Source organism: Streptomyces yaizuensis, from assembly GCF_034961445.1.
In the GTDB taxonomy this organism is placed as follows: Bacteria; Actinomycetota; Actinomycetes; order Streptomycetales; family Streptomycetaceae; genus Streptomyces; species Streptomyces yaizuensis.
In genome coordinates, this window is record NZ_BSBI01000002.1 from 625,688 (window position 1) to 681,114 (window position 55,427).

Consider the following 55,427-nt stretch of genomic DNA (forward strand, 5'->3'; position numbering starts at 1 on the left):
CCCGCACAAATCCCGCCTCGCCGGCGATGACCTGGCAAAATTCAGCCTCTTGGGGGTCCCCCCGGACGAAGTCTGGGGGAGATTGAGGCGCGGGGGTTTCGGGGGCTGGCCCCCGACGAGAGCCCGCACAAAAATCAGCCTCGCCGGCGTTTGAGGCGCAGGGGTTCGGGGACTGGTCGGGGGAGCGGCTGGCGGGGCGCGGGGGGTTGTCGGGGGCCAGCCCCCGCGGCCCCCGCGCCTCAAACGCCGGCGAGGCTGGTTTTTGCCGGGTGATCGTCGGCGAGGTGGGTTTGTTCGGGGCGACGTTGGCGAGGCGGGTTTGTGCGGCCTGCCCCGGGCGCGGGTGTGGTGCGGGTTGGCGGGGCCTCCGGGCTCACCTCCTCGGGGTCGGCGAGCGCAAAGCGGCTGTCCCACTGACCCGGTAGGTCCGCCGATCCCCTGCGGGGGCGACCCTGCACCCCCGCCCACGGACCAGCCGGAGGGCGGCCGGTACCCCCAGCGGGGGGAGGAGGGGTGCGGGACCCCGTACCGACACGGGTCAGGCAGGGCGAGGCCCCGGACGAGCGCGACGTCCTCGTACCGACGCGGGTCAGGTGGCCCGGGCCCCGGACGAGCGCGACGTCCTCGTACCGACGCGGGTCGGGCAGCGCGAGGGCGCATTCGTAGAGGTGCGGGCGGCCCGCGGGTCAGGCCGTAGTGGCGCGCAGGGTCAGGGTGATCAGGCCGTCCGGGGACACCGTCACCGCGAGTGCTCGCAGGTCGGCCACCGGCAGGTCCGGGTCGAAGGCCACGGCCCGCGCCCCGATCCCCACCGTCGCCATGCCCGCCGCCTTCGCGGAGGCCATCCCCGCCTCCGAGTCCTCGAACGCCACGCACTCCCCGGGCGCGAACCCCAGCTCGGCCGCCGCCTTGAGGAAGCCCTCGGGGTCCGGCTTGCTCGCCCCCACCGACTCCGCCGTGATCCGCACGGCCGGCATCGGCAGCCCGGCCGCCGCCATCCGGGCGCCCGCGAGGGCCGCGTCCGCCGAGGTCACCAGGGCGTGCGGCAGCTCCGCGACCGCCGCCAGGAACTCCGGGGCGCCGGGTATCGGCACCACGCCGTCCACGTCGGCCGTCTCGCGGGCCAGCATCACCGCGTTCTCGGCGTGGTTCTCGGCCATCGGGCGGTCCGGCAGGAGCACCGCCATCGTCGCGTACCCCTGACGGCCGTGGACGATCTTCAGGGCCGCCTCCGGGTCGAGCCCGTGCCCCACGGCCCACTCCCGCCACAGCCGCTCCACCACCGCGTCCGAGTCGACGAGCGTGCCGTCCATGTCGAACAGCAGCGCGCGGGCGGTGAGGGCGGTGGTCTTGGGCATGGTGGTGCTCCGTAATCCCGGGGAAAGGCGGCCCCGTCCGCCGGTCAGGGAGTGCGGACGGGGCGCGCTTTGTTTCGTAACGATACAAAACCGGGCCCGCCGGACGCCACCCCCGGACCGTTCAGCGGGCCGGATGCGCCCGGACCGCACAGGATGGAGTGGACGCGCCCCACGCCGGGCGCGGCGCGCGGTCCAGCAGACGGAGTGGGACGGAGACGCCCATGGCGCAGGAAGCGGCGGCCGGGCCCCCGTCCGCCCCGGCGGCACCCGTGCCCGGCGAGGGACAGAGCCAGCGGGCCGTCATGGTCTCCATCGGCGCCCTCCTCCTCGGGATGCTGCTCGCGGCGCTCGACCAGACGATCGTCTCCACCGCCCTGCCCACCATCGTCAGCGACCTCGGCGGTCTGGAGCATCTGTCCTGGGTCGTCACCGCCTATCTGCTGGCGTCGACCGCCGCGACCCCGCTCTGGGGCAAGCTGGGCGACCAGTACGGCCGCAAGAAGCTCTTCCAGACCGCCATCGTCATCTTCCTCATCGGCTCCGCCCTCTGCGGCGTCGCCCAGAACATGCCGCAGCTCATCGGCTTCCGCGCGCTCCAGGGCCTGGGCGGCGGCGGGCTCATGGTGCTCTCGATGGCGATCGTCGGCGACATCGTCTCGCCCCGCGAGCGGGGCAAGTACCAGGGCCTGTTCGGCGGCGTCTTCGGCGCGTCCAGCGTCCTCGGACCCCTCCTCGGCGGCTTCTTCACCGACAACCTCAGCTGGCGCTGGGTCTTCTACATCAATCTGCCCATCGGGGCCGTCGCCCTGCTGGTCATCGCGGCCGTCCTGCACATCCCGAAGCGCTCCAACCCGCACACCATCGACTACCTCGGCACCTTCCTCATCGCCGCCGTCGCGACCTGCCTGGTCCTCGTCGCCTCCCTCGGCGGCACCACGTGGGCCTGGGCTTCGCCCCAGATCATCGGCCTCGCGCTCCTCGGCGCGGTGCTCCTGGCCGTCTTCATCCCGGTCGAACGCCGGGCCGCCGAACCCGTGCTGCCGCTGCGGCTCTTCCACATCCGCACCTTCACCCTGATCGCCGTCATCAGCTTCATCGTGGGCTTCGCGATGTTCGGCGCGATGACCTATCTGCCGACGTTCCTCCAGGTCGTCCACGACATCACCCCGACCCTCTCCGGCGTGCACATGCTGCCGATGGTCGTCGGGCTGCTCCTCGCGTCGACCGTCTCCGGGCAGATCGTCAGCCGTACCGGCCGCTGGAAGGTCTTCCCGATCGTGGGCACCGGGGTCACCGCGATCGGCCTCGGGCTGCTCCACCGGCTGACCGAGTACAGCTCCACCTGGCAGATCAGCGTCTACCTCTTCGTCTTCGGCACCGGACTCGGCCTCGTCATGCAGGTCCTCGTGCTGGTCGTGCAGAACTCCGTCAGCTACGCCGACCTGGGCGTCGCCACCTCCGGCGCGACCTTCTTCCGCTCCATCGGGGCCGCCTTCGGCGTCGCCGTCTTCGGAACGGTCTTCTCCAACGGGCTGAACGACCTGCTCGCCGACGCGCTCTCCGGGCGGCGCGTCCCCCCGGGGACCGCCGCCGCCGTCGCCGCCGACCCGAAGGCCATCACCCGGCTCCCCGCCGATCTGCGGATGCCCGTGAAACACGCCTTCGCCGAGGCCATCACCAACGTCTTCCTCTACGCGGTCCCCGTGGTCCTGATCGCGTTCATCGTGGCCTGGTTCCTCCACGAGGACCGGCTGCGCGGCTCCGTCACCGCGCCCGAACCCACCCAGACCCTCGCGTCCAACCCCGTCGAACGCTCCTCCCGCGAGGAGTGCGCCCGCGCCCTGTCCGTCCTCGGCTCCCGCGAGGGCCGGCGCGGACTGTACGAGAAGATCACAGCGAAGGCGGGGTACGACATGCTGCCGGCGGCCGGCTGGCTGCTGCTGCGGATCCGCCGCCACGGGACCGTGGAACCGGCGCTGCTGGCCGACACCACCCCCGTACCCCTGCGGGCGATCACCGACGGGGCCCGGCAGCTGGAGGAACGCGCCCTGGTCCGCCGGGAGGGCGTGCAACTGCTGCTCACCGAGGACGGGCTCACGGCCGCCGTCAGACTGGCCGAGGCCCGGGAGGACTCGCTGTCGGAGCTGCTGGGGGACTGGTGGGGACCGGACCGGCCCACCGACCTCGTCCAGCTGGTGGAAGAACTCAACGCCGAACTGTGCGGCTCCGACGGCGAAGTACCGGACGGCGCCGGCCCCCGGCGGGACCACCGCGCTCCCTGAGCGGCCCCGCCGGGAGAAGTCGTCAGGCCTTCGGGGACGCCGACTGGACGACCTCGAACGACCACAGCGCCGACCCGGTCGCGGCCGGCTTCGGCTGCTCCCCGCCGCCCTCGCCGCCGCCCTGGGGGGCGTGGGCGCCGCGCATCGAGGTCGCCATCCACTTCTCGAAGTCGGCCTCGCTGCGCCAGCGGGTGTAGACCAGGTACTGGTCCGTCCCCTCCACCGGCCGCAGCAGCTCGAACCACTCGAACCCGTCGGCGCTCTCCACCATTCCGGCACGCGACGCGAACCGCTTCTCCAGCACCTCGCGCTGCTCGGCGGGGACGGTCAGAACGTTGATCTTTACGACGCTGGCCACGGCACTTCCTTCGCTGTGAGGGGTCTCGCCCGACCGTACCCCGTGCGGCTGCGTGGCCCGAGCGCGGGCATGCGCCCCGCCGCTCCGGTGGTGTACGGGCGCACAGCCGTGGTGACCTGCCGGCCATGGGCTTGCATTGCCTCGCCCGCCCGGGACACCACGATTGATAGGGGACGCGGGGAGGCTCTAGCTTGTGAGCGGGCGTTCGTCAATCAGCCCACGACCAGGGGCATCACGACCGCGCTCGCGGACACCCTCCAGAAGGGCACCACCGCATGACCACCACCGACACCGCCAGGGCCCTGCGCCGGCAGCTTGTCGAGCAGTTCGTCGCGGATGGCCTGCTGCACGATCCCGAGGTGCGCCGCGCGGCCGAGGCCGTCCCCCGTGAGGTGTTCCTCGGGCCTGCGGTCTACCGGCCCAGCGCCCCGCCCGGGGTCACGGTCTGGACCCCGGTGCGCCGTGCCGATGTCCCGGAGGACGAGTGGCTGCGGATGACGTACGAGAACACCACCTGGGTGACGCAGCTCGACGGCGTTCTCGCCGAGGACGCCACCGGCCCGGTGACCGGCGGGACCCCGACGTCGTCCTCGACGCTCCCCGGGCTCGTCCTGTGGATGCTCGAACAGGCCGGCGTTGCCCGGGGGCAGCGAGTGCTGATCGTCGGGGCCGGTACGGGCCTGTCCACCGCGTACGTCTGCGAGGTCGCCGGGGAGGAGAACACGACGGCGGTCGAGACCGACCCGGCCGCTGCGGAACGCGCCCGAAAGGCCCTCGCCGAGGCCGGATACACCCCCGACCTCATCACCGCCGACGGGCTGCGCGGCCACCCGGACCGGGCGCCGTACGACACCGTCATCGCCTTTTGCGCGATGCGGCACATCCCCTACACGCTCCTGCGGCAGATCGAGGAGGGCGGAACCCTGCTCGTCACCCTCGCGGGGTGGGGCTTCGGGCACGGGCTGACGCTGCTCACCGCCGACGGAACCGGCGGGGCCACGGGGCGGTTCCTGCCCGGATACACCTCGTTCATGATGGCCCGGCCGCACGACCGGCCCCCGCGTGGCCTGTTCGAGTCCCTGCCCGGCGAGGAGCGCCCCAGCCGGATCGACCCCACCCTGCTGGACGACTGGACCGGCCGGTTCGTCGCCCAGCTCGCCACCCCCTCGGCCGAACGGCTCGGCATGGGCACCGAGCAGATCCTGCTCGACGTCGCCACCGGCTCCCAGGCACGCACCAGGCCGGACGGGAACGGCGGGTGGACCGTGACCCAGCACGGCCCGCTCAAGCTCTGGACGGCCCTTGAGGACGCCATCGCCGTCTGGCAGAGCCACGGCTCACCCCACCTGTCCGCCTTCGGCGCGACCATCACCCCCGAGGGCCAGCGGGTGTGGCTCGGAACGCCTGACGGCCCGAGCTGGGCGCTTCCCGTCTGAGGGCGCCTGATGCGTGCGCCCCGCCGCTCTCGTGAGGGGAGCGGCGGGGCGCATGGTGCTTGTGCGGGTCAGACGGTGTCGAACTCTCCGCCTCTGACGGCGGTCACGAAGGTGGTGAACGCGGTGGTGGGGAGGGCGAGTGCCGGTCTGTGGGGGTTCTTGGAGTCGCGGACCGGGACGATGCCGTGGGCGGTGGCGAGGTTGACGGCGACCTCGACGCACTGGCCGCCGTTGTTGCTGTAGGAGGACGTGAACCAGCGGGGGGACTCGGTCGTCACGGGTGTCCTTTCGTCGTTGACGGTCAGACGGTGTCGAGCTTTCCGGCCTTCACAGCGGTCACGAAGGATGTGAACGCGGTGGTGGGGAGGGCGAGTGCCGGTCCGTGGGGGGTCTTCGAGTCCCGGACCGGGACGATGCCTTGTGTTGCGGTGAGGTTGACGGCGACCTCGACGCACTGGCCGCCGTTGTCGCTGTACGAGGACGTGAACCAGCGGGGGGACTCGGTCATCACAGGATGCCCTTTCGTAGCTGGCTGATCAGGGTCAGGGACTCCGCCGGGGAAGGTGCCGCTGCCTGGAGCTGGTGGTAGGCCGTCAGTATGGGGAGTACCGCTGTGCTCTCCCGCTCAAGATAGCCGCGCTGAGCGGCCTCGGAGTAGGCCATGAGCGACCGGTCCGGCAGCGTGAGCAAGGTGACCGGCAGGTTGAACGGACGGCTCGCGCCCATCGTGAACGGTGCCACCTGGAGCACCGTGTTGGGCAGCTCCGCGAACTCCAGCAGCCGCGCGAACTGCTCCTCCATGACCGAGGGCGAGCCGACCGGCCGACGCAGGCAGCTCTCGTCCAGCACCGCGAAGACCAGCGGCGGCAGCCTCCGGTCGAACGCGGTCTGCCGCTCCGCGACCAGAGCGACCCGCTCCCCGGCCTGCTCCTCGGTGATCGCGCCCCGCTTGACGAAGCCCTCCGCCAGGGCCGCCGCGTACTCCGGGGTCTGCAACAGCCCCGGGACGACACCCACCTCGTACAGCCGGATCTCCGCCGCCCGGCCCTCGTGCATCACGAACTCCGGGAAGCCCTCCAGCAGGCTCCCGTGCTTGAGATCGCGCCACAGGCGTTCGAATTTGTCGCCGCACTCCAGTGCCCGGTCGGCCTTGCGGGCGAAGCGCAGGGTCGGGGGCCTCCGGCCGGTTTCGATGGCCGAGACATGTGTGCTGGAGACGTCCATCCGCTCGGACAGATCCTCCTGCCGCCACTGGCGCGTCTCCCGCGCGCTGCGGACCTTCGCGCCGAAGGCGGCCTGCGGGGATTCGTCCGGATTCAGCTCCTTGATATTGGTCACGCCGCCACCAACTTCCACTCCGGCTTCCTTGGGTAGCCGGCAGGCTACCGAGTGGAGTGGCTGTACCGGAATATGAACTTAAAGTCGGCGAACTGGTGTGCGATGGCAGGGCTGGTGCGGCTCGATATCACGCGGGTGATCGCCTGGGGCCTCGCGCTGCCCGCCCGTGTCGGTGCGGGGGCCTCGGCCTCTGCTTTCCCCCGGCGCGGGGTACCGGTCGCCCGCGCCGTGGACGAGGGCGGGGGTGCAGGGTCGCCCCCGCAGGGGATCGGCGGAGACCCGCCCGCACCGGACCTCGTGAGTACGCTCGCCGACCCCGAGGAGGTGAGCCCGGAGGCCCCGCCAACCCGCACCACCACCCGGGCCCGGGACCACCCGCACAAACTGAGCCCGTCCGGCGATTGAGGACGGACCGGCACCCTGCCCCGCCGCACAGGCGAAACGCCCCGCAGCGTGCGGGCCCTCGTCGGGGACCAGTCCCCGAACCCCTGCGCCTCAATCTCCCCCAGACTTCGTCCGGGGGGACCCCCAAGAGGCTGGATTTTGTGCGGCCTCATCGTCGGAGGGGCTAAATTTTGGGCAGCTTGCCACAGGGTCGGATCGTTTCCGGGCACCTGGCATGTGCGGGCCGCTGTCGGGAGCCAGCCCCCGAAACCCCCGCGCCTCGATCTCCCCCCAGACTTCGTCCAGGGGAACCCCCACGGGGCTGAATGTCGCCGGGCCCCGGACCCCGGCCGAGGCTCGGCAGAAGGCCCGGGAGCCCGCCCAGGGCTCAGGACACGACACGGGCCAGCAGGAAGCCGTCGTACCCCTTCGACCCCACCGTCTGCACCGCCGTCGCCTCCAGGCGCGGCTCGGCAGCCACCAAATCGAACATCTCCCGCGTGCCCCGCACCGACGGATCGCCGTCCTCGTTCAGGACCGCCCCACCCCGGATCACGTTGTCCACGACGATCACGCTCCCCGGGCGGGACAGCTTCAGCGCCCACTCCACGTAACGCGGATTGTTGACCTTGTCCGCGTCGATGAAGAAGAAGTCGAACGGGCCCGCGCCCGGCTCCGCCGCCAGCTGCGGGAGGGTGTCCAGGGCCGCGCCCGTGCGGACCTCGGCCACCGAGGAGAGGCCCGCGCGGTCCAGGGAGGCGCGGGCGACCTCCGCGTGGGCCGGGTTGTACTCCAGGGAGATCAGCCGGCCGCCGGACGGCAGCGCCCGTGCCAGCCAGATCGTGCTGTATCCGCCCAGGGTGCCGATCTCCAGGATCCGGCGGGCCCCGGCGGTCTTCGCCAGGAGCTGGAGCATCCGGCCCTGGTTCCCCGCCACGGCGATCGCCGGGAGACCCGCTTCCGCGCCGGCGGAGAGGGCTCCGGCGAGGGCTTCGTCGTCCGGTGAGAGGAGATCCGTCACATAGCGATCCACCTCGCGCCACTGCTCGTCGGGCCGTCGTTCCAGATGGGACTGCTGACTACCGTCGCTCATACGTCAAACTTAAGTCAGCGAGGGATCCCGGGTCCGCCCGGAGGGCCGTCGGCGATCATCGGGTCGCCGCCGGCTCCTGCATGTCCCCCGCCGCTCCTCGGGTGCGCCGTCGCGGGCGCGCCTCTTGGCGGGAGCCCGGGACCGGCCGATCGCCGCATCGTGTCCGGACCGGGTGACGGTCAGGCGAAGAGGGGGTTGCCGGAGTCTCTTCGGATGGGCCGTGCGAGGCTCGGGAGACCAGGGCACACCAGCGAAGACCGGACAGAACAGACCGTATCGGAACGTAGGGGAGGCGCGGCGCGACGTGGCGAACGCGGAGCACAGCGTGCGCGGGAGTGTGACGACGGACACGAGGATGGCCATGGCGAGGATCGCGCTGTGGCTCGTGGCCGCCGTCCTCGCCGTACGGCAGACGGCGGTGGTGTTGCGGCAGCCGGTCGGGGAACGCCTCCTGGACATGGGGAACTGGGTCGGCGTGGCGGGAGCCCTGCACGACGAGGGCTCCATGTACGCGGAGGACCGCTTCAAGGGCGACCCCTTCACCGGTACACCCTTCGCGGGGCTGCTCCTCGGACCGCTGACCCGCTCGGCGGACCCGGCGCTCCACATCCCCTGGACCTTCGGCATCCTGCTGCTGGTCATCGCCGTCGGCGTGCTGGCGGCCCGCGCCCTCCCCGGGCCGGTCTCCCGCCGTACGGCGCCGCTGGCCGCGCCCGTCGCCCTCATCCTGCTGCTGATCTCGCTGCCCGTGCGCAACAGCTTCCACCTGGGCCAGCTCAGCCTCCTCCCGGTGGTGCTCGTCCTCGTCGGCGCCTTCGCCGTGCGCAGTCAGCGCGCGGCCGGTGTCCTCATCGGCATCGGCGCGGCCCTCCAGCCGACCGTGCTGCTCTTCGCCCCGCTGCTCTGGTTCACCGGCCGCCGCAAGGCCGCCGTGTCCACCGGGCTCACCTTCGCCGCCGCCTCCGCGCTCGCGTGGGCGGCGCTGCCGCGCGAGTCCTGGGAGTACTGGGTCGACCATCTCGCGGGCACCGGGCTCGGTGGCCCCTCCGACGGCCTCGCCAACCAGTCGATCCACGGCATGCTGCTCCGCTTCGGCCTGGAGGGGCCGCTGGAGATCGCGCTGTATCTGCTGCTCGCCGCCGCTGTCGCCTGGCTGGGTCTGCGCCGGGCGGTCCACTACGCGAAGGACGGGCAGCTCCTCCTCGCGGTCGCGCTGACCGGCTGTGTCGCGGTCGCCGTGTCGCCGGCCACCTGGCAGTACCAGACCCTGTGGGTGCTGCTCGCCGTCGTCGGCCGGGTCGGCACGCGCCAGCGGGACCGGATGCTGTGGCCGTTCCTCACCGTCGCGGCCATCACCCTGCCCGGCAAGATGCTGCTGCCGAACATCCTGATCACCGGGCCGATACGGGAGAACGCCGTCCTGCTGATGGCGGTCGCGGCGGCCTGTGCCGTGCCGTTCCTGAGCCGGACGTCGCCGCACTTCGCCAAGCCGGTCCCGACGGTGTACGTGACGCCGGAGCCGTCCCGCTGGGGCCGGATCCCGCTGCTGCCGTTCTGGCGGCGGGTGATCAGCCGGCCCAATCTGCTGCTCGAACTGATCGCGATCCGCGTCGGCTACTCGATCTACTCGAAGATCCGGCTCATGGCCACCGCCGGAGCCGACGAGGCCCGCGAGCACGGCCGCCAGATCAACTCGATCGAGCAGGCCATAGGGATCGACATCGAGCACTGGTTCAACCACTGGGTCGTGGGGATCGACTGGCTGGAGAACTTCTTCAACTTCTACTACACGTCGTTCCACTTCCCCGTTCCGCTGATCATCCTCGGGCTGCTCTACGTCCGCCGCCCGGGTGACTACCGCTGGGCCCGCTCGGCGCTCGCCTTCGCCACGGTGCTGGCGCTGGTCGGCTTCTGGCTCTACCCGCTGGCGCCGCCGAGGCTGATGCCCGGCATGGGCTTCGTCGACACGGTCCACAAGACGCAGGACCTGTCGAACCCGGAGTTCGGGGCGATGACGGCGGTCACCAACCAGTACGCGGCGATGCCGTCGCTGCACTTCGGCTGGTCGCTGTGGTGCGGTGTGGTGGTCGTGATGCTCGCGCCCAAGCTGTGGATGAAGGTCCTGGGGCTGATCCATCCGGCGATCACGCTCGCCGTGATCGTCGGCACCGCGAACCACTGGATCCTGGACGCGGTGGGCGGCGCCACGGTCGTCGCCGCCGGTTTCGGCCTCACGTACGTACTGTCGGGGCGCCGCAAGGTGATCGTCCCGAAGGAAGCCGAGGCGGCCGGGGAAGCCACGGAGGCGGTGGGTACGGGGCCCGTCACGGCTCCCGCGCAGGCCACCGTGCTCGTCCCGGCGGCCCGGGAGTCCGGCGAAGGGCGCGGTGCCCGCCAGGGCGCCGACCCGGGCAAGGAGCCGGGGGAGCCGCAGGAGGGGACCCCGGTCCCCGCCGCGCCCCAGTAGCACGGGCGGCGACGCGGCGGCACCAGCGAGGACGCGGCCCCGGGGCACGGGCATCCACCCGTGCCCCGGGGTTGGATCGTCGCGTCCAGCCAGGATCCGTCATGGCGCCCGGCCCCGCCACCCGGGAGCGCCCCGGTGGCGAGGGGCTCAGTCACCCGGGAGCGCCCTGGCCGCCACGGACTCAGTCACCCACGGTGACCTGGAGTTCCTTCACCCCGTTCAGCCAGGCCGACCGGAGCCGGCGCGGCTCGCCCGCCAGCCGCAGATCCGGCAGCGCGTCCGCCAGCGCGTTGAAGATCAATTCGATCTCCAGCACCGCCAGCGACTTGCCCAGGCAGAAGTGCGGGCCGCCGCCGCCGAAGCCCAGATGCGGATTGGGGTCGCGCGTGATGTCGAAGGTCCCCGGGTCCTCGAAGACCTCCGGATCGTTGTTGGCGGACGAGTAGAAGAGCCCCACCCGGTCCCCCCGGGCGATCCGCGCCCCGCCCAGCTCCACGTCCTCGGTCGCCGTCCGCTGGAAGGACATGATCGGGGACGCCCAGCGCACGATCTCCTCCGCCGCCGTGCGCGGCCGCTCCCGCTTGTACAGCTCCCACTGGCCGGGGTGGGTGAGGAACGCGTGCATCCCGTGCGTGATGGCGTTCCGCGTCGTCTCGTTCCCGGCGACCGCCAGCAGGATGACGAAGAAGCCGAACTCGTCGGACGAGAGGTTTCCCGCCCCCTCCGCCGCGACCAGCCGGGTGACGATGTCCTCGGCCGGGCACGCCTTGCGGGCGGCCGCCAGGTTCATCGAGTACGACATGAACTGGAGCGTCGCCTCCAGACCCGCCTCCTCGGTGATCGCGAACTCGGGATCGTCGTACGAGGCCATCGTGTTGGACCACTCGAAGATCCGGGCCCGCTCCTCCTGGGGGACGCCGATCAGCTCGGCGATGGTCTGGAGCGGGAGTTCGACGGCGACGGTGCTCACGAAGTCGAAGGAGCCGCCGTCCCGGGAGCGCGCCACGGCCCCGTCCACGATCGAACGGGCCCGCGCCCGCAGCGCCGCCTCCAGCGAGTCGACCGCGCGCGGGGTGAATCCCCGCTGGACGATCTGCCGTACCCGGGTGTGCTCCGGGGGATCCATGTTCAGCATGATCAGCCGCTGGACGTCGATCTGGTCGCGCTGGATCGACTCGTTGAAGCGGATGACCGCCGTGTTCTCGTACGAGGAGAACAGCTCCGGGCGGACGGAGACATGGCGGACGTCGGCGTGCCGGGTCACCGCCCAGTAGCCCTCGTCGTCGAAGCCGGAGACGCCGCGCCGCTGCGGCACCCAGGAGACCGGCGCGGTGCTGCGGGCGAGGGCGAACTCGGGGAGCGGCACGCGGGCGCTCAGCAGATCGGGATCGGTGAAGTCGAAGCCTTCGGGCAGCGGGGAGGGTTCTGGGGGTTCGGGAGCGCGGGGGCAGGGCATCGGCAACTCCTGGCCAGGTGTCGGCGCCCGGGACACCGGCCCGTGCTGGCGCGATGTCACTGACGCCCCATCAGATGCTGACCGAAAGCTAGTAACGAGTTCTACAAGTCGCAAGGCCCGTAACGGGATCCCTTGGCGCGCCGGGGTGGTGCGGGGCGTGCAAGACCCTTGCGTACCGACGGTAACTCTCATAAGACTGAGCGTGGGAACTAGAACGCGTACCAGTTCTCGCGCGGTGCGCCGGTACGCCGATGCCCCGGTACGCGCCGGTACCCCGGTAGGCCGGTGGGCCCGCGCCCGTCCGGAACGTCCGGACCGGTACGCCCGCGCCCGTCTGGAGAGGACGAGTCACGAGTCATGGCCGCGGAACCCGTCATCGTCGAAGCCGTACGCACCCCCATCGGCAAGCGCGGAGGGGCGCTGGCCCAGCTCCACCCCGCCTACCTCCTGGGCGAGACCTACCGCGAACTCCTCGGCCGTACCGGCATCCAGCCGGACTGCGTGGAACAGATCGTCGGCGGCACCGTCACCCACGCCGGCGAGCAGTCCATGAACCCGGTGCGCACCGCCTGGCTGGCCATGGGACTGCCGTACGAGACCGCCGCGACGACCGTCGACTGCCAGTGCGGCTCCTCCCAGCAGGCCGCCCACATGGTCGCCAACATGGTGGCGACGGGCGTGATCGACGTCGGGGTGAGCTGCGGCCTGGAGGCGATGTCCCGGGTCCCGCTGGGCAGCGCCACCAAGCACGGCCCCGGCAAGCCCTTCCCCGAAGAGTGGAACGTGGACCTGCCGAACCAGTTCGTGGCGGCCGAGCGGATCGCCCGCCGCCGGGGGCTGACCCGCGAGCGCGTGGACGCGCTGGGGCTGCTCTCCCAGCAGCGGGCGGCGACGGCGTGGGCGGAGGAGCGGTTCAAGCGCGAGACGTTCGCCGTGCAGGTCCCCACCACGGAGGAGGAGCAGGCGGCGGGCCAGGGCATGTGGCGGCTGGTCGACCGGGACGAGGGGCTGCGGGACACCAGCATGGAGGCGCTGGCCGGGCTGAAGCCGGTGATGCCGACGGCCGTGCACACGGCGGGCAACTCCTCGCAGATCTCCGACGGCGCCGCCGCGATCATGTGGGCGTCGAAGCGGATGGCACGGGCGCTGCGGCTGCGGCCCCGGGCCCGGATCGTCGCCCAGGCGCTGGTCGGCTCGGATCCGCACTTCCATCTGGACGGGCCGATCGACGCGACCCGCGCGGTGCTGGGGAAGGCGGGGATGACGCTCGCGGACATCGACCTGGTGGAGATCAACGAGGCGTTCGCCTCGGTGGTGCTCAGCTGGGCCCAGGTCTTCGACCAGGACCTGGAGAAGGTGAACGTCAACGGGGGCGCGATCGCGCTCGGCCATCCGGTGGGGGCGACCGGGGCCCGGCTGATCACCACGGCGGTGCATGAGCTGGAGCGGCGGGACAAGGAATTCGCGCTGGTGACGATGTGCGCGGGCGGGGGGCTCGCCACGGCCACGATCCTTCAGCGGCTGTAGGTTCCTGCGCCGTGCTCCCCGGGGGGACGGCAGCGGGGCCGGGACCCTTTCGAGTCCCGGCCCCGCTGTGTGCCGTCAGTTCGCCATCAGGACCGGAGTGATCAGTACCAGCCCTGGGTCTGCCACTTGGCCCAGGCGCCGCACGGGCTGCCGTAGCGGTCCTTCATGTAGTCGAGACCCCACTTGATCTGGGTCTCGGGGTTGGTCCGCCAGTCGGAGCCGTGCGTGGCCATCTTGCCAGCCGGCAGGGCCTGCACCAGGCCGTACGCACCGCTCGACGGGTTGGTGGCGGTCACCTTCCAGTCGCTCTCATGGTCGACGATCTTGTTGAAGCACTGGTACTGCGCGTCATCCTTGATCACCTTCTTGGCGATCGCCTGCGTGGACGCGACCGTCGGGGCCGCCGGGGCGGCGGACGCGGCGGGTGCGTTCACACCGAGGACCACGGCGCCGGCGGTGGCCGTGATGGCGGCACCCACCAGAGCGGTCTTCGGGCGGGCGATACGACGGAGAACGGAGCGGGACAAGGCGGATTACCTAACGTCGGGAACAGGACCGCCGCCGGGGCGGACCGGATCCGCGTACGGGACGCGGGGGATCCGGCCGCCGCACTGTCACGGAGGTCCGGGGACCGGTCCGTGCCGGGCGACTCGACAGTTGTAGCGGCCCGAAGGACCCCGCCGCAACGACGCCCGCTACGAGGCCGCCTCGCAGCGGGCACCCTGTGACCTGGCCCCTTGACGACCCCGTCCGCGCAGGTCGGGCCCGCGGCGGAGGGGCGCCGGGAGGGGCCTTGGGGTCTACGAGGCCGGGTAGTGGCGCTCCGGTGCCCTGTGGGGCTCCTCACCCGCGACGGCCCCCGCCGGCGGCTCGAATGTGACCTGCGCCTCGAAGGCCGCCCGCCGGGTCGCCCGCCGCAGCGCCCGCAGGACGGCGGTGCCCAGCGTCAGGGTGAGCACCAGCGTCATCGCCGCCCGGCCCAGGTCCCAGCCCAGTGAGGTCGCCACGCAGTACGCGAGGAAACGGACCAGGTTGTCGGCGAGCGGATCGCCCGGCTGGAAGGAGATCCCCGAGGACAGCCCGCCGATGTAGGTCCAGCCCTGGAGGTTCATGACCGTGCCGTACGCGAAGGACGCGACCGTGCCGTACGCGCCGAGCAGCCACACCTCGGCCCGGCCCCGGATCCGCTCCGGGCCCGGCAGCAGCCCGGCACCCATCGTGAACCAGCCCATCGCCAGCATCTGGAACGGCATCCAGGGGCCCACCCCGCCCGTGAGCAGCGCGGACGCGAACATCGTGACCGAGCCCAGGACGAAGCCGAAGCCGGGGCCGAGCACCCGGCCGCTGAGCACCATCAGGAAGAACATCGGCTCCAGGCCGGCCGTCCCCGCGCCCAGCGGGCGCAGCGCCGCGCCCACGGCGGCGAGCACGCCCAGCATCGCCACCGCCTTGGCGCTCGGGCCGGAGTCCGCGATCGTCGCGACCGCGACGGCGACCAGCAGCGGCAGCAGCAGCGCGAAGAGCCAGGGCGCGTCGGTGTGATGCGCGGCGACCCCGGAGCCGGGCGAGGCGAGCAGCGGCCAGCCGAAGGCGGCCACCCCGATCGCGCCGACGAGGACGAGGGCGGCGACGGCGCGGGGGCCGAGGCGTACGGCCTGCGTGGTGCGGGGGGTGTGGCCGTTGCGGGTGGCCTGCGTGGTGCGGGGGGTGCGGGTCACTGTGCCTGCCCGACCTGGGCCACGGTGAGCCATGGCAGGGGCGCCAGCACCTTGGCCACCTGCGGCGCGTACGCGGGCGACGAGACGACGACCTCGGCGGTCGGGCCGTCGGCCAGCACCTCGCCGTCGGCGAGGATCACCACCCGGTGCGCCAGCTCGGCCGCCAGCTCCACGTCGTGCGTGGCGAGTACGACGGTGTGCCCGTCGGCCGCGAGCCCGGTCAGGACCCGCACGAGCCGCCCCTTCGCCGCGTAGTCCAGGCCCCGGGTGGGCTCGTCCAGGAGCAGCAGCGGGGGCCGTGCGGTGAGCACGACCGCGAGGGCGAGCGCGAGGCGCTGCCCCTCGGAGAGATCACGGGGGTGGGTGTCGTCGGCGACCCCGGGCAGCAGCTCGCCGACCAGGGCCCGGCAGGTGCCGGGGGCGGCTTCCGCGTCCTCGTCGGCGCCCGCGCACTCGGCGGCCACGGTCTCCGCGTACAGCAGGTCGCGCGGCTCCTGCGGGACCAGGCCGACCTTGCGGATCAGCTCCGCCGGGCGGGCCCGGTGGGGGGTGAGGCCGCCGACCCGGGCCGTTCCCGACGCCGGTTCCACCAGTCCGACGAGGGTGGAGAGGAGGGTCGACTTGCCGGCGCCGTTGCGGCCCATGAGGGCGACGACCTCGCCGGCGGTCAGCGTGAGGTCCACGGAGCGCAGGGCCTCGGTGCGGCCCCGGCGCACGGTCAGCCGCTCGGTGACGGCGCTCACCCGCCCGTCCGCCGTGGCCGGCCGCGGCGGACGGGGTACGGGGGTGTCCGCCAGGCGTGCGCGCAGGGCGCCGGCCCGGCGGCGGGCGTCCCGGACGGTCAGCGGCAGCGGGTCCCAGCCGGCGAGCCGGCCCAGGTCGACCACGGGCGGGCGGACCGGGGAGACGGCCATCACCTCGGCGGGGGTGCCGAGGACGGGCGCCTGCCCCCGGCCCGGGAGCAGGATGACCCGGTCCGCGTAGTGCACCACCCGTTCCAGCCGGTGTTCGGCGAGGAGGACGGTGGTCCCCAGGTCGTGCACCAGGCGTTGCAGTACGGCGAGGACGTCCTCGGCGGCGCCGGGGTCGAGCGCGGACGTCGGCTCGTCCAGGACCAGGATGCGCGGGTGCGGGGTGAGCACGGACCCGATCGCCACCCGCTGCCGCTGCCCGCCCGACAGGGTCGCGATCGGCCGCTCGCGCAGATCGGCCAGGCCCAGCAGGTCGAGGGTCTCCTCGACGCGGCGGCGCATCACGGCGGGCGGCAGCCCCAGGGACTCCATGCCGTAGGCGAGTTCGTCCTCGACGGTGTCGGTGACGAAATGCGCCATCGGGTCCTGGCCGACCGTACCGACGACGTCGGCGAGGTCCCGGGGCCGGTGGGTACGGGTGTCCCGGCCGTCGACGGTGACCCGGCCGCGCAGGGTGCCGCCGGTGAAGTGCGGCACGAGCCCGGAGACCGTACCGAGCAGGGTCGACTTGCCGACTCCCGAGGGGCCGACGAGCAGCACCAGCTCCCCCTCGGGGACGGTGAGGTCGACGTCCCGCAGCGCGGGGCCCGCCGTGTCGTCGTAGGTGACCGACACGTCCTCGAAGCGGATCACGGGGCCTCCTCGCGGGCGGTGACGGTGTTGGTGGCGGGTACGGGAACTGGTGCGACCAGGGCCGGGAGCAGCCCGGCCAGGGTCGCGAGCGCGGGCCACAGCGGCAGCTCGGGCGGGGTCAGCGGGATGAGCGAGGGGTGCAGCGCCCCGGGCGCGTACCCGGCGGCGGCGATCATCAGGGCGGCGACGGCCGCGCCGGAACCGGCCACCAGCCAGGAGCGTGGCCCGAAACGGTCGGGCCGGTACCGGGTGCGCGGCGAGCGCCGCCCGCCCAGCCGCAGCCCGGCGACCGAGGCGGCGAGCCCGGCGGCGAGCAGCGGCACACCGTACGCGGCGCCCTCGGCCGCCAGCAGGGCGTACGTCCCGGCACAGATGCCGATGAGCCCGCCGAGGGTGCAGACGGCGGTGGTCCGGCGGACGGCGGGGGACACCTCGGCGGTACGCCCGTATCCGCGCGCGTCCATCGCGGCGGCGACGGCCACCGACCGCTCCAGCGCGCTCTCCAGCACCGGCAGCCCGATCCGGGCCACCGCCCTGATCCCGCCGGCGGAACGGCCGCGCAGCCGGCGCGCGGTCCGCAGCCGGCCGACATCGGCGACCAGGTGCGGCGCGAACGTCATGGCGACGACGACGGCGACCCCGGCCTCGTACAGGGCACCGGGCAGAGCGCGCAGCAGCCGCGCGGGGGCGGCGAGGGCGTTCGCGGCGCCGACGCAGATCAGCAGCGCGGCCAGCTTGGCACCGTCGTACAGCGCGAACACGACCTGCTCGGCGGTGACCCGCCCGCCGACGCGGATCCCGCGCGCCCACTCGGGCAGCGGCAGCTCGGGCAGGGTGAACAGGGTGTGCGTCCCGGGCAGCGGAGAGCCCAGCACCACGGAGAAGAGGACCCGGATGGCGATCACCACGAGCCCCAGCTTGAGGAACGCGGTGTAGGAGCGGGCCCAGGGGGCGTCGGTGCGGCGGGCCGCCACGACATATCCGGCGACGCCGACGAGCAGCCCGAGCAGCAGCGGATTGGTGGTCCGCGACGCGGCGACGGCGAGCCCGAGGGCCCACAGCCACCAGGCCCCGGGATGCACGGCATTGGCCCGCCCGGCCTCGGGCGCCTGCCACCACCGCGCCTCCGCCCGCCGCCCGCTGTCCGCAGCGGCCCGCTCGCGCACCCGCCCACCGCCGACGATCCGCTCCCGGCGTTGTCCAGTGGGGGCCCGGTGGCACGGGCCGGTGGCTGCGGGGCGCCTGCCCGCCGCCGGGTCCGCCGCCGGGTCCGATGCCGGGTCCGATGCCGGGTCCGATGCGGGGGACGTGTTGGTGCGCGGGAGGCTGCCCGCGTCCGCCGCTCGTTGCGGGGCCTCGGCGCCGGACTCCCGGTCCCGGCCTAGGTGCGATGGGGCCGGGACGGTGGCCGTGGGGCGTGATGTCGCCGCCGGGTGCGGGGTATGCGGGCGTGTCCTGGTGGGGGTGGCCCCGGGGGCGGTTGTCGGTGCGCGGTCCGCGTCTGTCGTCCGGGTGGGGGCGGGCCGCTCCTCCGGCTGGGGGGAGCCGGTGGCCGCTTCGGGGTGGGTCGGTGGGGTGGCCGGTTCCTGCGGTGCGGGGTCCGCTGTCCGTGCGGGCGTGGCCCCGGACGCGGTTCGCAGGTCGAGACCCGGGTCCGCCGTCCGGGTGGGGGCGGGGTGCCCGTCCGGCTGCGGGGAGCCGGTGGCCGGATCCTGCGGTGCGGCCAGCGGGGGAGGCGGAGTGTCGCGGGGCGCCCGTGCGGGGGTTGCCGGGGTCCCCTCTCCGCCCATGCCGTGGGCGTCCGGGTGGTCGCCCCCCGTGGGTACGCCGACCGGCCCCGGGTCGCCGGGGGCGGTGGCGGAGGGGGGCGGGGGAGTCATCGGCGGCGGCGGGACTGCCACAGGGCCGCCGCGCCCAGCGCGGCGATCGCGGCGGCGCCGAGGAGCACGCCCAGGGAGGGGCCGCCCGAGTCGGTGTCGTCGCTCGCGGTCGGGGAGGCCTTCTCCGCGCCCTTCTCCGCGCCCTTCTCCGTGCCGACCTGGTCGCCGCAGCCCGTGCGCGGATAGCCGGAGATGGCGCAGAGCAGCGCCTGACCGTTGTAGCGCAGCGGCTTCGCGACCGACGCGAGGGCGTCCGCCGTCGTCGCCGACGACGGGACGCTGGCGCAGGCCGTCCGCGCCTGCGGCGGTGTCTCGCCGGAGGGGGCGTCGGCGGCGGTGCCCGGGTCGATGACGAGGGCGACCCGCTTGGCACCGGACTTCTCCGCCGTGGTCCCGCAGACCGCGCCGAAGCCGGGCGTCTGCCGGGGCCGCGCCGAGTCCGCGCTGTTCTCGCTCACCGCGAAGCGGAACCCGACCACGGAGCCGTCGTCGGGCCGGTGGGTCGCCGGGCCCTCCGTCGCGTACGCCCAGCCGCCCCCGTCGGTCTGCCAGAACGACCAGTACCGGTACCCGGCCGCCTGTGCCGGTCCCGCGCCGAGGAGCCCCAGCGCGGCCGTGAGCGCGAGGACGGCCCCCAGGGCGCGCGCGGCACCCGTGCGGGCGGCGCGGCTCATGAGCGGTTCCTGCGGCGGCCGGTGAAGAGGAAGCCCACGCCGGCGGCCGCCGCGAGCAGCGCGCCCGCGAACCACCACGTACCGGCCCCCGAGCCGGAATCGTCGGCCTTACCGGTGGCGGCGGAAGCCCGCTCCGGCTCGGGGCCGGTCGCGTTCAGGGCCGCCACCAGGTCCGTGCCGCCGAAGTCGCGCGGGTCCCCACCCATCGCGTGCGCGGCCAGGACGAGCTGCGCGTACGCGGCGGGGCCCGACTCCTTCGCCCAGCCCGAGGCGTCCCGCTCCAGGCCGGTCAGCGCCTTTCGCGCGTCCGCCGCGCGGCCCTGCGCGGCCAGCGCGACCACCGCGTCCGCCGTGGTGCCGAAGTCGGGCTTGGGCTCGGGGTCGGAGGAGCCCGGCAGCGGCGGCTGGAGCAGCTGCCCGGTCTTCGCGAGCGCCGCCGCGAGATATCCGGCGCCGTTTCCGGCCGCCTCCGCCAGCGTCTTCGCCGGGCCGCACCCTGCGGCCTTCCCTGCGGCCTCCGTGCCGGTCTTCGCGCTCTTCGTGTCCGGGGCCACCACCAGGCCCTTGCCCGCCGCCGCCGTCACGGCCGCCGCGGTCGAGTCGCCGACGATCCCCGGCTGCTCCGGCTGGTAGACGAAGGCCCCGGCGTGCTCCCGGTCGTCGCACGGCCGCGCGAACGTCAGCAGCGCGTCGTACGGCGACTTCCCGCCCTCGGACCGGGCCCCGTCGGGCCGCTCGCCCGCCGCCGCGAGCGCGCCGATCACCAGCGAGGTCGAGTTGGCGTCGCTGGCGCCGCCCGGGTTGTAGCTCCAGCCGCCGTCCGCGTTCTGGACGGATTTCAGCCAGGTCACGGACTTCTCGACGGCTGATTCCCGCCCGCCGAGCGCGGCCAGCGCCTGCACGGCCGCCGCCGTGGCGTTGGTGTCGGGCAGCGACTTCGGGCCACAGTCGCCGGTGGTGTCCGTGCGGTACGCGGGGTACGCGCCGTTCGCGCAGCTCTGCGCGGTGAGCCAGTCCACCGCCTGCCGCGCGGGCCGCACCCCGGCGGTGTCCTGCGCGAGCAGCGCCAGCGACTGCCGCCAGACGCCGTCGTACGTGGGGTCGCCCGTCCCGTACAGGCCGGCGGGCAGCACCGCCGACGGGGAGGGCGTGGTGGCCGCGAGCGCGGCGGGCGCGGCGGCGGTGACGAGGGCGGTGCCCAGGACGGCGGATACGGCGAGCGCGGCGGTGCCGCGACGGCGTGCGGTGGTCATGAGCGGGGACGTGCCTCTCCTGCGGGAGCCGGGCACGGGCACGCGCGGGTGCCTGGCTCCGGCCCCGTATTCCTCGACGGTGCCTGCACCGGCGGTCCGCCGGTGACGTGAGCCGTCCATGAGCGCGTACGGGGCGTTCCGGCTCGCCGCTCCCGGGTCCCGGTCGGGTCCCGCCTGCGGCTCACGGTTGCGGGTCAGCGCCGGATTTCCACCGGCTTTCCCCCGTACGGGCGTGATGACGACCTGCCCACTGTACGGGGGCCGGGCCGATATCCGGAAGGTGAGCCCCCGCTTCCGCAGCGCAGTCCCGGACCCCGGGAACCCGAACCGCCGCAGACCCCGGCCCCCGGACCGCGCTCAGGCCGCGCTCGGACCGCGCTCGGACCGTGCTCAGGCCGCGCTCAGACCGCGAGATACCGCACCGGCGTCCCCGGCAGCGCCTCCGCCCGCCCCTGCCGCACCAGCCGCCGCAGATGCGCCTCCGCCTCCGCCAGCGCGATGTTCCGGGAGTCGAACGGGATCCGCTCCCAGGGCCGGTTCCACACCATCCGCTCCGCCGCCTCCCAGACGGTCAGCGGCCGCGTCAGCAGGTCCAGCAGCCCGCGCAGCCGCCCCTCGTGGTGGGCCAGCAGCTCCCGTACCCGGCCGCCGGCCCCGGTGAAGGCGTGCTGATGGGCGGGCAGCACCTCGGCCACCCCCAGCCGGGCCACCCGCTCCAGCGAGGCGAGGTAGTCCCCGAGGGGGTCCAGGACGCCCGCCGCCCTCTCGTCGGGGCTCTCGTACAGGCCGATGTGCGGGCTGATCCCCGGCAGCAGATGGTCGCCGGAGAAGAGCCGTCCGCGCCCCGCGAGCCCGGCCGGATGCTCCTCCTCCAGATGCAGGCAGACATGGCCCGGGGTGTGGCCGGGCGTCCAGATCGCGCGCAGCCGCCGCCCGGGGAGGTCCAGCAGTTCGCCCGGGACGATCTCACGGTCGGGCAGGGCGGGCAGGGCCGGCGGGGTGCCGGCCGCCCCGCCGCCGTCGCCGTGCGCCCCCGCCCGCGCGGCCCGCAGGACCGCGAGGTGCGTCTCGGGCGCCCCGTCGCGTTCCAGCCGTCCCGCGAGATAGTCGTACCAGTACAGCGGTGGCTGCTCCCGGGTCCCGCGCACCAGCGCGGCGTCGGCGGCGTGCATCGCGATCCAGGCCCCCGACGCCTCCCGCACCCGCCCGGAGAGCCCGTGGTGGTCGGGGTGGTGGTGGGTGATGACGACCCCGGCGACCTCCCCGATCCCGACCCCGGCGGCCGCGAGCCCCGTGACGAGGACGTCCCAGGAGTCCGGGTCGTCCCAGCCGGTGTCGACGAGCACCGGGCCGCCCCCGGTGTCGAGCAGGTGCACCAGGGTGTGGCCGAGCGGGTTGTCCGGGATGGGCACTCTGATCGATCGGACACCGCCCCGGTGATCGGTGACCTCCGCCATCGCCGCCCGCGCCCCTTCCCGGCCGCTCAGCCGTGGCCCCGCCTTCCGGCGGCGGGAACGTTGCCCATGGTAACGAGAGCTGGTATCCAGTTCTGAAAGACCGTCAGAAATGCGTCCGTGGAACGCGGTTACGCGCGGAGGCAGGCCGTACGACATCAGGCCGTACAACATCAGGCCGTCCGAAAACAGGCCGTACGAAAACAGGCAGGTCCCCGCACAGACAGGCCGTCCGAAAACAGGCAGTCCCCGCACAGCTCCCCGCCCGCAGGAGGCAGCCGTCATGACCGACTTCGTGGAACACGGAAAGCTGTTCATCGGCGGGCAGCTCACCGATCCGCTCACCGATCCGCGCACGACCGCGACCATCGATGTCGTCTCCCCGCACTCCGAGGAGGTCATCGGCCGGGTCCCGCACGCCTCCCGCGCCGACGTGGACCGCGCGGTCGCCGCCGCCCGCCGCGCCTTCGACGAGGGCCCGTGGCCCCGGCTCCCCCTGGCCGAGCGGATCGCCGTCGCCACCCGCATCAAGGACGCGATGGCCGCCCGCCACGAGGAGTTCGCCCGCCTCATCAGCTCCCAGAACGGCTCCCCGTACTCCTGGAGCGTCCTTGCCCAGGGCCTCGGCCCGGTACTCGTCTGGGACGCGTACATCGCCGCCGCCCGCGAGACCGTCCACGAGGAGCGGCGTACGGGGTCACTGGGCCCGCTCCTGGTGCGCCGGGAGCCCGTCGGCGTCGTCGCGGCCGTCATCCCGTGGAACGTGCCCCAGTTCACGGCGGCCGCCAAACTCGCCCCCGCGCTGCTCGCGGGCTGCACGGCCGTCCTCAAACCGTCCCCCGAGGCGCCCCTCGACTCCTACCTCCTCGCGGAGATCGCCCAGGAGGCCGGGCTGCCCGAGGGCGTGCTCTCCGTCCTCCCCGCCGACCGCGAGGTCAGCGAGTACCTGGTGGGCCACCCCGGCGTCGACATGGTCTCGTTCACGGGCTCCGTCGCGGCGGGCCGCAGGGTCATGGAGGTCGCCGCCCGCCACCTCACCCGCGTCACCCTCGAACTCGGCGGCAAGTCCGCCGCCGTGATCCTGCCCGACGCCGACCCGGCCACCGCCGTCGCCGGGATCGTCCCCGCCGCCTGGATGAACAACGGGCAGGCGTGCGTGGCCCAGACCCGGGTGCTCGCCCCCCGTACCCGGTACGAGGAGGTGGCCGAGGCCCTGACCGAGGCGGCCCGGGGGCTCGCCGTCGGCGATCCGCTGGACCCGGCGACCCAGGTCGGGCCGCTGGTGGCCAGGCGGCAGCAGCGGCGTTCGTTCGACTACATCGAGCTGGGCCGCTCCCAGGGGGCGAAGCTGCTCACCGGCGGCGGCCGCCCGGCCGGCCGGGAGAAGGGCTGGTACGTCGAGCCCACCCTCTTCGGCGACGTCGACAACGGGATGCGGATCGCCCGCGAGGAGATCTTCGGCCCGGTGGTCTGTCTGCTGCCGTACGACGACGAGGAGGAGGCCGTACGGATCGCGAACGACTCCGACTACGGGCTCAGCGGCAGTGTGTGGACCGCCGACACCGCGCGCGGCGTCGGCTTCGCCCGCCGGATCAGGACGGGCACGTACTCCGTCAACACCTTCAGCGTCGACATGCGCGGGCCGTTCGGGGGATACAAGAACTCCGGTCTGGGCCGGGAGATGGGCCCGGAGGGGTACGCCGCGTACCTTGAACTGAAGACGGTCCATCTGCCCGCCGGCTACGAGGGCGGGGGCCACGGTGAGGGCCGCGAAGACGGCAGTGACAACAGTGATGGCAGTGACGGCAGTGACAACGGAGTCGGCTGATGGGTGACCGCTGGCGTATCGAGGTCGACCGGGGCGTCTGCATCGGCTCCGGGATGTGTGTCGGGTCCGCCCCGGGCGGCTTCCGGCTGGACGAGGCCCGGCAGGCGCATCCGGCCGCCGCCGAGACGGACGCGGGGGAACACCTGCTGGAGGCGGCCGAGAACTGCCCCGTCGAGGCGATCACCATCACGCTGCTGGGCAGCGGCGAGGCGGTCTTCCCACCGGAGGACTGACCCGCCTCACGCCGTGACCCCGCCTCACGCCCTACCGGCGGCTCAGCGCTCCGGCGGCTGCCGGGGCGCGGCCGACGCCGTCAGGTCGATCAGCCGGCACACCGTCTCGATGTCTATCTTCACCTGCGCGATCGAGGCCCGGCCCGAGAGCCAGGTGATCAGGGCAGAGTGCCAGGTGTGCTCGATCACCCGCACCGCCGACAGCTGCTCGGGCGTCGGCCGGTCGAGCCCCATCGCGTCCAGGATGATCGCGGTCGTCTGCCGGGAGACGGTGTCCACCTCGGGGCTGACGCTCCGGTCCGCGAAGGTCAGCGCCCGGACCATCGCGTCGGCGAGATGCGGCTCGCGCTGGAGCGCGCGGAACGCCCGCATCAGGGTCTCCGCGACCCGCTCGGCCGCGCCCGCGCCCGCCGGGGGCCGCTTGCGCAGGGTCAGATGCATCCCCTGGAGCTGGTCCTGCATGGTGGCGACCAGCAGATGGATCTTGGACGGGAAGTAGCGGTACAGCGTGCCGAGCGCGACCCCGGAGGACTCGGCGACCTCCCGCATCTGGACGGCGTCGAAGCCGCCCCGGGCCGCCAGCTGGGCACTGGCGTGCAGAATGCGCCGACGACGGGCCTCCTGGCGCTCCGTCAGCGGTGTCGAAGCGGACCCCCGCGGCTTGGCTTCGGCAGTCATATGTCCCGTTCCGTCACAGGTGGATCGCCCCGTTCCGTGTGCGTCCGGTGCGGCTACCGGGCGAGTATCGGCCACGGAGCGATCGAACGGGATGGCAGTGCGCCCGCCGTGGTACGAATCACCTGTTCCCGCCCTTACAGCGGGGCTACCTGCCGGTAGATTCAAAGCTCGTTCGAACGACGAGGCTGAAACTTGTTCTAGATTAGCGCGAGCGGTTACGCTCCGCCGAAACGCAGTGAGAAGGGGGCCGCGAGTGACCGCTGAGGCCATCGGAACCGGCCCTCACGCGGGCCCCGGCACGGACTCCCGGGCGGGCACCGACAGCGACCCCGGCACCCTCTCCGACCCCGGCACCGACCCCGGCACCGGCGCCCCCTCGGGCGCCCCCTCCGGCTCCGGTGACGGCGCCCCCTCCGGCTCCGGCGGGCCCCTGCGGATCGCCCTCCTCAGCTACAAGGGCAACCCCTTCTGCGGCGGCCAGGGCGTCTACGTCCGCCACCTCTCCCGCGAACTGGCCGCGCTCGGCCACCGGGTGGAGGTCATCGGCGCCCAGCCCTACCCCGTACTCGACGGCGGCGTCGTCCTCACCGAACTGCCCAGCCTCGACCTCTACCGGCAGCCCGACCCCTTCCGCACCCCGCGGCGGGACGAGTACCGCGACTGGATCGACGCGCTGGAGGTCGCCACCATGTGGACCGGCGGCTTCCCCGAGCCGCTGACCTTCTCCCTGCGCGCCCGCCGCCATCTGCGGGCCCGGCGCGGGGCGTTCGACGTCATCCACGACAACCAGACCCTCGGGTACGGGCTCCTCGGCGACCTCGGCGCCCCCCTGGTGACCACGGTCCACCACCCCATCACCGTCGACCGCGCGCTGGACCTCGCCGCGGCCGCGGACTGGAAGCGCCGCGCCTCCGTGCGCCGCTGGTACGGCTTCACCCGGATGCAGAAGCGGGTCGCCCGCCGGCTGCCCTCCGTGCTCACCGTCTCCGGCTCCTCCCGCGAGGAGATCGTGGACCATCTCGGCGTCCGGGACGAACGGATCCAGGTCGTCCCCATAGGGGCCGACACCACGCTCTTCTCGCCCGATCCGGCCATCGCCGAGGTCCCCGGCCGGATCGTCACCACCTCCAGTGCCGACGTACCGCTCAAGGGCCTCGTCCACCTGGTCGAGGCGGTGGCGAAGCTGCGGACCGAGCACCCGGACGCCCATCTCGTGGTCGTCGGCAGGCGCGCCGACGACGGGCCGGTCGCCCGGCTCATCGAGAAGTACGGGCTCGCGGACGCGGTCGAGTTCGTCAAGGGCATATCCGACACGGAACTGGTCGATCTGGTGCGCAGCGCGCAGATCGCCTGTGTGCCCTCCCTGTACGAGGGGTTCTCGCTGCCCGCCGCCGAGGCCATGGCCACCGGCACGCCGCTGGTCGCCACCACCGGCGGGGCGATCCCCGAGGTCGCGGGCGCGGACGGGGAGACCTGTCTGGCCGTCCCGCCCGGGGACGCGGGCGCCCTCGCCCTCGCCCTCGGCCGGCTCCTCGCCGACCCCGGTCTGCGCGCCCGGCTGGGCGCGGCGGGCCGCCGCCGGGTGCTGGAACGGTTCACCTGGGCGAAGGCCGCCCAGGGGACGGTGGAGCTGTACCGCGCCGCCCTGGTCAGGGCGGCGCGTTGACACCTCAGGACCCCCGGCCCGCCGGCCCGGCCCGCGCTCCCCGCCTCCGCACCCGATGCTCCGGCCCGCCCGGATTCCCCGGACTCGCTCCTTCACCCCGAACCCACGACCCAGAAGGTGGGCCCCCGTGCTGACCGTCGACTTCTCCCGTTTCCCGCTCGCCGCGGGCGACCGCGTGCTCGATCTGGGCTGCGGCGCGGGCCGGCACGCCTTCGAGTGCTACCGGCGCGGGGCCCGGGTCGTCGCCCTGGACCGCAGCGGCGACGAGATACGCGAGGTCGCCAAGTGGTTCGCCGCGATGAAGGAGGCCGGTGAGGCCCCCGAGGGCGCCACCGCCACCGCGATGCAGGGCGACGCGCTGAGCCTCCCCTTCCCCGACGACTCCTTCGACGTCGTGATCGTCTCCGAGGTGCTGGAGCACATCCACGACGACAAGGGGGTGCTCGCCGAGATGGTGCGCGTCCTGCGGCCCGGCGGCCGGATCGCCGTCACCGTCCCCCGCTACGGACCCGAGAAGGTCTGCTGGACCCTCAGCGACGCCTACCACGAGGTCGAGGGCGGCCATATCCGCATCTACCGGGCGGACGAGCTGCTGACCCGGATCGAGGAAGCCGGCCTCGTCCCCTACGGCACCCACCACGCCCACGCCCTGCACAGCCCCTACTGGTGGCTCAAGTGCGCCTTCGGCGTCGACAACGACCAGGTCCTGCCGGTCAAGGCGTACCACCGACTGCTCGTCTGGGACATCATGAAGAAGCCCCTGGCCACCCGGCTCGCCGAACGGGCGCTCAACCCGCTCATCGGCAAGAGCTTCGTGGCGTACGCGACCAAGCCCCAGCTGCCCGGGGCCGGCGCGTGACCACTCCGCGCACCGAACACCTGGTGCTGCCCGGGGTCCTCACCGCCGAGGAGGCGGCCGAGACCGTCGCCGCGCTCCGCGCCGTACAGCGGCCCGACGGCGCCATCCCCTGGTTCCGGGGCCACCACCTCGACCCCTGGGACCACACCGAGGCCGCCATGGCCCTCGACGCGGCCGGGGAGCACGAGGCCGCCGCCGAGGCGTACGCATGGCTGCGGCGCCACCAGAACGAGGACGGCTCCTGGTACGCCGCGTACCAGGACGGCGACGCCGACCGGCCCACCGACCTCGGCAGCGAGTCGAACTTCGTCGCCTATACGGCCGTCGGCGTCTGGCACCACTACCTGGCCACCGGCGACGACGCCTTCCTGGACCGGATGTGGCCGACGGTGTACGCGGCCGTCGAGTTCGTGCTGCGGCTGCGGCTCCCCGGCGGGCAGATCGCCTGGCGGCGCGACGCCGACGGCACCCCCGCGCACGGCGCCCTCCTCACCGGCAGCTCCTCGATCCACCACGCCCTGCGCTGCGCCCTGGCGATCGCGGAGGCACGCGAGGAGCCCCAGCCCGACTGGGAGCTGGCGGCCGGCGCGCTCGCCCACGCCGTCCGCCGCCACCCCGAGCGCTTCCTCGACAAGTCCCGCTACTCGATGGACTGGTACTACCCGGTCCTCGGCGGCGCCCTGACCGGGCCGGAGGCCACCGCGCGGCTGGCGGAGCGCTGGGAGGACTTCGTCGTCCCCGGCCTCGGCGTCCGCTGCGTGGTCCCCAACCCGTGGGTGACCGGCGGCGAGAGCTGTGAACTGGCCCTGGCCCTGTGGGCGACCGGGGAGTCCGACCGGGCGCTGGAGATCCTCCAGGCCATCGGCCATCTGCGGGCGCCGGGCGGGCTGTACTGGACGGGGTACGTCTTCGAGGGCGAGGACGGCGAACGGGGCGTCTGGCCGCGCGAGCTGACCACGTGGACGGCGGGGGCGCTGCTGCTCGCGGTGGCCGCGCTCGGCGGGCACGAGGCGACCACGGCGGTCTTCGGCGGGGAGCGGCTGCCGCACGGTCTCGCCCCGGACTGCTGCCCCGCCCCCTGATCCGGGGCGCGGTGATCCGGGCCCGCTGATCAAGGGCCCGGTGGTCAGAGGGCCAGTTCGGCCAGGGTCCGCAGGGTGAGCGGGTCGGGGGCGGTCAGCAGCAGATCCGTCACCGGCCCGGACCGCCACGGCGCCAGCCGTTCGGCGATCCGCTCCCTCGGCCCCACGAGCGAGATCTCGTCCGCGAACGAGTCCGGTACGGCGCGCACCGCCTCCGCGCGCCGCCCCTCGGCGAACAGCCCCTGGATGCGCCGGGCCGCCTCCTCGTAACCCATGCGTGCCATGAGGTCCGCGTGGAAGTTCCGGGTGGCGTGGCCCATCCCGCCGATATAGAAGCCGAGCATCCGCTTCACCGGCAGCAGCCCCTCGGCGGGGTCGGCGCAGACCCGGGCGTGGACCAGGGGCGCGACCGTGAAGCCGTCGGGCAGCGCGCCGGGTGCGCCCGTTCCCGCTGCTTCCGGGGCGGCCGTCCCCGTACCTCCGAGGGCGGGCCCGTACGCGTCGGCCCGCAGTGGGGACCAGTACAGCGGCAGCCAGCCGTCGGCGATCCGGAGCGTCTGTGCCACGTTCCGGGGCCCCTCCGCGCCCAGCAGCACCGGCAGCGAGGCCCGCAGCGGATGGGTGATCGACCTGAGCGGGCGGCCGAGACCGGTGCCGTCGGGGCCCCGGTACGGATGCGAGTGGAAGCGTCCGTCCAGGGTCACCGGCCCCTCGCGGCGCAGCACCTGCCGGACCACCGACACGTATTCGCGGGTGGCGGTGAGCGGGCTCGCGGGGAACGGCCGGCCGTACCAGCCCTCCACCACCTGGGGGCCGGAGAGCCCCAGGCCCAACATCATCCGGCCACCGGAGAGATGGTCCAGGGTGAGGGCGTGCATGGCGGTCGCGGTGGGGGAGCGGGCCGCCATCTGGGCCACGGCCGTCCCCAGCCGGATCCGGCTGGTGTGCGCGGCGATCCAGGTCAGCGGGGTGAAGGCATCGGAGCCCCAGGACTCGGCGGTCCAGACGGAGGTGTAGCCGAGGCGTTCGGCGCTGCGGACGAGGTCGAGCTGCCCCGGGGTGGGGCCGCGGCCCCAGTAGCCGAGCGCGATTCCCAGTCGCATGTCCACGCCTCCGCAGATCAGCGCCGCCCTGCCCGCATCCTGACGAAGCGTCAGGTTACGTCGGGCGGCGCCGGGCTGCAATCCCCCGTGGTCACTTTCCGGAATGGCCGGAAATCGATGTCGAGTGAATGAACCGCCCCACCCCGGAATCCCTCTTTCCCGATGGACCGCAAAAACCCTTCAAAAGGAGACGGGTGAGAAATTGATTCATTCTCCGGAATCACCTTTGACGCCCCCGTCCGGGCGCTGTTAGCTTCCAGGAGACCATTGCTCGCAGGATTTGCTGGGCAGTAATTCCGGCCTGACCAGCCGGAATTGCCCGGTGTCCGTCGGGCTTTTCTCTTCGGGAACGGACGACATTCCATGAGAAGTGCTGTATTCCAGGGCCGCACCGGCCGTGCCGCCGTCACGGGGGTGGCGGCCGCAGCCGCGCTGTCGCTGCTCGCACTGGCCGCCCCGGCCCAGGCGGGTCCCGCCGGCCCCGCCGGCGGCCAGAGCGCCGAGGCCCGCGCCCAGGCCGCCGAACCCCGGAAGAACCCCGGCGCCCGCATCATCGGCGGCGGCGCCGTCCCCAACGACAAGTACCCCTTCATGGCCGCCCTGCTGAGCAAGGGCAAGGGCAGCGCCGCGGGCCGGAACTTCTGCGGCGGCAGTCTCGTCGACGCCTTCACCATCATGACCGCCGCCCACTGCGTCGCGGGGGCGGATCCGAAGGGCATCCAGGTCGCCGTGGGCCGGACCGTCCTGTCCAACTCCCGGCAGGGGCAGATCCGCAATGTGGAGGCGATCACGGTCCACCCCCGGTACGCCAAGAACCCGGCGTACGACCTCGCCTTCCTCCACCTCGACTTCGCGAAGCCGGTCCAGGGGATCGTCCCGGTGAAGCTCCCCACCGTGGGCACGGACGCCCTGATCAAGCCGGGCGCCCTCGCCACCGTCACCGGATGGGGCGCCACCGACACCGATCTGCCGGAGACCACCGACCGGCTGCGCGAGGTCAAGGTGCCGATCCTGTCGCACGCCGAGTGCGAGGCGGCGAGCGAGCCCGGCCCGTACACCTCCGGCATCGACCTCTGTGCCGGCGTGGAGGGCAAGGACTCCTGCTGGGGCGACAGCGGCGGCCCGCTCTTCCGCACCATCAAGAACCGGGAGACCCCGATCCAGATCGGCGTGGTCTCCCGGGGTGACGGCTGCGCGGCCCAGGGCGGCCCCGGTATCTACACCTCGCTCAGCTCCGCCAAGCTGTGGAAGACCCTGCACGAGTCCCCCGCCGGCAAGAAGATAGCCAAGCGACTCGGCCGCTGATCCGGCCGTGAATTCCCCCACCGGCCCCTCGGGGACACCGAGAGCCCCGGACCCTGAAAGGCCCGGGCCCTGACGACGATGACCCCCGCCGGGCCCCGGCGGGGGTCATCCTCATCCTCATCGTCCGCGGCAGCGGCCGCCGTGCCGGATGTCAGCCGCGCTGAATTCCGGACGTGTCCTGAAGCACTCCACGCCGGCCGTCCTGGGTCTGCGCGACCAGCCCGGAACCGCGCTGCTCGACGGCGAGATACCAGGTACCGGGCGTCAGCTCGGCGATCTGACCCGCCGAACCGTCCTCCGCGTACAGCGGACGGGCCACCGGCACCGCGAACCAGAACGGCGCGAACTCCGCCGCCGGCGCGGCCGCCGGAGGCTGCCCGCCGAAGGACGAGGCACCGGAGGGACCGGGCTGACCACCCTGCGGCTGACCGCCGCCGAACGGCTGCGCACCCGCACCCGGGTAGCCGTAACCGCCCTGCGGCTGACCGCCGTACGGGGTCGGCGCGGCCGGGCGCGGAGCCCCGAGCAGCGGGGCCTTGAACGCCGGCACCAGCTGCGAGCAGACCGCGCCCGCGGCGAGCAGCAGCGCGGCGGCGAAGCCCAGGATCAGACCGGAAGCGGCCCCCATGTCCGGCATCTCCGCGAACATCGAGCCGCCCGGGTCGAAGACCGCGCCCAGCGCGGTCCACGCCACGAAGAGCGTCAGCGCCGTGCCGAGCTGGCCCGGCTCGATGCCGAGCACCTTCGGCGGCCGGGGCAGCAGCCGCGCCAGCACGATCAGCGCGGCGGCGACGACACCCGCCAGATAGACGCCGAGCAGCAGGGCACCGTTGCCCCAGGCGTTCGGTGATTCGAGATCGGGGCAGACCTGGCCACTCTTGCAGCTGATGTCCCACGTATCCAGGAACGAGGCGATGAACAGCAGTACCGCTGCTCCGATCACCACGCCGTCGCCTCTCGTGAGGGAGCGGATGTTCACGTATGAAGTCCTTCGCAGGTCGACTCATCGGGGCGGTGTTCGCTGCCGCCGTGGGCGGTGAGCGGGCACGGAGCCGGGGAACGCTCCCCGTCGTGTTCGCGGGAATGAATCTATCGTCTGCCCGATACCCCCGTCTGCCTGGCGGTGTGTGAGGGCCGTGTGCGCCCGGCCGCCCGTCAGATCCCCGGACCGGTGCGGCGCAGCACCCGCAGCGAGTCCGTCACCGAGACCTCCGTGAACGCGCCCGATGCGAGGGCGCGCTGATGGATCCGGTACGGCGCCTGCCCGCCGTCGGCCGGGTCCGGGAAGACGTCGTGGATCACCAGCAGCCCGCCGTCCGCCACCCGGGGCGCCCAGCCCTCGTAGTCGGCGCCCGCGTGCTCGTCGGTGTGCCCGCCGTCGATGAAGACGAGCCCGAGCGGGGTCCCCCACACCCGGGCGAGCTGCGGCGACCGGCCCACCACCGCGATCACGTGCTCCTCCAGACCGGCCAGGAACAGGGTGCGGCGGAACCTCGGCAGGGTGTCCATCCGGCCGCACTCCGGGTCCACCAGCGTGGGGTCGTGGTACTCCCACCCCTCCTGCTGCTCCTCGCTGCCCCGGTGGTGGTCGACGGTGACGGCGGTGACCCCGGCGGCCCGCGCGGCGTCGGCGAGCAGGATGGTCGAGCGCCCGCAGTACGTCCCCACCTCCAGCAGGGGCAGTCCGAGCGCCGCCGCCTCCACCGCGGCCGCGTACAGCGCGAGACCTTCGGCGCGGGGCATGAAGCCCTGGGCGCTCTCGAAGGCGGCGAGGGTCGCGGGACCGGGTGTCGCAGTCGTGGCCGGCATCGGGTTCCTCCTGGTCGTCGGGGGCAGCGTGGTCAGCGGGGACAGCGGTGCCATGGGTGGGGTCCGGGGCGCCCATCGTGCCGTACGGGTGCGAGCCTGCGGCGTCCGGCCCTGATCCTGGCCTCGGCTTCGGCGCTGCGCCCGGCCCGTGGTGTCCTGGGCCTACCGCCCGACTGGAACGTGTTCTAATCTGCCGCTCGGTACGGCCCGCCCAGGCGACCGGAGGAGAGCGCGCCATGGCAGAGAGCTGGATCGCCGGTGTCGGCATGACGGCGTTCGAGAAGCCCGGGACCCGTGACCGGCCGTACTGGGAGATGGCCGGGGAGGCCGGGGCAGCCGCACTCGCCGACGCCGGGATCTCCTACGCGGACGTGGAGCAGGCCGCGGTCGGCTACTGCTTCCAGCCCTCGACCGCCGGCCAGCGCGCGGTCTACGAACTCGGCCTCACCGGCATCCCCGTCTACAACGTCAGCAACAACTGCGCCACCGGCGCCACCGCCCTGATGCTGGCCCGCCAGCTCGTCGAGGGCGGCGCCGCCGACTGCGTACTCGCCCTCGGCTTCGAGAAGATGCGGAAGGGACCCCTCGGCGGCGGCGCGGACAGCGGCGACCTCGCGGCCTCGCCCGTGGCCCGCCACTACGGGGTCATGGCCGCCGCGCACGGCTTCGGGACCACCCCGCCCACCGCGCAGATCTTCGGCAACGCGGCCCGTGAGCACATGGCCCGCCACGGCACCACCGAGGCCCAGCTCGCCGCCGTCGCCGCCAAGAACCACCGCCACTCGGCGGCCAACCCGCGTGCGCAGTTCCGCCAGGTGTGGAGCGCGGCGGAGATCCTGGCCGCGCCCACCGTGCACCGGCCGCTCACCCGGCTCCAGTGCTCGCCCACGTCGGACGGCGCCGCGGCGGCCGTCGTCGTCTCCGCGCGGTTCGCCGCCCGGCGCGGACCGCTGCCCCGGGCGGTCGCGATCGCCGGGCAGGCCATGGCCACGGACACCGGGGACTCCTTCGCCTCCGGTTCCTGCATCGACGTGGTGGGCCTGCCGATGTCCCGGGCCGCGGCCCGCGGCGCCTGCGAGGCCGCCGGTCTCGGGATCGAGGACGTCGACGTCGTGGAGTTGCACGACTGCTTCTCCATCAACGAGCTGCTGACGTACGAAGCCCTCGGCATGTGCCCGGAGGGGGCCTCCGGCGAACTGGTGGAGAGCGGGGCCACGACGTACGGCGGCCGCTGGGTGGTCAATCCGTCGGGCGGACTGATCTCCAAGGGGCATCCGCTGGGCGCCACCGGCCTCGCCCAGGTCGCCGAGGTGGTCTGGCAGCTGCGCGGCGAGGCCGGCGACCGGCAGGTACCGGGCGCGCGGACCGGGCTCGCGCACAACATCGGGCTGGGCGGGGCGGCGGTGGTGACCCTGCTCCGCGCCTGAGGGAGGGCCGGGCGCGACGGGAGGGCCGGGCGCGACGGGCGGGCCGGGCGCGACGGGCGGGCCGGGCGCCACGGGCGGGCCGGTACGGTCGTGCGCGGCGACGGGCCGAGGCGCGCGTACGGCACGGTCGTGCGCGGCGGCGCCCGGATCCCCGGCGTCCGGATCCCCGGCGTCCAGGCTCTCCGGGTGACCGTAACGACCCGGACCATCCATATCCCCATCCCCAGCTGGCCGGATGCGCGCGATGTCCAGAAGATCCGGATGTACGGACCGGAGCGTGGCTGGAACCATGGCGCCCATGCCCCACGTCCCGTCAGAGACCCACCGCGCCCATCAGGACCTCATACCCGGACCGCCGTCCCGCCCCGCCCGCGCCTGGGCCGTGCTCCTCGCCGCCTGCGCCGGCCACTTCCTCGTCGTCCTCGACGTCTCCGTCGTCAACGTGGCCCTCCCCTCCATGCGGACGGACCTCGGGCTCTCCACGACGGGACTCCAGTGGGTGCTGAACACCTACACGATCGCGTTCGCCGGCTTCATGCTCCTCGGCGGCCGGGCCGCCGACCTCTTCGGCAGCAAACGCACCTTCCTCGCCGGTCTCGGCCTCTTCACCGCCGCCTCGCTCGCGGGCGGGCTCGCCCAGGAGGGCTGGCAGCTGCTCGCCGCCCGTACCGCACAGGGCCTCGGCGCGGCCGTCCTCGCCCCGGCGACCCTCACCATCGTCACCGCCGCCGTCGCACCGGGACCCGCGCGCACCCGGGCGATCGGCACCTGGTCGGCGGTGGGCGCGGCGGGCGGCGCCGCCGGAGGCTTCGTCGGCGGCGCCCTCACCGATCTGCTCTCCTGGCGCTGGGTGCTGCTCATCAACGTCCCCGTCGGCGCCCTGGTTCTGGTGGCGTCCGTGGCCTGGCTCGGCCGCGACCGTACGACGGAGGGGCGCCGGCTGGACCTCCCCGGCGCCGTCCTGGTGACCGGCGGACTCGCCGCCGTCGCCTACGGCGTCGTCGAGACGGAGGAGTCCGGCTGGGGCGCCGCCGCCACGCTGCTGCCCCTGCTCGGCGGAGTCGCCCTGCTGGCCCTCTTCGTCCTGGTCGAGGCGCGGACCCGGGCCCCGCTCGTCCCGCTGAAGCTCTTCCGCTCCCGCGCCGTCGCCTCGGCCAACGTGACGATGCTGCTCTGCGGTTCGGCCTCGTTCGCCATGTGGTTCTTCATGACGGTGTACGCGCAGAACGTGCTCGGCTACTCGCCCCTCCAGGCCGGCCTGGCGCTGATCCCCAGCTCCATCAGCATCGTCCTGGGCTCGACCCTCGCGCCCTGGGTGATGGCGCGGACGGGGCCGCGCGCCGTCGCCGCCGCCGGGCTGCTGATCGCCGCCTGCGGCTACGCCTGGCAGTCCACGATGACCGCCGACGGCACCTTCCTCGGCACGATCCTCGGCCCCGGCATCCTGATGATGACGGGCATCGGGCTCGCCGCGACCCCGCTGGCCGCCGTCGCCACGGAGGGGGCGGCACCGGGCGACGCCGGACTCGTCGCCGGTCTGATCACCACCTCCCGCACGATGGGCGGCGCGGTCGGCCTCGCCGTGCTCTCCACCGTCGCCGCCGCCCGTACCGACGGCGGTACGGGGGCCGCCGACCTCACGGCCGGGTACGCGCGGGCGTTCCAGGCCGGGGCGGGGCTGATGCTGACGGCGGCGCTGCTCAGCCTGCTCTGGCTGCCGCGCCGGCCCGCGAAGTAACGCGAAGTAACGTTCATCCGGACCGTGTTCACCCGGTGATCGCGGCGGGGCGTCACAGCCAGCCGTGGTCGCGGGCGGTCCGCGCCGCCTCCGCACGGTCGCCGGTGCCGGTCTTGGCGACGGCGGCGGCCAGCGCGGACCGTACCAGCGACTCCGGCAGGTCCAGCGCCCTCGCGACGGCCCCGGCGGACTCCCCGTCCGCCGCCAGCGCCAGGACCTCGCGCTCCCGCGCCGACAGCGGACTCGGGCCCGCGCTCCGGGCGGCGGCCGCCAGCGCCGGGTCGACCACCGTCTCCCCGGTGAGGACCCGGCGCACCGCGTCCGTCAACTCCTCCACCGGGCCGTCCTTGACCAGCAGCCCCGCCGCCCCGGCCGCCAGCGCCCTGGGCAGATACCCCGGCCGGGCACTGGTCGTCAGCAGCAGCACCCGGCACTCGGGGACCTCGCGGCGCAGTTCGGCGGCGGCGTCGAGACCGCCGAGCCCCGGAAGCTCGATGTCGAGGAGCGCGACGTCGGGGCGTACCTCCAGGGCCGTGGGGGTCACCTCGTCGCCCCGGCCCACCTGCGCGACGACCGTGAAACCGGCCGCGAGTTCCAGCCGCAGGGCGAGCGCTCCGCGCAGCGCGCCCCCGTCCTCGGCGATCAGCAGCCGTACACCCAGGCCCACCCGATGGTCCCGGGGCTCCCCGGGGATCTCCGCCACGGGGCACATCGTAGGTGCGGCACAGGCGGTCCGCCGGTGACGACATGGCGGGCGAACGGGTCGACGTCGAGGGGGCGGGGCATGCCCCCGGGGTGCGATCCGGAGCCCGCCGGAGGCGGTGCCGACGGCCTTCACAAGTGTGGACGGCTGCGTTATACATAGCCCAGCCGACCCTAGAACGCGTTCTAGAACGGGCGCCGGGCCGGTCCCGCGCGGCCTCGGCGCGGCCGACGGTGCGGACGGCCGTGCCGGGGTCTTTTGGCACCGGTCCGTGGTCCGCTCCACCGCGCCCCTGCGACAGCGGCGGCACCGGCCCGGCACCGGCACCGGCCCGGCACCGGCACCGCAGAACAGAGCCCGCACCGTCGACGCGAGCAAGGGAGCAGTGCACCGAGATGCCGATCGACCCCGCCAGGGCGCTGGCCGCCCCGCCCCGCACCACGGAGATCAGCTGGGAGCACAAGGACGTCCAGCTCTACCACCTCGGCATCGGCGCCGGAATCCCCGCCACCGACCCGGACGAGCTGCGCTACACCCTGGAATCCCGGCTCCAGGTGCTGCCCAGCTTCGCCACCGTCGCCGGCGGCGGCCGCGCCCTGATGGGGGGACTCGCCGCGCCCGGCATCGACATCGACCTCGCGTCCGTCCTCCACGGCGGCCAGTCCGTCCGCGTCCACCGGCCCCTCCCGGCGCGCGGCACCGCCACCGCCACCTCGCGGGTGGCCGCCGTCCACGACAAGGGGAAGGCGGCGGTCCTGGTGCTGCGCGGCGAGGTGTCCGACGCGGACGGGCCGCTGTGGACCAGCGACTCGCAGATCTTCGTCCGGGGCGAGGGCGGCTTCGGCGGCGAACGCGGCCCGTCCGGCCGTACCGAACCGCCCTCCGGGGAGCCCGACAAGAGCGTCGAACGGACCATCCGGGAGGACCAGGCGCTGCTCTACCGGCTCTCCGGCGATCTCAACCCGCTCCACGCGGACCCCGCCTTCGCCGCCGTCGCCGGGTTCGACCGGCCCATCCTGCACGGGCTGTGCTCGTACGGCATGACCCTCAAGGCGGTCGTGGACACCCTGCTCGGCGGGGACGTGACCCGGGTCCGCTCGTACACCGCCCGTTTCGCCGGGGTGGTGTTCCCGGGCGAGACCCTGCGGATCCGGATGTGGGCCGGGGACGGCGCGGTACGGGTGACGGCCGGCGCGGCCGGGCGCGCGGATGCCCCGGTGCTGTCGGACACGGTCGTCGAGCACGACTGAGCGCCAGGGGTTCGGAGCAGTTCGGAACCGATGAATGGACCGAGGAACGGACCGAGGAACGGGCCGATGAGAGGAGCCGCACCGTGCGCGCAGCCGTACTCCACGAGACAGGCCAGACCAAGCTGGAGGTCCTGGACGACGTCGAGACCGTGGGATTTGGCCCGGGGAAGGTGAAGGTCCGCATCCGTGCCACCGGGCTGTGCCACTCCGACATCTCCGCGATGACCGGCGTACTCCCGCAAATCGCGCCGTTCATCCCCGGCCACGAGGGCGCGGGGGAGATCATCGACGTCGGCGACGGCGTGACCTCCCTGCGGCCCGGGGACCGGGTCCTGATCTGCTGGCTGCCCGCCTGCGGCAGCTGCCCCTCCTGCCGGCGCGGTCAGCCCCAGCTCTGTCTGGCCGGATTCCGGCAGGCGGGCACGCCCAACTTCCGCCGCCCCGGCGGCGATGTCTTCGGCTTCGCGGGCACCGGCACCTTCGCCGAGGAGATCGTGGTCGACGCCGCCTGCGCGGTGCCCATCCCCGACGACGTGCCCTTCGACATAGCCGCGCTCATCGGCTGCGGGGTGACCACCGGGATCGGGGCCGCCGTCAACACCGCCGACGTCGCCGCCGGGGCCACGGTCGCGGTCATCGGCTGCGGCGGCGTCGGCATCTCCGCCATCCAGGGCGCCCGGCTCAAGGGCGCCGCCCGGATCGTCGCCGTCGACCCCGTCGCCTCCCGCCGGGAGGCGGCCCTGCGCTTCGGCGCCACCGAGGCCGTCGCACCGGACGCGCTCGCCGACGCCAAGGAGCGGATCACCGGGCGCGAGGGCTTCGACTACGTCTTCGAGGTCGTCGGCAAGTCGGCCACCGCGCGCGCCGCGTACGAGGCCACCCGGCGCGGCGGCACCCTCTGCATCGTCGGCGCGGGCGCCATGGACGACTTCCTCCAGCTCAACATGTTCGAGCTGTTCTTCGACGAGAAGCGGATCCTGCCCTCCCTCTACGGCGGCGGGGACACCCTCACCTCGTACCGGCGGATCATCGAACTGTGGCGCGCGGGCCGGATCGACCTCGCGGGGCTGATCACCCATCGGGTGCCGCTCGCCGGGATCAACGACGCGGTGGAGCAGATGCGGACCGGGGAAGCGCTGCGCACCTGCGTCGAGCTGTGAGGCGGGGACGGGGACACGGAGCATGAGCGAGGGGGACCGGATGGAGCCGAAGGAGCCGACGGACCGGATGGAGCCGAAGGGGTCGGCGGACCGGGAGTCCCGGCCACTGCGCGGACTCGCCGCGATCGTCACGGGCGCCGGGCGGGGACTCGGCCGCGCGGAAGCCCTGGAACTTGCCCGGCTGGGCGCGAGCGTCGTCGTCAACGACTACGGCAGACCGGGCCGCGACGGCTCGGGGGAGGCGTCGGCGACCCCGGCGGACGAGGTGGCCGCCGAGATCCGCGCGGCCGGCGGCACGGCGACCGCCCACCACGGCGACGTCGCCGACCACGAACAGGCCCGGGAGCTGATCGACCTCGCCGTGGCCGAGTACGGCGCCCTGGACATCCTCGTCAACAACGCGGGCATCCTGCGCGACCGGATGGTCTTCTCGATGACCGAGGACGAGTGGGACTCGGTGGTACGCGTCCACCTCAAGGGCCACTTCAACACGACCCGTTTCGCGGCGGCGCACTGGCGCGGGCGGGCGAAGGCGACGGGCGCCCCCGTGCACGGCCGGATCGTCAACACCTCGTCCGAGTCCTTCGTCGGCGGCTCGGCGGGACAGCCCAACTACGCGGCGGCGAAGGGCGGCATCGTCGGACTCACCACCTCCACGGCGCACGCGCTGGCCAGGTACGGCGTCACCGTCAACGCCATCTGCCCCCGCGCGCGCACCCGGATGACCGAGGACGTCTTCGCGGGCTTCGCCGAACCGGAGGACGGCAGCCCGGATCCGCTGTCGGCGGAGCATGTCGCCCCGCTGGTGGGGTATCTGGCGTCCCCGGCCGCCGCCGGGGTCAACGGCCAGGTGCTGGTGGTGCACGGCGGGATGGTCGCGGTCCTGGAACGGCCCCGGGTCGCGGCGAAGTTCGACGCCGCGAAGGAGGTCTTCGACCACGACGAGCTGGACGCGCTGCTCACCCCGTACTTCGCCGGCCGCCCGGCGGGGGAGAGCTTCGCCGCGCCGGAGATCCTGGGGCTGCGCCGGGGCGGCTGAACGGCGGCCCGCCGCCGGGCCGGGTGCGGGAGCCGGGCGCGGGTGCCGGGTGCCGGGTGCCGGGTGCGGTGCCGGGTGCGGTGGAACGCCCGCCGTGGTCCGGGAAGGCGCCGGGCCCCCGACCCGCGAGGGGTCGGGGGCCCGGCGCCCGGTGCGTGATGTCAGGCCGTGGCCTCGGTGCCGGCCGTACGGCGGTGGCGGCCGTGCGGCTCGTCCTGGGTGTCCTCCGCCGGTGCGGCCACCCCCCGGTGGCGGCCGGCGCCCTCGTCGGTGTCCTCGTCGATGTGCGGTCGGGCCTCAGTGGTCTCGGTCCGGCCTTCAGACATATGGAGCTTCCCCCGTCATGTGCGTGTGCGGTCGCTGAAGATACTGAAAAAACACAGGCGCAGAGTTTAACGAAGCCCCAACCGTCCTACGAGAGGCGCCTGCTGAAGAGGGACCGGGCGGTGCGTCCCGGGGGCGGTGTGGACACCCGGGACCATCGGCGCCCCGGGGGCCACGGGCGTCATCGGACCCACACCCACCCCTGCCACGGGAGCCCCGGGGACACCGGCGGTCAGAGGCGGCATGGGTGGCATGGGCGGCAGGGGCGGCATGGACGCCTGCTGCGCCGGCGGTGCCGTTCGGGGGGCGGGCTCCCGTCGCTTCGTCATGGTCACGCCCCGGCTCGGTGCCGCCGACGGGGGTGCCGGCGGGCGGCCGGGCGGGGGGACCGGCTGTCCGAGGGAGGCCATCGGCGGTGTCCGGCGCACGGTCGGCTGCCCGTGCGGCTGCGCGACCGGCTGATTCACCGGCTGATTCACCGGCTGGTTCAGCGGCTGGGTGTCCGGCTGGTCGACCGGTCGCCCGACCTGGTGGGTGACCGGATACGTGACGGGGCGTCCGACCGGAGGCGCGACGGAATGCGTGCCGGAATGCACGACGGGGTGGGTGACAGGACGCGTGACGGGTTGGGCCACGGGACGCCCGGCGGACTGCCCGGCGGACTGCCCGGCCGATTGCGCGGCCCCCTGCCCGGCCGCCTCGTGGGCGAAGAGCGCCGCCGCGTCCACCCGCGCCATCCCGCATCCCTCGGCGCCCGTGGTGGCGTACGGCAGCCGCAGCTCCCCCTCGCCGCTCCACAGCCCCGTACCCGTCAGCCAGCCCTGGGGCGCCGCCAGCTGGTGCAGCCGCCGCCCCGCCGGGCGCCACACCCCCAGCCAGCTCCCCGCCGGGCCCTCGATCCGCAGCGCCACCCCGGAACTCTCCGGCACCAGCGCCTGGCCCGGCTGCACGGCGAACGGTGTCACCGCGCAGTGCGGCAGCCGCAGACAGTCCGGGAAGCGCACCGGCCGGTCGCTGCCCATGACGCCCCAGCCCACGCGCTCCTGCCCCGGCGCGTCCGAGCGGATCAGCAGCAGCCCGCTGTCGGGGTCCGCCAGGAGCAGCCGGTCCTCGCTCTCCCGCGTGATCTGGAGCAGCGGGGTCGCCTCGCCGCCCCGGGCCAGGTCGACGGCCACCGTCTTCACCGGCCCGCCGGCCTCCCGCCGGTCCAGCGCCAGCAGCCGTCCCGTCCGGTCCAGCCAGACGCCGCCGGAGCACTGGCCCGGTACGTCGGCGATGTGCTCGGGACCGTAGGCACCCCCCGCCACCAGCCAGATCGCGCTGGAGCGCGCGCCGGGGACGACCACGTACGCCCGGGTGCCGTCGGGGGACGGCGGCAGCAGCAGCGCCGGGTGGGGGGTCTCGATCCCGCCGAGGGGCACCTCGCCCGTCCCCGGTCCGGTCGGGTAGACCAGCGAGAACATATGGCGCCCGGACATCCGGCGGCGGATCAGCACCCGGCCGTCGCCGAGCGGAAGCACGCCGGTGCTGCGCTCCTCGGGCCGGCCCAGCGGCAGCGGGACCGCGTACGGCTCGGGCCCGTCCAGGGTCCACCGCTCCGCGAACAGGGCCTCGCCGTCGCCCGCGAGCCGGGCGGCGTAGGCCCCGTCGGCGGTCATGGCGATCCGGCCGTGGCCGCCGACACCGAGCGGTTCCGCCGCGTGGGGTCCGGCCGTGGTGGCCGGAGCGCCGTGCGGGGTGGCGGTCGGGGTCGTCGCGGTGGTCCTGGCGGGGTCGCCGGGCTCCCTCGTCCCCCTGGTCTCAATAGCACAGGCTGTCATCAGACAGTCACCTCCAGCCACGAAGCTAGGTTTCGCACTTCCTGCCGGACAACGAGGCACCGCTCCCTTCACACATAAGGGTGGTGATGGGGGGATTCGCCTGAGAAAGGGGGGCGGATGTGGTTGTGGTGCGGGCGGTGTGCGGATCCGTACGGGGGTGGGGTGGGTCCGGTGGGTCCGGTGTGCCCGGCTGGGAATCCGCGCCACTGTTCCTGGTCCCGGCCGGGTCGGGCGCGGGGCCGGGGCCGCTGCCCCGGCGGGCGACCGGAGGCCCAGAACGGCCGGGGGCCCGGCGCGGGTAACCTGTTTCCGTGCCCCGTCTCTCCGAAGTCATCGCCGCCCTCGACGCCCTCTGGCCCCCCTCGCGGGCGGAACAGTGGGACGCGGTCGGCACCGTCTGCGGCGACCCCGACGCCGAGATCCAGCGCGTCCTGTTCGCCGTCGACCCGGTCCAGGAGATCGCCGACGAGGCGGTCCGGCTCGGCGCCCAGCTGATCGTCGCCCACCACCCGCTCTATCTCCGGGGGACCACCACGGTCGCCGCCGGACATTTCAAGGGCCGGGTCGTGCACGACCTGATCAAGAACGACATCGCCCTGCACGTCGCCCACACCAACGCCGACTCCGCCGACCCCGGCGTCTCCGACGCCCTCGCGGGCGCGCTCGACCTGAGGGTCACGGGCCCGCTGGTGCCCGATCCCACCGACCCCTCCGGCCGCCGCGGCCTGGGCCGTATCTGCGAGCTGGAGCACCCCGAGACGCTGGCCGCGTTCGCCGCCCGCGCCGCCGAACGGCTTCCCGCGACCGCGCAGGGCGTCCGGCTGGCCGGCGACCCGGACGCCGTCGTGCGCCGGGTCGCGGTCAGCGGCGGCTCCGGCGACAGCCTCTTCGACTCCGTACGGGCGGCGGGTGTGGACGCGTTCCTCACCGCCGACCTCCGCCACCACCCCGCCTCCGAGGCCACCCAGCACTCACCGCTCGGCCTGGTGGACGCCGCGCACTGGGCCACCGAATGGCCCTGGTGCGAGCTGGCCGCCGCCCAGCTGGACGAGATTTCCGACCGGCACGGCTGGAACCTCAGGGTCCATGTCTCGCACACGGTCACCGATCCCTGGTCATCCCGACACTCTTCTCCTGGAGCCCCCAACTGAACGCCGCGCCCGCCGACCAGATCCGACTTCTTGAGGTCCAGACGCTCGATCTGCGCCTCGCCCAGCTCGCCCACAAGCGCAAGTCGCTGCCCGAGCACGCCGAGATCGACTCCCTGACCAAGGACCTCACCCAGCTGCGCGACCTGCTGGTCGCCGCGCAGACGGAGGAGAGCGACACCGCCCGCGAGCAGACCAAGGCCGAGCAGGACGTGGACCAGGTGCGGCAGCGCGCCGTACGCGACCAGCAGAAGCTGGACTCCGGCGCCATCAACTCCCCCAAGGACCTGGAGAACCTCCAGCGCGAGATCGTCTCGCTCGCCCGCCGCCAGGGCGATCTGGAGGACGTCGTCCTCGATGTGATGGAGCGCCGCGAGTCCGTGCAGGAGCGCGTCAACGAACTGACCGAGCGGGTATCCGCCGTTCAGGCCAAGGTTGACGACGCCACCGCCCGCCGGGACGCCGCCCAGCGCGAGCTGGACGAGACGTCCGGCTCCGTCACCCGCGACCGCGAGGCCGTCGCCACCGCCGTCCCCGCCGATCTGCTCAAGCTCTACGAGAAGCTCCGCGTCCAGCAGGGCGGGGTCGGCGCGGCCCGGCTCTTCCAGCGCCGCTGCGAGGGCTGCCGGCTGGAGCTGAACATCACCGAGCTGAACGAGGTGCGCTCCGCCTCCCCCGACACCGTGCTGCGGTGCGAGAACTGCCACCGCATTCTGATCCGTACCGCCGAGTCCGGCCTCTGATGCGCCGGTTCGTCGTCGAGGCGGACGGCGGTTCCCGGGGCAATCCCGGGCCCGCGGGTTACGGCGCCGCGGTGTTCGACGCGGCCAGCGGGGAGACCCTCGCCGAGGCGGCGGAGTACATCGGCGTCGCGACCAACAACGTCGCCGAGTACAAGGGCCTCATCGCCGGTCTGCGTGCGGCGCTGGCCCTGGACCCCGAAGCCACGGTCCGGGTCCGGATGGACTCCAAGCTGGTCGTGGAGCAGATGTCCGGCCGCTGGAAGATCAAGCACCCGGACATGAAGCCGCTGGCGGCCGAGGCGGCACGGATCTTCCCGGCGAAGTCGGTCAGTTACGAGTGGATCCCGCGCGAGCGGAACAAGCACGCGGACCGGCTCGCCAACGAGGCCATGGACGCGGGCCGGCAGGGCCGGCAGTGGGAGCCCTCGCGCTCCACCGCCGCTCTCGACACCGGGGACGGCGGGGACGGCGGGGACGGCGGGGACGGCGGGGCCCGGGCCCGGGTGGTGGGCGACGCGGCGGCGGGCGCGGCGAAGGCCCGCGCGGCCCTCGCGCACTCCGGTACCGGCGACCGCGGCCGGGGCACGGTCACCACGGCCCCCGCCGGGGAGACGGTGCCGGCGCCCGCGCGCGCGGCGGCGGCCGGAGCGGCCGTGTCCTCGCCGGGCTGGTCGGCCCCGGCCGATCTGGGCGCCCCGACCACCCTCGTCCTGCTCCGGCACGGCGAGACCGCGCTCACGCCCGAGAAACGCTTCTCCGGCAGTGGCGCCTTTGCCGATCCGGCGCTCTCCCCGGTGGGACGGCGCCAGGCCGAGGCCATCGCGCAGTCGCTGGCGGCCCGGGGCACGATCCAGGAGATCGTCAGCTCCCCGCTCCGGCGCTGCCGGGAGACGGCGGAGGCCGTCGCGGCCCGGCTCGGCCTCGATGTCCGGATCGAGGAGGGCTTCCGGGAGACCGACTTCGGCGCCTGGGAGGGACTGACCTTCGCCGAGGTGCGGGAACGCCACCCCGACGACCTCGACGCCTGGCTCTCCTCCGCCAAGGCGGCCCCGACCGGCGGCGGCGAGAGCTTCGCCACGGTCACCCGCCGGGTGTCGGCCGCCCGCGACCGTGTCCTCGGGGACTCCCCGGGGCGCACGATCCTGGCCGTCACGCATGTGACCCCGGTCAAGACCCTGGTCCGGCTCGCCCTCGGGGCGCCGCCCGAGTCCGTCTTCCGGATGGAACTCGCCGCGGCCTCCCTCTCCGCCGTCGCCTACTACGCGGACGGCAACGCCTCGGTCCGCCTCCTCAACGACACCTCGCACCTGCGCGCCTGACTGCCGCCCGTCCTCCCGGCCCTTGCATCGGCCGGGAGGAGGGGTGGGGTGACGGCGGCGGTCGGATGCCGGAGTCTCAAGGCGGCCTGGGCCTGAGGCGGCCTGGGTCTTGAGGCGGCCTGGGTCTGAGGCGGCCTGGGTCTTGAGGCGGCCAGGGTCTCAGGAGGCCAGGGCCGAGGCCTCCGCCGCCAGGGTCCGCACCCGGTCCCAGTCCTTCGCGGCGAGCGCGTCCGCCGGGAGCATCCAGGTGCCGCCGACGCAGCCGACGTTCGGCAGCGCCAGATACGAGGGCGCGGACGCGAGCGAGACACCGCCCGTCGGACAGAACCGGGCCTGCGGCAGCGGGCCCGCCAGCGACTTCAGATAGGCGGTGCCACCCGCCGCCTCCGCCGGGAAGAACTTCATCTCGGTGACGCCCCGCTCCAGCAGCGCCACGACCTCCGAGGTGGTGGAGACCCCGGGCAGGAAGGGCACCCCCGACCCCTCCATCGCGTCCAGCAGCCGGTCGGTCCACCCCGGGCTCACCAGGAAGCGCGCCCCGGCGTCGACGGCGGCCGTCACATCCCCGGGCGTCACGATCGTGCCCGCGCCGATGACGGCCTCCGGCACCTCGGCGGCGATGGCCCGGATCGCGTCCAGTGCCGCCGGCGTCCGCAGCGTGACCTCGATCGCGGTCAGCCCGCCCGCGACCAGGGCCCGGGCGAGCGGTACGGCATCACCGGCGTCCTCGATGACGACGACGGGAACCACGGGCGCGAGATCAAGAACGGAGGTCATGCCCTCATCCTGCCGTGCCGTCCGCACCCCCCGCAACGACCGTTGCGTTCCATGCAATACCGGATGGGGTCCCTTACCGCCGGGCCCTTGTAGCTCGGCCCGCTACCGCCCGCCCGGGTCGCCGACCCGCCGGCACCGGGCTCCGCCCTCGTCCTGGTCGGTGGTGCTGCCCACGGCGATGGCGTCGCCGGTCCTCTGACACCGGGCTCCCGCCCGACCCTGACCCCGGTCCCGGCCCGGCCCGGCACCCGAGTCCTGGCCGGCGGGCGGAAGCCGACTTCCGGCCCGGTACAGCGGACCCGGCCCCGGACCTGGACCACCGGGCATCGCCGACATCGCCGGCATTCGGGTTGATCGCTGGGCCGCCCGCAGGGTCGCACCATCCGGGCCGGCACCGGGCCGGCGCCGGGGTCGCCCCCGGACAGCTCCTCGCCGGTGCACTCCGCCCGCCGGCGGGCCTCCGCACCCCTCAGTGGATCTCGGTCACCACGACGTCCAGCGCCCAGGGCCGCCCGGCCCGCGCCGGAGCCTGGGCCTCCACGGCATGCCCCAGGTCCCGCAGCGCCTCCACCAGCTCGGCCGGCCCCTTGGGCTTCGCCCCCGACACCAGCAGATCGCGGACGATCCGCCCCTTGGTGGCCTTGTTGAAGTGGCTGACGACCGACCGCTTCCGCACCCCGTCGATCAGCTGCTCGTGCAGGACCCGGACCGTCGCGGTCCGCTCGGCGACGTCCGCCTTCGGCTTCCAGGCCGCCGCATAGGCCGACGACCGCAGATCGAGCACGAGGCCACTGCCAGCGGCCTCCGGCAGTGCCGTCTCCATCGGCCGCCGCCAGTACGCCCCGAGCGCGCCGAGACCGGGCAGCTTCACCCCCATCGAGCAGCGGTACGACGGGATCCGGTCGCCGACCCGTACCGCGCCCCACAGCCCCGAGAAGACCAGCAGCGAGGCACGCGCCCGGCGCCTGGCGTCCGGCTCCAGCGTCCCGAGCCCCAGCGCGTCGTACAGCACGCCCGTGTAGATCTCCCCGGCGGGGCGGGCGCCGGCGGTGCGCAGTCCGGCGTTCTTCGCGACCTCGCCGCGCAGGCCGTCACTCAGCCCGAGCACCGTCCGTGCCTTGTCCTCGTCGGCGGCGCACAGCTCCACCAGCTCGTCCAGCACCGCTTCCCGGGCTGCGGCGAGCGCGGGCAGCGACAGCGACCCGGGCTTCAGCGGAGCCCCCCGCCCGGACGCGGCCTTGCCCTCGGACGGCGGCAACAGTACGAGCACGGACGCTCTCCTCACGGCGCGGGCCGCACGCCGAACCGGATACGGCGCGCGACGGGATGGGGGACGACGGCTCCGGCGGGCGCGGTGCCGTCCCGCGCCAGGGTACGCGGCACCGCCGCGCCGCCCACCACCCGTGACCGCCCCACCACCTGTGACCGCCCCGCCGCCTGTGACCGCCCCGACGGCGCGCTCCGGAACGACGTACCCGCCCCGACGGCCCGCCCCGGAGTGCCGCAGCCCCCGCCCCGCCCTACGCTCGGTGCCATGCCCCGCCGCCCGATGCGCACCACCGGTGCCGCCGAGGCCCCGCTGCACGCGGCCCTGAGCGAGCTGCGGACGGCCCTCCAGGTCCCCGGCGACTTCCCGCCCGCCGTGCTCGCCGCGGCCGAACAGGCCGCCACCGGCCCCCGCCTCCCGGACCAGGACGCCACCGGCCTGCCCCTCTTCACCATCGACCCGCCGGGGTCGGCCGACCTCGACCAGGCCCTGCACGTGGCCCGGCACGAGTCCGGCTACCGCGTCCACTACGCCATCGCCGATGTCGCCGCGTTCGTCGCCTCCGGCGGCCCGATCGACGCGGAGGCCCACCGCCGCGTCCAGACCCTCTACTTCCCCGACATCAGGATCCCCCTCCACCCGCCCGCCCTGTCCGAGTCGGCCGCCAGCCTGCTCCCCGGCAACACCGCCCCCGCCCTGCTCTGGCGGATCGACCTGGACGCCGACGGCCGCTCCGTCGCCGCCGACGTGCGCAGGGCGCTGGTCCGCAGCAGGGCCCGGTACGACTACGAGACCGCCCAGCGGCTGATCGACACCGGCACCGCAGAGGAACCCCTCGCCCTGCTGCGGACCGTCGGACTCCTGCGCGAGGAACGGGAGCGGGAACGCGGCGGGATCTCCCTCCAGGTGCCCGAGCAGGAGATCATCGGCGAGAGGGGCTCGTACCGGCTCCGCTATCGCGCACCCCTGCCCGTCGACGGCTGGAACGCGCAGATCTCGCTGCTCACCGGGATGACCGCCGCCGAGATCATGACGGCGACCGGCACCGGGATCCTCCGTACGCTCCCCACCGCCCCCGACGGCGCCGTCACCCGGCTCCGCCACGCGGCCAAGGCCCTGCACATCGACTGGCCGCACCATGTCCCGTACGCGGACGTCGTCCGCTCCCTCGATCCCCGCGACCCGCGCCACGCCGCCTTCCTCCAGGAGTCCACCGGGCTGCTGCGGGGCGCCGGCTACTCCGTCTTCACCGGTGGCAGAGTCCCCGACCCGTCCGTCCACGCGGCGGTGGCGGCCGAGTACACCCACTGCACCGCGCCCCTGCGCCGGCTGGTCGACCGCTACACCGGGGAACTGTGTCTCGCCGCCTGCGCGGGGCGCGGCATCCCGGAATGGGTGCTCGACGCGCTCGACGCCCTCCCCGCCACGATGGCGGCCGGCGCCCGGCGGGCGAACACCGTGGAGCGCGCGTGCGTCGACCTGGTGGAGGCGGCGCTGCTCCAGCACCGGGTGGGCGACCTGTTCGACGCGTTCGTGATCGACGTCCGGGAGCAGCGGCCCGCCGTCGGGACGGTCCATCTGGAGGACCCCGCCGTGGTGGGCGCCGTCGAGAGCGACCGTCCCCTGCCCCTGGGTGAGCGCGTGCGGGTCCGTCTCACGCAGGCGGACCCGGGCACGGCGAAGGTCCTCTTCCGGACAGTCTGATTCTGTACGGTCCGACGCGCGTACGGTCTGACTGCGTACGGTCTGACGCGCGTACGGCTCAGGGGTGCGGGGCCCGGGATCAGGCCGCCCCGGATCAGGCCGCCGCCTGTGCCTTCCGTACCGCCGCCACCAGTGCCACGGGATCGTCCGCGTGGAACCGGACCGTGTGCGCCGTCCCGCGCCGCCCCAGCGGCCGTACGTACTCCACCGGCCCGGCCAGCTCCGCGACCACCGTCGTCTGCCCGCCGACGATCAGCTCCAGCGAGCCGTCGTCGCGCGGCTGGATCAGCTTCCCCTCCGGGAAACGCCGTTCGATCCGTATCTCCCGGATGTCCGCCGCGGTCAGCCGCAGGTCGAACAGGGCCCCGTACCGGATGCGCAGCCCGCCGGCGGCCCCCGCCACGTGCGGCCGGGTGACACAGGCCGCGTGCATCCCGATCATCAGCACCACGCCGTACACGTCCACCACCAGCAGCACCGCATGGACCAGCGGCCATGGGATCAGCACCGCGAGCGCCACCGTCTCGATCACCGACACCACGATGAATCCCCACATCATCGCGGTCTGCGGCCCGGTGTGCGCCGCAGGGTGCGCGCCCGGCCCGACGCCGTGCCGCCGCCGGAGAACCCAGAGCCCGATGCTGTGCAGCGCCCGCAGCTCGTGGCGGAGCAGCCGTCCCAGGACCCGTGCCCATCCCGCCGTCGTCATGCCGGCCCCTTCGCCCGCTCGGCCAGCAACCCCACCAGCCGTTCGACGACGGCGGCCTGCGCGGGCGCGAAATCGGCGAGGAACGCCTCGCCGAAGCCCCCGGCGAACGCCCGCTGCCCGCCGTCCCGCGCCCAGTCCCCGAGTATCTCGTCGGGAATCAGCTCCGCCAGCTCACGGGCGAGCGGGTCCACCCGGGGATCGTCGGCCGGGGCGTCCACCAGCCCGTCGAGCCGCCGGTACAGCGCCTCCACCCGGGCCGCCGCACCCGGTGCCCCGGTCAGCGACCGCAACGCCCCGAACATCCGCTCCCGGTCCTCCTCGGCCAGTACCGTGTCGAAAAGTGCCAGGTGGGCGCGGTCCTTGGCCGCCATGGGGGACGGGCTCGGCGCGAGCACCCCGAGCAGACCGGCCAGGTCGTCCGAAACCGGCCCCTCGGCCGGCAGCAGCCCCTCCCTGGCCTGCCCCATCAGCACGGCGAGCCGGGCCCGCCGCTCCGCGATCCCGGCCTGCTGCCGCGCCAGGTCGGCGTCCAGTTCCTCCAGCACCTCCACCAGCTCCCGCCCGGCCTCGTCCGCGAGCACGTCCCGCACCTCCGCCAGGCCCAGCCCCAGCTCCGTCAGCCGCCGGATCCGCGCGAGCACGAGCGCGTGCCGCAGCCCGTAGTCGCGATAGCCGTTGGCCCGCCGCTCGGGCTCGGGCATCAGCCCCAGATGGTGATAGTGGCGCACGGTCCGGGGCGTGACCCCGGCCAGCGCCGCGAGTTCTCCGATCCTCATGCCCCCAGTGGAAACCATGACGCCACGACAAGGTCAACGCCCCGCCCGCCCCCCGGGTACCATGGTCGCCACGGCAGACGAGCCGGGCGGACGGCCGCGTGAGGACCCTTCGGGGCTCTCCCGAGGAACGTCCGGGCTCCACAGGACAGGGTGGTGGGTAACGCCCACCCGGGGTGACCCGCGGGACAGTGCCACAGAAAACAAACCGCCGGGGACCTCGGTCCTCGGTAAGGGTGAAACGGTGGTGTAAGAGACCACCAGTGCCCAGGGTGACCTGGGCAGCTAGGTAAACCCCACCCGGAGCAAGGTCAAGAGGGAGCCCCTTCCCGTGAGGGACGGGACTCCTGCGCGGACGTTCGAGGGCTGCCCGCCCGAGTCCGCGGGTAGACCGCACGAGGCCGGTGGCAACACCGGCCCTAGATGGATGGCCGTCGCCCCGACGACCGCGAGGTCCCGGGGTACAGAACCCGGCGTACAGCCCGACTCGTCTGCCGGCCAACTCGGAGAACGCTCCTGATCAGGCATTTTGTCTGGACAGGGGCTTTTTTCGCCGTCCGGGCCCTCGCCGGGGCCTTACCCGTTGTGGCGATTCATCTTCTCGACCTTCGCATACAGCTCCCGCTTCATCTCGGCCATGCGGGCCGGATCCGGGCGAGGGTGCACCCAACGGTTCCGATCGAACACAGCTCTCGGCACGGGGGCACGCCGAAGGAACTCGGTGAAGGCTTCGTCGCACCATGGCGGCACCCATGCGCCGGACCGGCAGACGAAGACCAGATCGAAGACAGCCGCCGGTGCCCGACCGTCGTCGATCGTCATGGCGACCGGCACGAGTGGTTCTTCCCGAGGACGGTCGAGCGACTTGCGCCACGGCGGGAAATGCACGTGCAGGGAAGCCCCCGCCCAGTGATGCGCGAGCATCCAGGTCTCGCACCGGATGCCGTCGCCCGACGCTTTCCACCCCTCGAAGCTCCGGTGATTCTGCCGGTACCCGGCGTCATGGTGGGCGTCGTACAGGTGCACCGAATCCCAGCACTCGTCGGGCCGGCCGAGGTCCGAGGGCCAGAGCAGCCCCGCCCATGCGTTGCTGTCGGCGTAGACGAGCACGGTTCCGGCGGAGAACCGGAATCTGTGCCAGAAGTCCTGCCAGCCCGTCACCTGCGGCAGTTCCATGCCGGCCGCCGTGAAGTCGCGGTGTCGCGCCTCCCAGATCGTTTCCGTGTGGAACTCGTCTTCGGCGACCGGCCACGTGAACAGATCGTCGTGCGGTCCTTGCGGTCCGCCCGCTGCGGGAGTGGGAAAGAAGAAGTCCCAGTCAACGACCAGAAAATGCATGGGCAGACCCTGGGGAGAGTATCGGGCCCGAGCCTGCATTCGATTCCGGCTTGGGCGTTCAGTTGTGGCGGCCGGCGGCCGGCAGGGCCCCGGTTATCGACCGGGGCCCCTTCTTGGAGGCGGCCCGTGATCAGTGGCCGGGCGACCCGCTTCCGCCCTGGCCGTCGCCATCCTCGATGTCGGTGTTATCGGTGTTGTCGGGGTCGTCGCCACCGCGCACGGTGGCCTCGCGGGCGAGTGCTTCCTTCAGAGACAAGGCGGTAGCCTCCTCTGGGTACGGCGACCCGGAGTCCGTCTCCGTGCCGTTGTGCACCTACGGCCCGCCCCGGCGCGCTTTCCCAGGCTGACGCCGGGGCGGGTCCCTCGCCGGCTTCCACAGGAGAGCCGTGCCGGTAACGCTAGGAAGGGTGGTGAGGCCGGCTCCACGGGTGTGCCGGAACTTGCCAGGCAATCACCCGAGTGCGTCGATGGCCGCCGTGATCAGCTCGCGGGCCGCAGCGCCGCGGACGGCGAGGTCGGACAACTCACTGAACGCGGAAGCGTAGAGGCTGATCTCGTGTTTCTGGGTGATCGTGAGATGCGCCGAGATCAGTTCGACGTTCACGGTGTGGTCGTCATAGAGGAAGAAGCCCTCGACAGGCCACAGACCCGAACGGTCGGCGTCATCGGGGATGATGCCGAGACTCACCGAGGGTAGGGCGGCAACGCTGAGCAGATAGCCGAGCTGTTCGGCCATCACTTCGGGCCCGCCGATGCGCGTACGAAGGACGCTCTCTTCCAGAAGAATGGCGAACCGGTGGTTGCCGTAAACGATCTGTTGCTTGGCCACGCGGACTTCGACGGCTGCCGGCACGTCATCAACCAAGCCGCGGCGGTCTCGAATGGAAGTAAGCAGGGCCCTGATATATGAGGCGGTCTGAACAGGGCCAGGGATCATCCAAGGGGAATAGATCCGGAACCGCTGCGTTCGCTCCCACAAGGGCAGTACGGACTCCTGGGCGCGCTTGAGGCCCGAGCGTTCCATCCGCCGCCAGTCCACGTACATGCCGTCGATTCCACGGGCCGTCGAGACCAGATCCTCAGCCTCGACATCCGCATCGCAGGCCGTAGCCCAGGCGCGGATGTCGGGCTCGGAGGGGGCACGCGTGCCGCTCTCGAAGCGCGAGCACTTTGATTCGTGCCAGCCGAGGCGGGCGGCCAACGCCCGTTTGGTGAGTCCGGCTTCATTCCGGATGTCGCGCAGACGTTGGCCGAGGGCCTTGCGTGCTTCCTGCACGCTCGAAGATGGCGAGGTCATATCGCTGAGACGTGCTGTTCTCTATGTCAGAGCAGCTTGAACTCGGAGTGTGGTGTTGCCCGCTCCCAGACGGATTCGAAGGCCGCCCCGCAGAGTTGTGCGAGTTCGGGTGACCTGCTGAGCTCCAGCTCCATGTTCTCGCTGTCGCCATCGAAGTGGTTGATCAGGACGAGTTCGGAGTCGAACAACCAGAAATCGTTGCCGGGGAAGGGGATATCCGTCGCATGCCGACGAGAGAGCCACCGAACCAGTTCACCGGCGGCGATGTTCAGTCCGTTCGTCACGTCGTGCTCGAAGCGGATGTACTCGCTGACGGGCGTGGAGACAACCCGGGCCCGGCGGACCTCGACACCGCGCGAGGTCGACTCCTTGACCAGGCTGAGCCAGTCGGCCCAGCGTTCAGCGGGGTCGATGGGCTTCCCGGCGCTCCAGTCGACGAAGGCCGGGTCCGACTGCATGTAGCTGTCGCGCATCTCCAGATGGACGGCCGTCCTCTGGCAGTCGCGAAACAGCTCCTCAAACGTCGGGACCTTCTTCACCCTTCACCTCCAGGAAGAACTGCGCCATGCGCCGAGGGATCTCCACCACCGACTCGTGGCCCGGGACGTCCATCTGTCCCAGACGCTCGCCGTCAAGCACCTTGAGGCCCTGTACGAGGTACGTGTCCTTCTCGTCGTCCAGGTAGATCGTGGGAGACCCCCCGCTTGGACTCTCCGGGTCCTTGCCGAGCTTACGCAGGGCCATGATGTCCACCTCCGGTGCGGGGAACGATTGACGTACCAGAGCTTGCCCCTCAACTGGCTCCACAGCAGAGGAACGTGCCAGAACTTGCCAGAACCGCGTTCGCCGAGGGAGCAGATTACGGCCATCGGCTCACCGACCCGAAGCGCGGCTGTGCAGCCGACCGGGCGGGTCTGTCGGCCCGGTGGCGGAGAGGGCTACCAGGGGACCGGACGCATCAGCCGGATCGCTCGCAGCGCTGCTCGCCGGCGGCGGGAAGTTCCGCTGCCATCCGCTCCCAGGCGAAGGCCACCTCCGCGCCGGTGTACGACTGCACCGGCTCGTCGGGGGAGCGGGGGATGGTCACGAGCATCCGCTCGCCGGAGGCGAAGAACCCCGCCTCGGCGCGCGGCACGGTGAACACCGTCTCCTTCGGGCCCTTCGACGGCTTCAGATAGCGGTCCACGGCGAGCACCACCCGAGTGCGGTCGCCCTGTGGCTCGGTCCGGGTCACCGTGCCCCGGGCTATCACCTGGGCGCAGACCACCGGACTGGCGGAGACGGGTTCGTCGGCCGCGTCGGCGCCTGCGGATCCGTCGTCGCGGAGGGCCAGGACCGCGCCGACGGCCAGGGCCACGGCACCGGCGGTCAGGCACAGCGGCACGGTGAGCCCGCGCCGGGACCACCGGCCGTTCCCGCGCGCCGCGGGGGCCGCCGTTCCGTCCAGTTCCCCGTGTGCGGGTGCCGACTGCGTGTCGTTGCCGTTCTCCACCACTCACGTCACCTCGTTCGAGAGAAGTCGCGTGTGCATCCACCCCGGCCTTTGTCCCCCTAGACCCTCCCGCCCCAGGTGCGGTCCGGCAACCCTTCGGGCGGTACGGAGTCCCAGAACCGGGCCGGGAACGGTGACAGCGGGCATGCGAAAAGTTTCGGCCATGGCTGGGTATGGCCCTGTCGGGCATGTCTGGATTAGGGTGCTTGCGCGGGCTCGTTACACGGGCCGCCGGTGGTCCGAGGGTTCGGAGAGGAACCTGTCGGTCACGCAGCGTACCCGGGGCCCGGGAGAGCGGGTCGGACCGGCCGGATCCGGGGCGGGGACCTCGGGGAGTACGCACGAGAGGAGCAGCCGCCTTGCGTTCGCCTCAGCCTCAGTCCCAGCCTCGGCATCAGCCTCAGTCCCAGCTTCGGCATCAGCCCTGGCCCTTCGGCACGGATTCCGGCGCCGAGCGTTCCTGGGACGTGACCCTCACCCCCACCGATCGGCCCGGTCAGCTCCATCAGCCCGATTCGCCCGAGCAGCCCGGCCGGCCGGGACTCAGCGCGGCC

At 73.5% G+C, this 55,427-nt stretch carries 51 protein-coding genes and 1 other RNA gene (1 of these 52 cut by a window edge); 21 read left to right on the forward strand and 31 right to left on the reverse strand.

The features are described from left to right. Nucleotides 1-686: 686 nt before the first annotated feature. Entirely contained in the window at nucleotides 687-1,358 is a 672-nt protein-coding gene (locus tag SYYSPA8_RS06545) for an HAD-IA family hydrolase (protein WP_323445986.1), read from the reverse strand. Nucleotides 1,359-1,579: 221 nt separating this feature from the next. On the opposite strand from SYYSPA8_RS06545, the gene SYYSPA8_RS06550 reads away from it, so the two are divergent. Beyond that, nucleotides 1,580-3,640, forward strand: a complete 2,061-nt coding sequence (locus SYYSPA8_RS06550; protein ID WP_323445987.1) for an MDR family MFS transporter — start codon at nucleotides 1,580-1,582, stop codon at nucleotides 3,638-3,640. A gap of 22 nt (nucleotides 3,641-3,662) precedes the next feature. On the opposite strand, the gene SYYSPA8_RS06555 is transcribed toward SYYSPA8_RS06550, so the two are convergent. Then, nucleotides 3,663-3,998, reverse strand: coding sequence for an antibiotic biosynthesis monooxygenase family protein (locus tag SYYSPA8_RS06555; protein WP_323445988.1), 336 nt, complete (start codon nucleotides 3,996-3,998; stop codon nucleotides 3,663-3,665). A 275-nt stretch (nucleotides 3,999-4,273) separates the two neighbouring features. On the opposite strand from SYYSPA8_RS06555, the gene tgmC reads away from it, so the two are divergent. Next, entirely contained in the window at nucleotides 4,274-5,434 is a 1,161-nt protein-coding gene (tgmC, locus tag SYYSPA8_RS06560) for an ATP-grasp peptide maturase system methyltransferase (RefSeq protein WP_323445989.1), read from the forward strand. Between the two features lie 68 nt (nucleotides 5,435-5,502). Here the strand turns inward: tgmC and SYYSPA8_RS06565 are convergent, their stop codons facing one another. The 4 genes from SYYSPA8_RS06565 to SYYSPA8_RS06580 form a co-directional block, all read right to left on the reverse strand. Further along, nucleotides 5,503-5,712, reverse strand: a complete 210-nt coding sequence (locus tag SYYSPA8_RS06565) for a DUF397 domain-containing protein (RefSeq protein ID WP_323445990.1) — start codon at nucleotides 5,710-5,712, stop codon at nucleotides 5,503-5,505. Nucleotides 5,713-5,735: 23 nt separating this feature from the next. Next, nucleotides 5,736-5,942, reverse strand: a complete 207-nt coding sequence (locus SYYSPA8_RS06570) for a DUF397 domain-containing protein (protein ID WP_407705916.1) — start codon at nucleotides 5,940-5,942, stop codon at nucleotides 5,736-5,738. Further along, nucleotides 5,942-6,772, reverse strand: a complete 831-nt coding sequence (locus SYYSPA8_RS06575) for a helix-turn-helix domain-containing protein (protein ID WP_323445992.1) — start codon at nucleotides 6,770-6,772, stop codon at nucleotides 5,942-5,944. Before SYYSPA8_RS06575 ends, SYYSPA8_RS06570 begins: the two co-directional genes overlap by 1 nt. Before the next feature lie 772 nt (nucleotides 6,773-7,544). Further along, complete coding sequence (locus SYYSPA8_RS06580; RefSeq protein ID WP_323445993.1) at nucleotides 7,545-8,249, reverse strand: O-methyltransferase; 705 nt, start codon at nucleotides 8,247-8,249, stop codon at nucleotides 7,545-7,547. Nucleotides 8,250-8,610: 361 nt separating this feature from the next. Between SYYSPA8_RS06580 and SYYSPA8_RS06585 the strand changes: the two genes are divergently transcribed. After that, nucleotides 8,611-10,716, forward strand: coding sequence for a bifunctional glycosyltransferase 87/phosphatase PAP2 family protein (locus SYYSPA8_RS06585; RefSeq protein ID WP_323445994.1), 2,106 nt, complete (start codon nucleotides 8,611-8,613; stop codon nucleotides 10,714-10,716). Between the two features lie 181 nt (nucleotides 10,717-10,897). Here the strand turns inward: SYYSPA8_RS06585 and SYYSPA8_RS06590 are convergent, their stop codons facing one another. Further along, nucleotides 10,898-12,172: a cytochrome P450 gene (locus tag SYYSPA8_RS06590; protein ID WP_323445995.1), complete on the reverse strand. Its 1,275-nt coding sequence runs from the start codon at nucleotides 12,170-12,172 to the stop codon at nucleotides 10,898-10,900. Nucleotides 12,173-12,529: 357 nt separating this feature from the next. Between SYYSPA8_RS06590 and SYYSPA8_RS06595 the strand changes: the two genes are divergently transcribed. After that, on the forward strand, nucleotides 12,530-13,699 hold the full coding sequence (locus SYYSPA8_RS06595) for a steroid 3-ketoacyl-CoA thiolase (protein WP_323445996.1): 1,170 nt from the start codon (nucleotides 12,530-12,532) through the stop codon (nucleotides 13,697-13,699). Nucleotides 13,700-13,800: 101 nt separating this feature from the next. On the opposite strand, the gene SYYSPA8_RS06600 is transcribed toward SYYSPA8_RS06595, so the two are convergent. From SYYSPA8_RS06600 to SYYSPA8_RS06630, 7 genes are all read right to left on the reverse strand, one after another. Beyond that, nucleotides 13,801-14,226: an aggregation-promoting factor C-terminal-like domain-containing protein gene (locus SYYSPA8_RS06600; RefSeq protein WP_323445997.1), complete on the reverse strand. Its 426-nt coding sequence runs from the start codon at nucleotides 14,224-14,226 to the stop codon at nucleotides 13,801-13,803. 273 nt (nucleotides 14,227-14,499) lie between these two features. Beyond that, the gene (locus SYYSPA8_RS06605; RefSeq protein WP_323445998.1) at nucleotides 14,500-15,417 is read right to left on the reverse strand and encodes an ECF transporter S component; all 918 of its coding nucleotides are present in this window, start codon (nucleotides 15,415-15,417) and stop codon (nucleotides 14,500-14,502) included. Next, nucleotides 15,414-17,021: an ABC transporter ATP-binding protein gene (locus tag SYYSPA8_RS06610; RefSeq protein ID WP_323445999.1), complete on the reverse strand. Its 1,608-nt coding sequence runs from the start codon at nucleotides 17,019-17,021 to the stop codon at nucleotides 15,414-15,416. The genes SYYSPA8_RS06605 and SYYSPA8_RS06610 overlap by 4 nt, the downstream gene beginning before the upstream one ends. Further along, nucleotides 17,018-18,187 carry an energy-coupling factor transporter transmembrane component T gene (locus SYYSPA8_RS06615; protein WP_323446000.1) on the reverse strand — a complete coding sequence of 390 codons (1,170 nt, stop codon included), beginning with the start codon at nucleotides 18,185-18,187 and terminating at the stop codon, nucleotides 17,018-17,020. Before SYYSPA8_RS06615 ends, SYYSPA8_RS06610 begins: the two co-directional genes overlap by 4 nt. Before the next feature lie 710 nt (nucleotides 18,188-18,897). Continuing rightward, complete coding sequence (locus SYYSPA8_RS06620) at nucleotides 18,898-19,575, reverse strand: SCO2322 family protein (RefSeq protein ID WP_323446001.1); 678 nt, start codon at nucleotides 19,573-19,575, stop codon at nucleotides 18,898-18,900. Further along, nucleotides 19,572-20,828 (reverse strand): prenyltransferase/squalene oxidase repeat-containing protein, encoded by a 1,257-nt coding sequence (locus tag SYYSPA8_RS06625; protein ID WP_323446002.1) that lies wholly within the window; start codon nucleotides 20,826-20,828, stop codon nucleotides 19,572-19,574. The genes SYYSPA8_RS06620 and SYYSPA8_RS06625 overlap by 4 nt, the downstream gene beginning before the upstream one ends. 401 nt (nucleotides 20,829-21,229) lie before the next feature. After that, nucleotides 21,230-22,285 (reverse strand): MBL fold metallo-hydrolase, encoded by a 1,056-nt coding sequence (locus tag SYYSPA8_RS06630; protein WP_323446003.1) that lies wholly within the window; start codon nucleotides 22,283-22,285, stop codon nucleotides 21,230-21,232. A gap of 280 nt (nucleotides 22,286-22,565) precedes the next feature. Here SYYSPA8_RS06630 and SYYSPA8_RS06635 point away from each other — a divergent pair, with 280 nt between their 5' ends. Together SYYSPA8_RS06635 and SYYSPA8_RS06640 are read left to right on the forward strand one after the other, a co-directional pair. Continuing rightward, nucleotides 22,566-24,110, forward strand: a complete 1,545-nt coding sequence (locus SYYSPA8_RS06635; RefSeq protein WP_323446004.1) for an aldehyde dehydrogenase — start codon at nucleotides 22,566-22,568, stop codon at nucleotides 24,108-24,110. After that, nucleotides 24,110-24,343 carry a ferredoxin gene (locus SYYSPA8_RS06640; protein ID WP_323446005.1) on the forward strand — a complete coding sequence of 78 codons (234 nt, stop codon included), beginning with the start codon at nucleotides 24,110-24,112 and terminating at the stop codon, nucleotides 24,341-24,343. The genes SYYSPA8_RS06635 and SYYSPA8_RS06640 overlap by 1 nt, the downstream gene beginning before the upstream one ends. Before the next feature lie 42 nt (nucleotides 24,344-24,385). On the opposite strand, the gene SYYSPA8_RS06645 is transcribed toward SYYSPA8_RS06640, so the two are convergent. Further along, nucleotides 24,386-25,021, reverse strand: a complete 636-nt coding sequence (locus SYYSPA8_RS06645) for a TetR family transcriptional regulator (RefSeq protein ID WP_323446006.1) — start codon at nucleotides 25,019-25,021, stop codon at nucleotides 24,386-24,388. 253 nt (nucleotides 25,022-25,274) lie between these two features. Here SYYSPA8_RS06645 and SYYSPA8_RS06650 point away from each other — a divergent pair, with 253 nt between their 5' ends. The 3 genes from SYYSPA8_RS06650 (at nucleotide 25,275) to SYYSPA8_RS06660 (ending at nucleotide 28,628) form a co-directional block, all read left to right on the forward strand. Beyond that, nucleotides 25,275-26,687: a glycosyltransferase family 4 protein gene (locus SYYSPA8_RS06650; protein ID WP_323446007.1), complete on the forward strand. Its 1,413-nt coding sequence runs from the start codon at nucleotides 25,275-25,277 to the stop codon at nucleotides 26,685-26,687. Between the two features lie 127 nt (nucleotides 26,688-26,814). Then, on the forward strand, nucleotides 26,815-27,546 hold the full coding sequence (locus SYYSPA8_RS06655; RefSeq protein ID WP_323446008.1) for a class I SAM-dependent methyltransferase: 732 nt from the start codon (nucleotides 26,815-26,817) through the stop codon (nucleotides 27,544-27,546). Further along, nucleotides 27,543-28,628, forward strand: a complete 1,086-nt coding sequence (locus SYYSPA8_RS06660; RefSeq protein ID WP_323446009.1) for a prenyltransferase — start codon at nucleotides 27,543-27,545, stop codon at nucleotides 28,626-28,628. The genes SYYSPA8_RS06655 and SYYSPA8_RS06660 overlap by 4 nt, the downstream gene beginning before the upstream one ends. Before the next feature lie 44 nt (nucleotides 28,629-28,672). On the opposite strand, the gene SYYSPA8_RS06665 is transcribed toward SYYSPA8_RS06660, so the two are convergent. Continuing rightward, nucleotides 28,673-29,731 carry an LLM class F420-dependent oxidoreductase gene (locus SYYSPA8_RS06665; RefSeq protein ID WP_323446010.1) on the reverse strand — a complete coding sequence of 353 codons (1,059 nt, stop codon included), beginning with the start codon at nucleotides 29,729-29,731 and terminating at the stop codon, nucleotides 28,673-28,675. Between the two features lie 363 nt (nucleotides 29,732-30,094). On the opposite strand from SYYSPA8_RS06665, the gene SYYSPA8_RS06670 reads away from it, so the two are divergent. After that, nucleotides 30,095-31,036 (forward strand): S1 family serine peptidase, encoded by a 942-nt coding sequence (locus SYYSPA8_RS06670; RefSeq protein WP_323446011.1) that lies wholly within the window; start codon nucleotides 30,095-30,097, stop codon nucleotides 31,034-31,036. A gap of 151 nt (nucleotides 31,037-31,187) precedes the next feature. On the opposite strand, the gene SYYSPA8_RS06675 is transcribed toward SYYSPA8_RS06670, so the two are convergent. Together SYYSPA8_RS06675 and SYYSPA8_RS06680 are read right to left on the reverse strand one after the other, a co-directional pair. Further along, nucleotides 31,188-32,015 carry a hypothetical protein gene (locus SYYSPA8_RS06675; protein ID WP_323446012.1) on the reverse strand — a complete coding sequence of 276 codons (828 nt, stop codon included), beginning with the start codon at nucleotides 32,013-32,015 and terminating at the stop codon, nucleotides 31,188-31,190. Between the two features lie 176 nt (nucleotides 32,016-32,191). Continuing rightward, nucleotides 32,192-32,845, reverse strand: a complete 654-nt coding sequence (locus tag SYYSPA8_RS06680) for a class I SAM-dependent methyltransferase (RefSeq protein ID WP_323446013.1) — start codon at nucleotides 32,843-32,845, stop codon at nucleotides 32,192-32,194. Between the two features lie 236 nt (nucleotides 32,846-33,081). On the opposite strand from SYYSPA8_RS06680, the gene SYYSPA8_RS06685 reads away from it, so the two are divergent. Both SYYSPA8_RS06685 and SYYSPA8_RS06690 read left to right on the forward strand, forming a co-directional pair. After that, the gene (locus tag SYYSPA8_RS06685; protein ID WP_323446014.1) at nucleotides 33,082-34,272 is read left to right on the forward strand and encodes a thiolase C-terminal domain-containing protein; all 1,191 of its coding nucleotides are present in this window, start codon (nucleotides 33,082-33,084) and stop codon (nucleotides 34,270-34,272) included. Nucleotides 34,273-34,561: 289 nt separating this feature from the next. Beyond that, nucleotides 34,562-36,010: an MFS transporter gene (locus SYYSPA8_RS06690; protein WP_323446331.1), complete on the forward strand. Its 1,449-nt coding sequence runs from the start codon at nucleotides 34,562-34,564 to the stop codon at nucleotides 36,008-36,010. Nucleotides 36,011-36,062: 52 nt separating this feature from the next. Here the strand turns inward: SYYSPA8_RS06690 and SYYSPA8_RS06695 are convergent, their stop codons facing one another. Beyond that, nucleotides 36,063-36,722, reverse strand: a complete 660-nt coding sequence (locus tag SYYSPA8_RS06695) for a response regulator (protein WP_407705917.1) — start codon at nucleotides 36,720-36,722, stop codon at nucleotides 36,063-36,065. 386 nt (nucleotides 36,723-37,108) lie between these two features. Between SYYSPA8_RS06695 and SYYSPA8_RS06700 the strand changes: the two genes are divergently transcribed. From SYYSPA8_RS06700 to SYYSPA8_RS06710, 3 genes are all read left to right on the forward strand, one after another. Beyond that, the gene (locus tag SYYSPA8_RS06700; protein WP_323446015.1) at nucleotides 37,109-37,963 is read left to right on the forward strand and encodes a MaoC/PaaZ C-terminal domain-containing protein; all 855 of its coding nucleotides are present in this window, start codon (nucleotides 37,109-37,111) and stop codon (nucleotides 37,961-37,963) included. Between the two features lie 83 nt (nucleotides 37,964-38,046). Further along, nucleotides 38,047-39,123 carry a Zn-dependent alcohol dehydrogenase gene (locus SYYSPA8_RS06705; protein ID WP_323446016.1) on the forward strand — a complete coding sequence of 359 codons (1,077 nt, stop codon included), beginning with the start codon at nucleotides 38,047-38,049 and terminating at the stop codon, nucleotides 39,121-39,123. Nucleotides 39,124-39,190: 67 nt separating this feature from the next. Continuing rightward, a complete protein-coding gene (locus SYYSPA8_RS06710; protein ID WP_323446333.1) occupies nucleotides 39,191-40,162 on the forward strand; it encodes a 3-oxoacyl-ACP reductase in 972 nt (323 codons plus the stop codon). 161 nt (nucleotides 40,163-40,323) lie between these two features. On the opposite strand, the gene SYYSPA8_RS06715 is transcribed toward SYYSPA8_RS06710, so the two are convergent. Both SYYSPA8_RS06715 and SYYSPA8_RS38315 read right to left on the reverse strand, forming a co-directional pair. After that, on the reverse strand, nucleotides 40,324-40,488 hold the full coding sequence (locus SYYSPA8_RS06715) for a hypothetical protein (RefSeq protein WP_323446017.1): 165 nt from the start codon (nucleotides 40,486-40,488) through the stop codon (nucleotides 40,324-40,326). A gap of 66 nt (nucleotides 40,489-40,554) precedes the next feature. Continuing rightward, nucleotides 40,555-42,306: a PT domain-containing protein gene (locus tag SYYSPA8_RS38315; RefSeq protein WP_407705918.1), complete on the reverse strand. Its 1,752-nt coding sequence runs from the start codon at nucleotides 42,304-42,306 to the stop codon at nucleotides 40,555-40,557. Between the two features lie 311 nt (nucleotides 42,307-42,617). Here SYYSPA8_RS38315 and SYYSPA8_RS06725 point away from each other — a divergent pair, with 311 nt between their 5' ends. The 3 genes from SYYSPA8_RS06725 to SYYSPA8_RS06735 are packed head-to-tail and all read left to right on the forward strand — an operon-like array spanning nucleotide 42,618 to nucleotide 45,516. Beyond that, nucleotides 42,618-43,457 (forward strand): Nif3-like dinuclear metal center hexameric protein, encoded by an 840-nt coding sequence (locus SYYSPA8_RS06725; protein ID WP_323446018.1) that lies wholly within the window; start codon nucleotides 42,618-42,620, stop codon nucleotides 43,455-43,457. Further along, nucleotides 43,454-44,197, forward strand: coding sequence for a zinc ribbon domain-containing protein (locus tag SYYSPA8_RS06730; protein ID WP_323446334.1), 744 nt, complete (start codon nucleotides 43,454-43,456; stop codon nucleotides 44,195-44,197). The genes SYYSPA8_RS06725 and SYYSPA8_RS06730 overlap by 4 nt, the downstream gene beginning before the upstream one ends. Next, nucleotides 44,197-45,516, forward strand: a complete 1,320-nt coding sequence (locus SYYSPA8_RS06735; protein ID WP_323446019.1) for a bifunctional RNase H/acid phosphatase — start codon at nucleotides 44,197-44,199, stop codon at nucleotides 45,514-45,516. The genes SYYSPA8_RS06730 and SYYSPA8_RS06735 overlap by 1 nt, the downstream gene beginning before the upstream one ends. A gap of 159 nt (nucleotides 45,517-45,675) precedes the next feature. Here SYYSPA8_RS06735 and eda read toward each other — a convergent pair whose 3' ends face one another. Beyond that, nucleotides 45,676-46,293: a bifunctional 4-hydroxy-2-oxoglutarate aldolase/2-dehydro-3-deoxy-phosphogluconate aldolase gene (gene eda / locus SYYSPA8_RS06740; protein WP_323446020.1), complete on the reverse strand. Its 618-nt coding sequence runs from the start codon at nucleotides 46,291-46,293 to the stop codon at nucleotides 45,676-45,678. 469 nt (nucleotides 46,294-46,762) lie between these two features. Beyond that, a complete protein-coding gene (gene yaaA / locus SYYSPA8_RS06745; RefSeq protein WP_323446021.1) occupies nucleotides 46,763-47,563 on the reverse strand; it encodes a peroxide stress protein YaaA in 801 nt (266 codons plus the stop codon). 264 nt (nucleotides 47,564-47,827) lie between these two features. Here yaaA and SYYSPA8_RS06750 point away from each other — a divergent pair, with 264 nt between their 5' ends. Further along, nucleotides 47,828-49,264, forward strand: a complete 1,437-nt coding sequence (locus SYYSPA8_RS06750) for an RNB domain-containing ribonuclease (protein WP_323446022.1) — start codon at nucleotides 47,828-47,830, stop codon at nucleotides 49,262-49,264. A gap of 94 nt (nucleotides 49,265-49,358) precedes the next feature. On the opposite strand, the gene SYYSPA8_RS06755 is transcribed toward SYYSPA8_RS06750, so the two are convergent. Both SYYSPA8_RS06755 and SYYSPA8_RS06760 read right to left on the reverse strand, forming a co-directional pair. Next, complete coding sequence (locus tag SYYSPA8_RS06755; RefSeq protein WP_323446023.1) at nucleotides 49,359-49,973, reverse strand: hypothetical protein; 615 nt, start codon at nucleotides 49,971-49,973, stop codon at nucleotides 49,359-49,361. Continuing rightward, entirely contained in the window at nucleotides 49,970-50,749 is a 780-nt protein-coding gene (locus SYYSPA8_RS06760) for a MerR family transcriptional regulator (protein ID WP_323446024.1), read from the reverse strand. Before SYYSPA8_RS06760 ends, SYYSPA8_RS06755 begins: the two co-directional genes overlap by 4 nt. Nucleotides 50,750-50,827: 78 nt before the next feature. Here SYYSPA8_RS06760 and rnpB point away from each other — a divergent pair. Beyond that, nucleotides 50,828-51,240, forward strand: an RNA gene (gene rnpB / locus SYYSPA8_RS06765) — RNase P RNA component class A. 82 nt (nucleotides 51,241-51,322) lie between these two features. On the opposite strand, the gene SYYSPA8_RS06770 is transcribed toward rnpB, so the two are convergent. From SYYSPA8_RS06770 to SYYSPA8_RS06795, 6 genes are all read right to left on the reverse strand, one after another. Further along, entirely contained in the window at nucleotides 51,323-52,084 is a 762-nt protein-coding gene (locus SYYSPA8_RS06770; protein WP_323446025.1) for a hypothetical protein, read from the reverse strand. Nucleotides 52,085-52,214: 130 nt separating this feature from the next. After that, on the reverse strand, nucleotides 52,215-52,340 hold the full coding sequence (locus tag SYYSPA8_RS06775) for a hypothetical protein (RefSeq protein WP_323446026.1): 126 nt from the start codon (nucleotides 52,338-52,340) through the stop codon (nucleotides 52,215-52,217). Between the two features lie 195 nt (nucleotides 52,341-52,535). Continuing rightward, complete coding sequence (locus SYYSPA8_RS06780) at nucleotides 52,536-53,381, reverse strand: helix-turn-helix domain-containing protein (protein ID WP_323446027.1); 846 nt, start codon at nucleotides 53,379-53,381, stop codon at nucleotides 52,536-52,538. Between the two features lie 26 nt (nucleotides 53,382-53,407). Next, nucleotides 53,408-53,920: a DUF6879 family protein gene (locus tag SYYSPA8_RS06785; RefSeq protein ID WP_323446028.1), complete on the reverse strand. Its 513-nt coding sequence runs from the start codon at nucleotides 53,918-53,920 to the stop codon at nucleotides 53,408-53,410. After that, the gene (locus SYYSPA8_RS06790) at nucleotides 53,898-54,125 is read right to left on the reverse strand and encodes a hypothetical protein (RefSeq protein ID WP_323446029.1); all 228 of its coding nucleotides are present in this window, start codon (nucleotides 54,123-54,125) and stop codon (nucleotides 53,898-53,900) included. Before SYYSPA8_RS06790 ends, SYYSPA8_RS06785 begins: the two co-directional genes overlap by 23 nt. A gap of 214 nt (nucleotides 54,126-54,339) precedes the next feature. Beyond that, entirely contained in the window at nucleotides 54,340-54,876 is a 537-nt protein-coding gene (locus tag SYYSPA8_RS06795; RefSeq protein ID WP_323446030.1) for a hypothetical protein, read from the reverse strand. A 464-nt stretch (nucleotides 54,877-55,340) separates the two neighbouring features. Here SYYSPA8_RS06795 and SYYSPA8_RS06800 point away from each other — a divergent pair, with 464 nt between their 5' ends. After that, a protein-coding gene (locus SYYSPA8_RS06800; RefSeq protein ID WP_323446031.1) for an ABC transporter substrate-binding protein crosses the window boundary here: on the forward strand, nucleotides 55,341-55,427 show its 5' portion. 1,605 nt of this gene lie beyond the right edge of the window; 87 of the gene's 1,692 nt are visible here — the first part of the coding sequence; the start codon lies at nucleotides 55,341-55,343; the stop codon falls past the right edge of the window.

Bases quoted from the DNA above. Each gene is read 5' to 3' on its own strand.
- SYYSPA8_RS06545 (WP_323445986.1), bottom strand. From the start codon at position 1,358: ATGCCCAAGACCACCGCCCTCACCGCCCGCGCGCTGCTGTTCGACATG.
- SYYSPA8_RS06550 (WP_323445987.1), top strand. From the start codon at position 1,580: ATGGCGCAGGAAGCGGCGGCCGGGCCCCCGTCCGCCCCGGCGGCACCC.
- tgmC (WP_323445989.1), top strand. From the start codon at position 4,274: ATGACCACCACCGACACCGCCAGGGCCCTGCGCCGGCAGCTTGTCGAG.
- SYYSPA8_RS06570 (WP_407705916.1), bottom strand. From the start codon at position 5,942: ATGACCGAGTCCCCCCGCTGGTTCACGTCCTCGTACAGCGACAACGGC.
- SYYSPA8_RS06580 (WP_323445993.1), bottom strand. From the start codon at position 8,249: ATGAGCGACGGTAGTCAGCAGTCCCATCTGGAACGACGGCCCGACGAG.
- SYYSPA8_RS06585 (WP_323445994.1), top strand. From the start codon at position 8,611: ATGGCGAGGATCGCGCTGTGGCTCGTGGCCGCCGTCCTCGCCGTACGG.
- SYYSPA8_RS06590 (WP_323445995.1), bottom strand. From the start codon at position 12,172: ATGCCCTGCCCCCGCGCTCCCGAACCCCCAGAACCCTCCCCGCTGCCC.
- SYYSPA8_RS06595 (WP_323445996.1), top strand. From the start codon at position 12,530: ATGGCCGCGGAACCCGTCATCGTCGAAGCCGTACGCACCCCCATCGGC.
- SYYSPA8_RS06620 (WP_323446001.1), bottom strand. From the start codon at position 19,575: ATGAGCCGCGCCGCCCGCACGGGTGCCGCGCGCGCCCTGGGGGCCGTC.
- SYYSPA8_RS06625 (WP_323446002.1), bottom strand. From the start codon at position 20,828: ATGACCACCGCACGCCGTCGCGGCACCGCCGCGCTCGCCGTATCCGCC.
- SYYSPA8_RS06630 (WP_323446003.1), bottom strand. From the start codon at position 22,285: ATGGCGGAGGTCACCGATCACCGGGGCGGTGTCCGATCGATCAGAGTG.
- SYYSPA8_RS06635 (WP_323446004.1), top strand. From the start codon at position 22,566: ATGACCGACTTCGTGGAACACGGAAAGCTGTTCATCGGCGGGCAGCTC.
- SYYSPA8_RS06640 (WP_323446005.1), top strand. From the start codon at position 24,110: ATGGGTGACCGCTGGCGTATCGAGGTCGACCGGGGCGTCTGCATCGGC.
- SYYSPA8_RS06645 (WP_323446006.1), bottom strand. From the start codon at position 25,021: ATGACTGCCGAAGCCAAGCCGCGGGGGTCCGCTTCGACACCGCTGACG.
- SYYSPA8_RS06665 (WP_323446010.1), bottom strand. From the start codon at position 29,731: ATGCGACTGGGAATCGCGCTCGGCTACTGGGGCCGCGGCCCCACCCCG.
- SYYSPA8_RS06670 (WP_323446011.1), top strand. From the start codon at position 30,095: ATGAGAAGTGCTGTATTCCAGGGCCGCACCGGCCGTGCCGCCGTCACG.
- SYYSPA8_RS06680 (WP_323446013.1), bottom strand. From the start codon at position 32,845: ATGCCGGCCACGACTGCGACACCCGGTCCCGCGACCCTCGCCGCCTTC.
- SYYSPA8_RS06685 (WP_323446014.1), top strand. From the start codon at position 33,082: ATGGCAGAGAGCTGGATCGCCGGTGTCGGCATGACGGCGTTCGAGAAG.
- SYYSPA8_RS06690 (WP_323446331.1), top strand. From the start codon at position 34,562: ATGGCGCCCATGCCCCACGTCCCGTCAGAGACCCACCGCGCCCATCAG.
- SYYSPA8_RS06695 (WP_407705917.1), bottom strand. From the start codon at position 36,722: ATGTGCCCCGTGGCGGAGATCCCCGGGGAGCCCCGGGACCATCGGGTG.
- SYYSPA8_RS06700 (WP_323446015.1), top strand. From the start codon at position 37,109: ATGCCGATCGACCCCGCCAGGGCGCTGGCCGCCCCGCCCCGCACCACG.
- SYYSPA8_RS06710 (WP_323446333.1), top strand. From the start codon at position 39,191: ATGGAGCCGAAGGGGTCGGCGGACCGGGAGTCCCGGCCACTGCGCGGA.
- SYYSPA8_RS06715 (WP_323446017.1), bottom strand. From the start codon at position 40,488: ATGTCTGAAGGCCGGACCGAGACCACTGAGGCCCGACCGCACATCGAC.
- SYYSPA8_RS38315 (WP_407705918.1), bottom strand. From the start codon at position 42,306: ATGACAGCCTGTGCTATTGAGACCAGGGGGACGAGGGAGCCCGGCGAC.
- SYYSPA8_RS06735 (WP_323446019.1), top strand. From the start codon at position 44,197: ATGCGCCGGTTCGTCGTCGAGGCGGACGGCGGTTCCCGGGGCAATCCC.
- eda (WP_323446020.1), bottom strand. From the start codon at position 46,293: ATGACCTCCGTTCTTGATCTCGCGCCCGTGGTTCCCGTCGTCGTCATC.
- SYYSPA8_RS06750 (WP_323446022.1), top strand. From the start codon at position 47,828: ATGCCCCGCCGCCCGATGCGCACCACCGGTGCCGCCGAGGCCCCGCTG.
- SYYSPA8_RS06755 (WP_323446023.1), bottom strand. From the start codon at position 49,973: ATGACGACGGCGGGATGGGCACGGGTCCTGGGACGGCTGCTCCGCCAC.
- SYYSPA8_RS06760 (WP_323446024.1), bottom strand. From the start codon at position 50,749: ATGAGGATCGGAGAACTCGCGGCGCTGGCCGGGGTCACGCCCCGGACC.
- SYYSPA8_RS06770 (WP_323446025.1), bottom strand. From the start codon at position 52,084: ATGCATTTTCTGGTCGTTGACTGGGACTTCTTCTTTCCCACTCCCGCA.
- SYYSPA8_RS06780 (WP_323446027.1), bottom strand. From the start codon at position 53,381: ATGACCTCGCCATCTTCGAGCGTGCAGGAAGCACGCAAGGCCCTCGGC.
- SYYSPA8_RS06790 (WP_323446029.1), bottom strand. From the start codon at position 54,125: ATGGCCCTGCGTAAGCTCGGCAAGGACCCGGAGAGTCCAAGCGGGGGG.